We start from the raw sequence: 54,357 nt of genomic DNA on the forward strand, positions 1-54,357 counted from the left end.
CGTACGGGAAGATGCTCGCGTTCACGACGACGGGAGAGTATGCGCCCGATATATCCGTATCGTTTGAGGTGGTGCAGACTGAAGATGAACTGCAGCGGTTGCCCCTGCACCAGCGGCCTACCAACCTGACCGCATGGGAGATGAAGAGGGAGCCGCGGCTGCTCGTGCCCGTGCTTGCGACACCCGATAACATGAGCGTCGCTGAGTTTAGCCGGGTTTCGAGCGGGACCTACACCTCGGTTGTATTCCTCGATGGCTTCGTCCCGTCGCCGGAGGATGCAGCGGTGGTCACGTTCAGCCTCGACTACCGGGGAGTGGGGGGCACGAAACGCTTGATGAGAGAGAATACCTGGACGACAATGGTGAATACGGCCGTTGTGAGCACTGAGTCCGGCTTCGTCCCGGTTCCGGCCGATTACCGGGTTATCGCAGGAGGTATCGGGTTCCTATGAGGATCAGGGCTGTACGTCTCTACGGGATTACGGTGACGGCTCTTGCCGCTGTTGGGGGGATTCTTGACGACCTGTTACGGAAACCCGTTGCCGTGATCGTGTGCGGAGGAGAGAAGGCCTATGATACAGGGTAAGCGCGGTCTGCGGAGGATGCTCCGATGAAGAGGAGATCGTTAACATGGCTCTTTTTCTCTCTTTCGGCGGCGCTGCTCGCGGCCCTGCTCCTCCTCCACGCACCGGGCGCGGGCGCTGTGCAGGACCCGGTAGAGGTGTCCGCCCCGGCAAAAGAGCCCGGGAGGGCCGGGAACCTGACCGTCATCCCGGCAACCGGGGATTCGAAACTCCCGCAGGCCGTCCCGATCCCCTCGTCGTGGAGGGATATCGAACCGGAGAGATGCGAACCGACTGAAGAAGATTGGGCTTTCGTCAGAGATGCCGCAACGGATCTATCGGAAGAAGAGAAGACCCGGTTTGTTACGGAGATCAGAAAGATATTCGCCGGGGAATCGGCACTTCCCCGGGAGGAGCAGGATGTTCTGAAGAGGAGACTCGGGTACTACCTGGTTGAGGCAACCGGGGGAGCCGGGACGCCTCCATAGCTGCAGTCGGTGTTCGGGTCGCTCTCGCTCCCGTCCTACAGCATCACCGTCGCGATCAGCGGAATCGTAACGAGCGACCCGATCGTCGAGACGAAGACGATCTGCGACGCGAGCCGGGAGTCGGCGCCGTACTGCTCCGCGAAGATGACGGTGTTTGCGGCGGCGGGCATCGCGGCCATCGTGATCATGATCCCGTTGATGTAGGTGTCGGCAAAGACCGGGGCGAGGAGGTAGCAGTAGGCCGCCGGGACGGCGAGGAGGAGGACGGCGCTCGCGGCCCAGATCCGCCAGTTCCCGACCATCTCCCGGGCCGGGAACGTCGCGAGCATCGCCCCGACGATGATCATGGCGAGCGGCGTCGTCACCCCCCCGAGGAGTTCGATTGAGTCGATGAAGGGGGAGGGGATCTCCACCGAGCCGAGGAAGAGGGCGAGCCCGACGACGGAGGCCGCGATCCCGGGGTTTAAGAGGAGTTTTGGATCGAACCCCTTCCCCCTTCCTTCGGTCAGCATCGCGATCCCGACCGAGAAGACCAGGACGTTGAAGAAGAGGTTGAAGATCGCGACGTAAAAGAGCGACTCCTCTCCAAAAAGCGTCAGGGCGACCGGGAACCCCATGAACCCGACGTTGCCGAAGACGATCGCGAACTGGAGGACGCCTTCCTCCGCGGCCGGGACCCGCATGGCCTTCGAGACCGCCCAGGCGAGGGCGAACGAGAAGACGTAGAGCATCCCGGTCGCGAGGACCAGAGTCTCGGCCCCGGCGAGGCGCTCGGGGGTGAAGGGCACCTGCATCGAGGCGACGATCAGCGCCGGGATGGTGATGTTGATGAGGAGCCCCGAGAGCCCCCGGGTGGCCCGGGGGTCGACGATCTTTGCGGAGACGGCGACATAGCCCGCGGCGATCAGGAGGACCAGGATGAAGATCTGGTCTGCAACTATCAGGAAATCCATGATCGCGCCGTTCATGAGGGCTCCGCTCCGTCCGGTTCATCAAGGTGAGTGCCGGTACCCCTTTACGGTTCTGCTCGGGGGGTATGGGGTGCAGTGAGCGAGCGGGAGCCTGCCCGGGTTTTAGAGCGGGGTTTTTCGGGATCGCGGCGTGTTCCTCGCACAGAGGGCGCCTCGCCCGCGTAGAGGGGAGGGGTGTGGCTGTCCGGGACTGTGGGTGTCGGCGGGTCCTGTCTCCAGGGGCGGGGATTATTGTCCTGCCATAAGAAGGTTTATGATGTGTTCGGTTCCAGCCGAACGATGCCTGCTGATTTTATATGTTTTAATGACCTCAAAATGCGTAAGGTGCCGCATGCGGTACCCGTTTGTGTGCGGGGGTCGCCCATCCCCGGTTGACGCCCCGGATGACGCGCCCCGCAAGCCCGGAGGCAAAGGGAACGTAAGCGTTCTGCGTGCTTAAATATGTGCCTTTTCTGCCTCCGGAAAACTACAGGAGGAAAGTAAATGAACGGAAAAACCGGATTGCAGGCATTTCCCATGCTCCTGGCGCTGCTGCTGGTGAGCGTGGTTATGGTGCCCGCAAGCGCATACTATTATTGTTGTGCAGAATGGGTGAACAACTATCCCCCACCATCCGACTTGGAGCACAATGATGAAAACGCACAGGGGTTTTACTACCAGCTCGGTGGTGACTCATCCTGGTGGGGAGACTTTATCTATGGCGATGGTCAGGCCCTGGAAAGACACTGGAAAGATCCCAGTAAGTCCGGAAACGGTATAGACTATATTTACACAGATGATACACATTTTGCGTTCTTTTCGGGCCATGGTGCCCCAGAAGGATTTGCATTTTCCTCCTCCCAAGACGATACCTTCCTGAGTTACAGTGATGCTCTCTGGGGAAACACGCAGATGGACTGGATTACCATTGATGCCTGCACTGTTCTGCGCGAGAATAGCCATACAAATTGGTACAATGCATTTGGCGGCCTACACTCGATGACCGGGTTCCATACTGAATGTCACGATGTCTCGGACAGAGGCTCTAACTTCGTACACCGGATGGTCGGTACGTGGACCACCCAACCGATCATCACGGCATGGTTCATTGCAGCGAAGGATACAGAGCCTTCGACCACGTATGCGGCAGCCCTTGCCCGAGAAGGCTGCTGGTCCGATTATGTCTACGGGCACGGGAGCCAGGGGACACCCGGAACGTCGTTCCTGTACGGTACGTACCAGTGTTGAGGTGATCACATGAACATGAAACTAATTGGAGTTAGTGCCGGTGTCCTGGCGCTTCTTGGAGTCATCTGCGTTGTCAGCATACCCGTGTTTTTCAGCGACAGTCATACACCTGACTGTGGTCAATCCAACCAGATAGGTGGCGTGAAATCGGCGGGTGCTGCAAACCTCACCTACACCGCCTCTGTTCCGTTCCCGCCGACGCCTGCGGAGGTTATCCTGTATCGGGTGCTGGAGCCGGAGATCACGACGGAACTTGTCTCATCGATGGCGGAGAAGATAGGCCTGAAGGGAACGGTGCGCGAATCGTACGACCAGATGCTGCTCTCCGATGAACCCCACTCGTTGGAGGTTCATATGAAGTCGGGGAGAGTCGCTCTGATTGATATCCCCCGTTGGATGAACCCGAACGACAAAGACCTGCCGGAAAGCCTTCCTTCGGACGATGAGGCGATCCAGATCGCAACACAGTACCTGGAGGAGACCGGGCTGATGCCCCCCGATGCAATCCTGTGTGGCGTTGCCCACCCCCAAATCGTTGAGTATAACGAGGATGGTGAGGTGATCGGTATCGCCTTTGAAGACGTCCAGGTCTCTTACTCCCGCACAATCGACGGTCGGCCGGTTGTGGGTTCGAAATTGACGGCTGAGATCGGCGGCGGCGGGGATATCCTGAATGTTTACAAACTCTGGAGAGACTATGCCCCGGAGAAGGAGATAGCAGTCATAACGCCACAGGAAGCTTTTGAAGAATTGAAGGCGACTGGGCTGGCGGTCGACGGAAAAGGCCCGACCGCGGTTATCACCGGGATCGAACTTGGGTATTATGAAGCACCGGCGATGGATGAGCCTACCTACCTCGTCCCGGTCTACATCTTCAGGGGCGAGGTGCGGGATGAGACCGGGGGAACCGCATTCGTCAGATACATCCCCGCGTCCCCCGACCTTGGGGAGGGTATCCCGGCGGTAAAGTGACCGCCCCAGGTTCCTCTTCTTTTTCGGAGCGAAATTCTATGAAGAAGATTCTGTACCTCGTCATCACCTGTGCCGCCGCGGGCATGCTGGTCCTGGTTGGAATACATATACTCCCGAACCCGGATCTGCAAGGGCCGGGTGAGATACCGACGGAGGTTCCGGAGAACCGAACACCCCGCCCGACAGGCGTTCCCCGGGAGAATACATCATTTATCGAGATTCATCATGCAGGAGACCCGGGCGTTATCCTCTATCCAGGAGATCCCGGGTATCCTGCCATCGAAGCAGAGTGCCGCGAGCAGATCCGGAGCACCTGTGGTCAGTATAAGATGGGGTTCTCGCGGGTTGAGCTGGACGCCATGAAACAAAACGACACCTATGTCGCGATGCATCTCCCTGCTCCCACGAGATTCGAGACGGGTTATATCGTCGATGGGTCGCCGAAGGAGATCCTTGCAGACGAAGCGGTCTTCTTTCTGGATTTCGAGGACTGGCCGGAGAACATAATCATCATGCGACTGGGAGATGTTTGCGGGGTCTGGGACGCTTCGCGCGACCGGGAAAAACTTCGGGTTCTGGCTGATCCGTTTTTGGTCGGTCGGGCCGCGTCCTGACAGGCGTAGACGGTCAGTGGTATATATTTGCATTTCGTCTGTTCAAAACAGACCCGTCCAATCGGCAGAATACGATCAACGCCTCCGCGCCGGCAACCGGGATGTATGAGGGGAATAGTTTTCGGCGGTCTTTGCCGGGAACAACTGCGACGGTGCCCGGTTCCGTGGGGGGAGGTTCGACGAGCGTGGCAGGGCCGTGACCATTATCCCGGCGCCCGACGGCGGGTCCTGTCTCCAGGGGCAGGAATTATTGTCCTGCCATAAGAAGGTTTATGATGTGTTCGGTTCCAGCCGAACGATGACTGCTGATTTTATATGTTCTAACGACCCAGAATCGCATCGAGTGCCGCATGCGGTACCCGCTTGTGTGCGGGGGCACCCATCCCCGGTTGACGCCCCGAATGACACGCCCCGCAAGCCCGGAGGCAATGGAAGTGTATGCACTTCCTGCACTTGAAGGTATGCTCTTCCCGCCTCCGGGGAAAAACCGGAGGAAAAACAGATGAACGGAAAAATTGGACTGCGGGCATTCTCCACACTCCTGGCGATAATGCTGGTGAGTGTGGTGATGGTGCCGGCGATGGCAATGGATGCCGGGGCACTCGATATTGAGAAGCTGGACATCGTGGATCCTGCAACACTTCAGGAACGATCTCCCTCGTTCATCAGCGAACTCCGAAGCAAAGGATGTTCCGAAGAAGAGATTGCCGAGGCAATCCGTAGCCTGCCGCGAGTTTCATACCTTGACGGATGGACAGAGGCTGATGACGAACGGGTATCGCCCCTTTTGCAACAGGCAAGGGATGAGGTGAACTATTCGATGTACGGCGAGATAGATCCTCTGACAGAGGATGGCGTTTCGGCAGTAAAGATGTGTTCTTCAGGCATCTGGCTGTTTGACACAGTTTTTCAGGGTGTTAATGGATGGGTACATCCCGGACTGATGGAATGCTCCTCGGATGGCACCAGACGCCAGTTTCTTACGACCCATCTTGGAAAAAAGATCGGTACGACCGCTAACTGGATCGAGATAGGTATAGAGTCAGTCTGCGATGATCCGAATCCGGCTCGCTACCATGTTTTCACCTATGATAACAACAACATATCACGACCGATGGTTGTGCATAGTAACCTTACCAACGGCGACAGGGATTACAATTTCGAGATCTACGTAAGTGACGTGCAGTACCCGGAGGGCTATCCCTATATGATCTTATGGGAAGGACAGGTCGTCCGGGTCGGTCACGTTCCGTTTGCGGAAGGCGATCTGAACGAGGTACACGAATACGTCAGAAACGATCCCGGATCATTCTCCGATGTATCAACCTCCTATGTGTGTGATTCCTACGTCTATTACGACGGATATGGTGTATGGTGGAACGAGCAGCTGGATGCACAGTTAGCACACCCGACACAGCTCCATGCAGATACGCAGGAAGGTGTTTATGGCGATTTCTACAGACCATGGTGGTCGAATGCATACAGAATCGACACGTGGATCGCGTGAACAAAGAAGAATAGGGTTGATGGTAATCATCTCAGTCCTCCTTTTTTGTTGTACGGGTTGCGTTGAAGAGCAACCGGTGAATCAATCGAAATATATCAATATTTCACTTACAGAACCCATCTCTCAAGCAGATGCGGTCATCGTTGCCCTTTCCTATCCGGGAGTTGCTAAAACAATTGAGAATGATTCGTTCCGGATCACCGTCGGAAAGCTCACCGTCTCTGACGTACGTGAGGGAAGGCTTAAAGAACACCATATGGTCTACATCGATCGCTTCAATAGCACTACGCACGAACCGCTCGAAGGTTTACAGGTTATTGTGACCTACGACGGGGACGTTTACAAAATCTGGCGGTCGTTCCCTCCAGTTAATTCTTCAATTGCTGCAGAGTGAACAGCCTCTGCAGGACCTGGTATAGATGCCAGCCCCGGAGCCCACCCCGGCAAAAGAGCCCGGGCGGGCCGGGAACCTGACTGTCATCCGGGCAACCGGGGATTCGAAACCCCCGCAGGCCGTCCCGATCCTCTCGTCGTGGAGGGATATCGGACCGGAGATATGTGAGCCGACCGAAGAAGATTGGGCTTTTGTCAAAGATGCCGCAACGGATCTGTCGGAAGAAGAGAAGACCCGGTTTGTTACAGAGGTCAGAAAGATACCTGCGGGGAATCGACACTGCCCCCGGAGGAGCAGGTCGATCTGGAGAGGGGACTTGGGTACTACCTGATTAAGGCAACCGAGGGAGTAGAGACAGCCCTTTAACTGCTGAACGATCCAGCCGTATCTGTAGTATTACTATGCCGGCGATCAGGTCCTGGCGTACCGATCGGCAGATCCCCCTTCCTGTGTGTTCCCGGGGTTATCGAGTTCTTCGTAGTTAAACCAGGGATGGTCGGTGATCGGGTTGCGTCCCCTCCTGCCCTACAGTAGCACCGTCGTCATCAGCGGAACCGTAACAGACGACCCGTTCGTCGAGACAAAGACGATCTGAGAGGTATGCCGGGCGTCGGCAAAGACCCGGGTGAGGAGGGGGGCGACACTTGCCGCGCAGATCCGCCAGTTGTCGACCATCTCCCACGCCAGGAATGTTACGTGCATCGTCCCGACGATGATCATCGCAAATGGTGTGGTTACCCGGCTGAGGGGGTCGACCGCATCGATGGATGGGGCTCGTGCTCTCCACCGAGCCGACGGAGGCGCGATCCCGATCGAAAAACGGGGAGGTTGAAGGTGGCGACGTAGAAGGGGAAGTCGTCGCCGAAGAGCGGCTGTGCGGACAGGAAAGAAACTACGCCGGTATAGGGGCGGTTCTCCGCCGGCACCGCAACGCGATGTACCAGAGCACAAATGTCACGCCGAGGAGCGCCTCGCCCGCGTAGAGGAGGAGGGGTTCCCTGACGACGCTCCCCCCCTGGACGACAAAACCGCGGAGATACGAGGTCACGCAGAGCACCCCGGCAGTCATGGCAACCAGGGATGTGCCGAGGAGGAAGATGATCCGGTGGTCTCTCCCGGGATGAAGGATCCGCCGCCCCTTCTCCGTCAGGGTGTAGTCCCGCCATTTCCGGGCGTTCTCGTGGGCCACGAGATCCGCATCGGCCAGAACGGCAAGGTGTTCGTGGACAGTCGACTTTGCAAGACCGAGCCCGTCGGCGAGCTCGCTCATCGCCATGGGCCGGATATCGAGCGCTTTGAGGATAGCGACCCGGACGTCGGAGGATAGTGCAGCGATATCGCCCCGGTCGAGCGTGACTTCTTCCATGATTTGAAATCTCTCCGATATGGGTCTGGTCCGAAACAATCAGGTACTCCCCTGCCGGGAGAGAAAAGCGTTCCGGAACTGTCCCGGTACTGCCGAAAAAGAGGATGCGCCGATCTCCGTCATTCCGCCCGGAGGGTCGGGGGTGGGACCGGTTCCGGTGCACCTATCCCTACTACGACGAACGTTGCCGATCCCCCCGGGAGGCGGTCCCTGTTGAGGTTGGGGTCCGGGGTAGAGCCGGGGTCGATCTCTTCTTTCCAGGAGGTGTTGGAACCCGGTATGGTGACGGTCGCCCGCCGGAAGTCGAAGTCGATCGGTGTGCCGTTCGGGGTCGTGAGGGTGTACGGGGCGGCAAGACCGATCGTCAGGGAGAGGACCTCCTCCGGGCCGGGCTGCGGGAGGTCCGCCATCACCCGCACCTCGCGCCACTCCCCGGCGGCGAGGTCGTCGACGGGCAGCGAGGTCGAGGCGCCGGGGAGGACATCCCCCTCCGGCGACCCGGTGGTGGTGTTCAGGCTCGCGGTTTCCGTCGTCACGGCAAGATCGGCCCGGGCGCAGTCTTCGCCCGCGAGGTTCCGGATGAAGAAGTCGAGGCTGATCCTGTCGCTCTCGATTGCGATATCGGGAGTGTACCGGATATCCTCCGGGCGGGCCGGGTCGAGGCTGTAGCGATCCCCGAGGGAGATTGTCCGGTTCCAGGCGGTGGCGTTCTCGAGATGCCAGGTCTCGTTATCGGCGTCGTAGGTGATGATCGGGCTCTCACAGGGATCGGGATACTCGAACCCCGGCCCGAACGGCAGTATCCAGTTCACCCGCTTGAGCGGTTCCTGCACATGCTGCTGTCCCGGGGGAAAGGCGGTGAGTATGGCGAGGTTTACCGCAGCAAGGATGAGAACGGCGCCGATACCGAGCCATATCCATGTCTTTGAGTGCATTGTATCACATTAGGAAAAGAGGTGATTTAGAGGTATGGACTCACCATCAGCACTTCTCCGGTCTGTGCGTCGATAACGACAAGCCCTCCCTGGAGAACGTGGTCCTCCGGCTCGCCACTCATCGTGATCACCCATGTCAGCGTCTGTACGTCCGGTCGGGTGTACTCGACGGAGAGGTCGGCCGTTGCACCGGTCACCCGGATTCCCGGGAACTGCCCGGCTACGATCTTCAGCGCCTCGTCCCGGGAAAGTTTTGGCTCAAGCGAACATTTGATCTCCCGCTGGATCCCGATGTACGAGACGATCTCGCCGGTGCTCGGGTTAAGGTTCACGACGACCGTGTTCGGCGTGAGGACACCGCTGATCTCTTCTCGCCAGATGTACGAGTACTCGCTGCCCGCATCACCGTGAGAAACCAGGTCCGATCTGGTAAGCTGCATACTCTTCTTCGCAAAGCCGCTGTACTTCTCTTCGGCGTAGGCCCTTGCCGTTACTTCGGCTGCGGCCCGATCCAGCCGGACATCGCGGCAATCCTTCCGTGCGGAGTCGAACGTGGCACGTTCGATCACCCCGGTCCGGGCGTTGGCGTAAACCTGTCCGTCTCCGGTACCAAAGACATAGTACTCTCCCAGATTCAGGCGTTCAGTCTTCTGGTACTGGACGGTTGCGTCGGGTGCGTTAAGAAAGTCCTGTGCTTTTTCTTTTGCGGTATCCACCCCGATCGGGGCGTTGGCATCAGTTGCCGACACGATCGAGACCGCGACGACGAGGCATAGCATTGCAACAATGTATATCCGTTTCATGATTGAATCACCTCATTAATAGACTCCGTAGCGAGCGGGAGTGAGATAACTGTTGTAACTGCCGGAGATCTCGTAGGTGTCCACTCCATGGTAACCGAACGGCCAGTGCAAGTAGCAGTCGTCCTTTGCATTGCTTGCGGCGCTTGCAACGGTCTCCCCGTTTCGCAACCGGTCCCAGAAGCTCCCGGACCAGCACTTTCCGTTTTCGACCTCGACCTCGCCGTCGAACCCCAGGCAGATGTCTGCGCCTTTGTTCATGGTCTGCTGGAGAAGATCTCCGTTGTAAGGGTTGTAGTGGGACGTATGGCAGGCGAGGTAGACCGCGAGCAGGACATCCCTGATGTCGGTCCCGTAGTCAGTTATGTAGTACCGGTCGTTTCCCGGGTAGTGGCCGTCGGTGTCGGCAAGTATCCAGGATTTCGAGGAGAACTTTATCCCACCGCCTTTATGCGAGTCGTCGTAGTAGAGGCCGTGGCCGTTGAAGAAGAACACCGCATCCGACCTGAACTGACCGTAAGCCGTCGATGCGTGTGCATTCGTGGACGACGAGCTGGAGTAGTACATCGCTGCCTGATCCACCCGTGCGTCGTAGGCCGTCGGCGTCGTATCCGAACAGTCATAGTTGTGCGCGGGTGGTGCGGCGCTGGCGACAGCAGGCAGAGCCGCGAGCAGGAAGAGTGCTGCCAGCATGTAGATCCATGGTTTCATAAGTATCCCTCAAGGAGCGCCCGGGCATTCCTGCACCCGGAACTAAACCCGAATTCGAGGGGGAATCTTATAAAGCCCGCTGTCGTCGTTCGGTTCTGGCCGAATAAACCTTAAACTTTGCGATCCGGTCCCGGATGGTGAGGGCGATCCGATCCCGTGGCGGTGGTGCTGCCGTCGACGTGCAGCACGGCTCACGGAAAGCCTGGTTTTGCACGTATAGTCCCTTACGAAGCGGACTCGTCCGGAATACACCCGCTGGGTAGGTAGCCAATCTGTGGATGGTCATCCTATAGAAACATTTTTGTATTGTTCGGAAAAATCCGACGGATTGCTGCGGGTTTTATATGTTCTAATGACCTAAAAGCGTACCGGGTGCCGCGTGCGGTGCCCGAGTGTGCGCGGGGGTCCCTCCATCCACGGTTGACGCCCAGATGATAGAGCCCCGCATGCCCGGAGGCAAAGGGAATGTACGCATTCCGTGTACTTAAAATGTGTGCCTCTTCTGCCTCCTGGAAGGAATCGAGGAGAACAATCATGAATGAACTACGCAGGATTGGAAGAATATCCATCCTCTTGGGAGTGCTGCTTTGTGTAGCACTTATATCGACAGCGAGCGCAGGGGAGGTTACTCTTGAGCGTTCATTTCTGCAAGATGAGGCGGCGCTTGATCATTACGCGCACCTATCCCCCGATGAGCAAACGATAGTGCTCAAAGCGTTAGAGGAGACATACTCAGAGAGCAAATTTGAGGAGACCACCGCAGAACTGAAGAAGATCTGGGATGGAACGTCAGCGCTGGAAGAGACAGAAAAGCGGGAACTACTGGCATCGGTAATCGCCAGTGTGTTTACCTACTATTGTCCGGACACTTCTCGTCAGATAAGCCCCATGTGGGGTGGTGCAATTGGTGAGAATCCTGACGGGGTTCACAATGCCCTTGCTGGGATTGCCGGGCAAAAGAGGGGCTGGGGATATTCACAGACAAAAATATTGGATGCAAACTCGAGAGACCCAGATACCTGGGGTCTTGAGCAGATGGTCGAGCACTATCTGGACGGTGCCCCATTCTTCAGCAACGCCCCGGATAAATGCAGTTATTACGCAAATGAAGCGAGGACCCAGATGAGGTCGAACCCCTATAGTGAGTCTGCCTGGCGGTGCCTATCCTGGTCGATGCATTATATGAGCGATCTGTCCATGCCGTGGCATACTCAGGGTGTAGCCGATCCGGCACAGCTGGCGACGCATACCCTTTATGAGGGATACGTGCAGGAAAAGTTCACCGATCCTGAGTATGGGTTTAAAGCGGCTCTTGTGTCGGCCCCTAATACCTGGGTCGTAATATCTGACCCCGCTTCGAGTGCGCGATCTCTAGCATCCTACTCTTCAGCAAGGTATTCTGGACTTCAATTGAAGATTGTGACTATTCCTTTTGGGTGGGGAGAAGATGACTGGGTCAAGTCGACAACCAAAGATCTCTTGAAAGAGGGTCTCAAGTATAACATGGGTCTCGTCGAGTACGCGACACACTAACCAAAACCTTTTTTGGTGAAATGATGAACGAGCAACGTAAGAAAATCCGGAAAGCTATACTGATCGGGCTCGCCGCGGTCTGCATCCTCGCCCTGATGATCTTCCTCATCTTCCTTGCTGTTGGGTTCGTCGAGATCATCTCACCGAATAACTCCTACGCGATCGAGATCACCGGCCTATCCAGTCTTGCCGTGAACGGCACCGCCACGGTCATGGTCCCGATCCCGGCGAATGTGGATGGTGTTCCGGCGATGTCGGAGGAGGTGCTTACTAGTCGTTATCAGGCCTTCGGATGGCGGACGGCGATCCGGGAGACGCCGTATGGGAAGATGCTTGCGTTCACGACCACGGACGGCTACGGGCCCGGTATCTCCGTATCGTCTGGTGAGTTCGAGAAGAAAGAAGAACCCCGGCTGCTCGTGCCCGTGCTTGCGACCCCTGAAAATGTGAGCGTCGAAGAATTCAGCCGGTCATCGGGCGGGACCTACACCACGGTCGTCTTCCTCGACGGCTTCATCCCGCCGCCGGAGAACGCCACCCCGATCACGTTCAACCTCAGGTACCAGGGAGGCGGAGGCATGAAACACCTGATAAAGGAGAACGTCTGGACGACGACGGTGAATGCGACCGTGCCAGGCACAGCATCCGGGTTCATCCCGATCCCGGCCGAATATCATGTCACTCCCGGGGGGCTTTATCTTTGACGGGCGAACCCATGCGAAAGAACTCCCGGCGGGCCGTGAGGGTCGCTCTCGCCGGACTGCTCGTATTCGTCGTCTGCCTGGGAGTTCTCGTTTTCACGCACTCTGCAGGGGCCCGGGACGATACTCGATTGCCGCCGGACGGAAACCCATCGTTGCTGGCGAATGATAATCAATCCCCGCTATCCGGGCGGTCATGGCATCTTACCTCCTATTGGACGGAGGAAGGAGAGGTCCCCGTCATCGAGAAAACGGACCCAATCATCGCGTTCACCGACGCCGGGCGGGTCAGCGGCACCTCCGGGTGCAACATCTTCTTCGGCGGCCATGACCTCTCCGGCAGCACGCTCAGGATCCACGACATAGAATCGACAAAGATGACCTCGACCCCTGAGGTGCTCGACCAAGAGAAAGTGTTCTTCACACTGCTCCAGAAAACGAGAGCCTACACAATAGACGGAGACTGCCTCCGGTTGTTCGATGCATCCGGAAGGGAGATCCTCTCCTTCACCAGTCAGACACAACCGCTCCAAGGAAAAGCGTGGTATCTTTGGTCCCCGCGGAACGATACGGGAGGGGCCGTTCAGGACCCCGGTACCGACCAGATTTCATTGCAGTTTCTGGGTGAAAGCCAGTTCCGGGGGACCGCCGCGGGCACCGATTACTGCGGGACATATGAAGCGTCCGGGGATACCATTCGGTTCGGGCCGGCGGAGGGATGGGTCGAACTGCCCGAATGGTACTCCTCGCTCCTGAAACAGGCGCACGGTTACCGGATAATCGGGGCTCAACTCGACATCATGAACGAGAACGGTCACTCCATCATGTCGTTTACCCGGATGCCCCCTTCACTGGTCTCGGTCGATTGGTATCTGCAACAGCACCGGGCGGCGGATGGACCCGGCCTCCTGACACCGGAGGGGACGTACGACCTGATACTGTTTATGCCGGACGGTATGATCACCGGAATCATCCACGGAATTCAGTTATTTGCGCAGTACGATGCAGACGACTCATCGATATCATTCGGCCCCGTCGCCATGCTTATTGCGGAAGATGATGATCCCGGAAAGGCGAGCGAATCACGGGAGATGATCGAGTCGATGTTCGGAGAAGCGAGAACGTATTGGGTCTGGAACGGCACGCTGGAACTCTCTTCCGGTGACGGGAAACCCCTGGTGACGATGGCGAACACGCCTGCGCTATAAGCGGGATGCCGCCCCGGGACCCCGGCGACCCTATGATTTTGGGCGGTACAGGAATCGGGAGCAGAATACATCAACAAAGGTGAATGGAAATAGGACGATCCTATTTCAGCGAGATTGGGTGAAAAGCATAGAGGAGATCATGAAGTCGAAAGTCAACAGACGTTTGGTTATCGAGGGGGTTCTGGCGTTCATCGGCGTCATCCTCCTCGTTGCGATGGTTGTGCTCATGTGCACCGCCCTCTTCAACTGGCTCGAAGCAAGCGGTGGATCCCCGAGATTGGACGTCTGGGAGATCAGGGGCGAACTGCCGCCGGAAAATGCATCGATCATCCACCTGACCGAGAAAGACTTCGAGCAGCACCCGGCGCTCGACTCCGCAATCCGGGGCGACAACCGGGGTCCCGGACCCTGGTATTCGGGAGACACACCGTACGGTGTCCTCGACGAGCGAACGATTGGGAGCGCTCCGGTGACATACCTAGAACGGGAAGTACTTATCGAGTCGTTTGGTCCCGATGTCGAGGCGAGAAACCAGCCGTACATCGAATACGAGGGTGCGTATTACTACTTTCTCATCCTGATCCCCTAAAATCGGGTCAAAACAGGTGCTATTGGAATGGAAGAAGATAAAAATCCGAAATCAAGAAACCGGCTCAAAACGGCGGCCCTCGTCGTCGCCTGTGGTCTTGCCGGCGTCATCGCCATCGCGCTCGGCCTCATGCTCGCCGACGCCCTCATCATTTACGCTCACGAGAGTTCTGGGGAACAGCCGATGTTCTACGTTATGGAGAGAGCGGAGCCGGGGGGGAGCGTGATCGTTCCCCTGACTGAGCAGGACTTCGAACAGCACCCCGAACTCGCCGCAGTCATCCGGGGTGAGGAGCGGAACCCCTCGGCGTGGGAGTGGGGCTACCGGGATCAACGTGTCATCGGGGGAACTAAGGTCTCGTACACGGAGAGCAAGGCGCTCCATGATGCCTACGGTCCCCGAGAGGGGAGGGGGCTGTACCCGCTCATGGAGTACGAGGGTGCGTATTACGTGGTCCTGACGACATGGCCCTGAAGGGGAGTCCCCGTCGCCCGTGCTCGATATGCATCGCCTCTTTCCACGGGGGAGGCAAGTCGGAGGAAGTGAACTGAACCACAACATCAGTCTGGGCGTCACCGCCTGGCCTCGGGCCACCCTATCCCGCTATTATCCGGCCTTAGAGGCCGACTGGGGGAAAATCTCGGGAGGTACCATTCTCCCCCCTCAGCGAAGAAAAGGTTTGGGTTTTTCTGTTCCGAACCGGTTCTCCAGAGATCGGGTGAGTGCATCCTTTCGGGCACACCCCCTGGCGGGGACGGGGGCACACTGCCGTGCGATCGCCCCACAATGAGAGGGTTTAAGATGAATTCGGAAAAAAACGGACGATGGCTGCCGGTTTTATATGGTCTCATGACACAGAATCGGATTGGGTGCCGCGTGCGGTACCCATTTGTGTGCGGGGGTCGCCCATCCCCGGTTGACGCCCCGGATGACGCGCCCCGCAAGCCCGGAGGCAAAGGGAACGTAAGCGTTCTGCGTACTTAAACATGTGCCTCTCCTGCCTCTGGGCTAGAATGTTATGGAGGTAGGTTACATGAAAGGAAAAACTGGACTGCGGGCATTCTCCATGCTCCTGGCGGTAATGCTGGTGAGCGTGGTTTTGGTGCCGGTAGTGAGTGCTTCAGCCTCCAATAGTGGAGGTGAACAGATGTCTAACAGATCCGTTAGCGAGAAGGCTCTTGTCCACTTTGGGGATCTGACAGAGATGAGAATTGTTGATGAAAGAGCGGTCAACGTGAAAATTCCCTTTTCGATAAAGAACTACGATTTAGTAGTCTTTGACCTGCCAAAAATCCGGGAATATCTGCTTCATGGTGATCAACTAACAGTGTACCTAGAAGGGCAGCCTTACACGATGGATCTACAGGAGACGACGATTGATACAGAAGCTATTGCTAAAGGGATCCATTCCTTCACCGGCAGTCTCGCTGGTGTTGAAGATAGCCAAGTGCTTCTTACGGTTGGTAACAAAGTTCTGCTGGGCAGAATTGTTATTGATTACACCGAATATTTCATCGAAAGCACCTCGATGCAAGATTCGAAATCGTCAAGTGCGTTCTTACAATATGTGTACTCATCAAAGGATATTGTTCCCGAAGGCGACACGATCCCCATCGACTCCCATCTTCTTTCAACTCATGCAATCGACGAAAAAGCATATGCGCTGAAGAAAATGCTTGAAGAACAGGCTGATCCGCGTGCAACTGTCACTGTGAGAGTTCTTGTTGCTACCGATAGCAAATGGATGACAGACGAGCCTGATTGGCAGGATACAGCGGCAGCCATCATCCAGTATTGCAATTATGACTTTAACACCCTCGGAGTGAACATCGTGCCCATATATGATACTTCGAAGGCACAGCAGCTCTCCAGCGATCCGCAGATTATCAACTCTTCACTCTCAACATTCAAAAAATATTTCCCCGAATCATACCTAAATTCGAAATCCGCGGATCTCGGCTTGTATTTGGGCGGTTATGACTCCATCGAATTTGAAGGAGTTGGATCCTCAGGGGGCTACGACTTCCCCAGCCTTTGCAGATATGCATGGGCGCAGATGGCAGACGATCCCTCTACCTATGACGCTGTGCTCAAAGACAGAGCGGTTGTAACCATGCATGAATTGGGACATGCTTTTGATGCGGCCCATGAATATGCACCCAACCAAACAGAGACCTATAACAGAGCTTACCAATTTTACGAACATAACAGGTACTATCAGACCGTTATGTGGGGGTGTTTCATGAAAACGGCCTGGCTGCAATTTTCGGCAACCGATGGCTTTTATGGCGATGCCAACCATGATAACTCGCGGAGAATTACTGAAACGAAGGGTGTTGTCGCATCCTATTGTTAAGGTCGGGGATCAACTTCCCCTGCTGGTGGTGAGTACAGGTGCCGGCAATAGTTCCCGGAAGGGGTGGAGCGGGCTTGCCCCTCACCCCTCAGAACAGATCGCATGTGGTGTGCTGAAATGATCCAGAAAAATCCCCTGCTCCCGGCTCTGCTTCTGGTTGCCGTGGCTACGGTGCTGGCGGCAGGTTTTGCGGTTTTCGGACCCGGCACGGAGGTCGCCGATACCACAACCCCGCAGGAGCGGGTCCTGGTCCATATCGACTCTTTCACGGAGAAAAGAGACGCCTCGACCCGGGATCCCGGCGATCTCGGGATCCCGTCGTCAGTCCGGCGCTACGACCTTGTGGTCTACGATACGCAGGCAATCCGGGACCGCCTACTCAGCGGCGAACCGCTGATCGTGTACATCGCCGGGCTGCCCTACACGGCGGACCTGCAGGAGTCGTTGCACGACCCCGAATCCCGCAGTGCGGGGAGGCACTCCTTCTCCGGCACGCTTGACAGGGGGGGCGCGGCGCTTCTGACCGTCAGCGACAGCGTTTTTCTCGCCCTGTTCAGGATCGGTGGTGTCGAATATTACGTGGAGAGCACGAAACAGCACGACACCGTATCTCCAGAGAGAGTTCTCCACTACGTCTACTCTTCCGCCGACGTCGTCCCGGAAGGGCCGCCCGCAATGCTGAGTGGCTACTACCTCATATTGCACAATATCAGCAACGGGAGGGCGGAATATTACGGGTTCGATCTTCCTGCAAACTGGACCGAGGCCGACTTCCGGAGCGCCGGGTACGATATCGCCCGGCTCACTGATGCCGATTTCGCCGAACTCCCCACAGTGAACGAGACCCTCCATAGCGGCGGCCTGGAGGTGCCGCTATCCGAAGACGAGGCGGGACGTATCGCAAAGAGTTACCGGGGGAAGATCGTGGAGTATTGTGGGAGTTACTATCTGATCGACTTCATCGAAAGTTAGGCGGCACCGGGGTGAGGCAGGGGATTCCGGTCCCACGCCCCAGGAGCAGGCGTTTATGCGACTGAGAGAGAAACTACGCCGGTATAGGGGTGGTTCTCCGCCGGCACCGCATCGCAAGGTACCAGAGCACGACCGTCACGCCGAGGAGCGCCTCACCCGCGTAGAGGAGGAGGGGTTCCCGGACGACGCTTCCTCCCTGGACGGCGAAACCGCGGAGAAATGATGTCACGCAGAGCGCTCCGGCCGTCACGGCAACCAGGGACGTGCCGAGGATGATGGTGATCCGGTGATCCCTCCCGGGATGAAGGATCCGCCGCCCCTTCTCCGTCAGGGTGTAGTCCCGCCATTTCCGGGCGCTCGCGTGGGCCACGAGATCCGCGCTGGCGAGAACGGCAAGGTGCTGGTGGACGGTCGACTTTGCAAGACCGAGTCGATCGGCGAGCTCGCTGACCGTCATCGGCCGGGAATCGAGCGCTTTGAGGATCATGACCCGGACGTCGGAGGAGAGAGCGGTGATGTCGTCCCGATCGAGCGCAATTTCTTCCATACCTTGAAATCTCTCCGTCAGCGGGCCTGGCCCGAAACGATCAGGTATTCTTCCGCCAGGAGAGAGAAGCATTCCGGAACCCGGAGGGTTCCGGTAAGGCCGAAAAAGAGGGTATTCGGCGAATCCCGTCACACTGCCCGGAGGGTCGGCGGCAGAACAGGTTCAGGTGCATCTTTCCCCGCTACGACGAACGTCGCCGACGCCCGGGGAAGGCGGGCCCTGTTGTAATCGGGATCGATCGCGTCCCCGCCGGTGAGGGTGGGGCCCGAGGCGACGCTGCTCATCTCCCGGAGATCGAAGATGATCGGCGTGCCGTTCGGGGTCGTGAGGGTATACGGGGCGGCAAGACCGATCGTCAGGTAGAGGAGTTCCTCCGGGCCGGGCCGCGGGAGGTCCGCCGTCACCCGCACTTCGCGCCACTCCCCGGCGGCGAGGTCGTCGACGGGCAGCGCAGTCGCGGCGCCGGGGAGGACATCCCCCTCCGGCGACCCCGTGGTGGCGTTCAGGCTCGCGGTCCCCGTCGTCACGGTAAGGTCGGCATGGGCGCAGTTTTCGCCCGCGAGGTTCCGGATGAAGAAGTCGAGGCTGATCCTGTCGCCCTCGACTAGGATATCGGGAGTGTACCGGATATCCTCCGGATGTGCCGGATCGAGGCTGTAGCGGTCATCGAGGGAGATGGTCCGGTTCCAGGCGGCGGCGTTTTGCAGGCGCCAGGTCTCGTTTACTCCGTCGTAGACGATCACCGGGCTCTCGCAGGGGCCGCGGTACTCGAACCCCGGCCCGAACGGCAGTATCCAGTTCACCCGCTTGAGCGGTTCCTGCGCGTGCTGCTGTCCCGGGGGAAAGGCGGTGAGTATGGCGAGGTTTGCCGCAGCAAGGATGAGAACGGCGCTGATACCGAGCCATATCCATGTCTTCGAGTGCATTTGATCACGTCAGAGGGTTCGGAGCATCCGGAACCATATCTGGATCCGGGGTGAAATCGTATAAAACCCACTGTGGTCGTTCGGTTCCAGCCGAATGAACCTTTAACATTGCGATTTACTTATGGCGGCAGGAAGATGGCAGTTTCCGGGACTGCCGACCTAATCCAGAGGTTTATGATGCGTTCGGCTCCAGCCGAACGATGGGTATCGATTTTATATGTTCTAACGGCCTAAAAACGTGTTAGGTATCGCGTGCGGCGCCCACTTGTGTTTGAAATCCCCTATCCACAGTCGACGCCCGGATGAAGAACCCTGCATGCCCGGAGGCAAAGGGAACGTAAGCGTTCTGCGCTCTCAAACATGCACCTCTCCTATCTCAAACGAACGAAAACGGAGTTCGAATAGATGAAACCAAAAACCGGAATACAGGCATTCTCTCTGCTCCTGGCACCGCTGCCGGTGAGTGTAGATTTTGTGCCGGTAAGATCGTAGATAGCGATCCTGGATGAGGTGAAGAAATGGAGAAAAAACGGCAACTCCTGCCGGTAATCGTTGTACTTCTGCTGACGGCATCGGTCTGTCCAGGACCCGCTTCTGCGAATCCGGTTGCCGATGGATATAACATAACTGTTGAACGTGCAGAACTTACGGATGACGAATATACCGCGGCCGTTGAATTCCTCAGGTCAAGCGAACATGTCGTTGATACGCGAGGCTATCTACCAGAGTTCAAAGACGCTCAACACCGTCGTTCATGGTATAACTTCCTGGAGAATCTCACAAGCGACACGTTCGACTCAGTAAAACCCTATCTTTACCCGGATGGCCCTGTTATCGGTTTTGGCTACGATATTGAAGGGTATGTTGGAATCGGTATTGTGGAGGAATATCCTCGGGATAAAGCCAGCGTTGCGGTGGACGAGATATACACAATGCTGAACGGAGAGGCAGAAAAACTGGGAGTTGAAGATATCCCCGTCAAGGTCAGAACTGTCGACCCTGACAGTCTCGAACTTGATGTGCTGATCGATCCGACGGACGGCGAGACACCGCCGGCCGTGCTTGCGGAACCCGCAGATATGACGACGTACCGGGGATCCGGGGGTGCGTACAGCATCTTCTACAACCCCGTGCTCCTCGGGTGTGCTCTCGGGGCCGTGATCGTGCTCGCGGTGGGCTACTACCTCATCCGGAGGTCCCGCGGGAAGGACGCGCCGTGAGTCTGCTCATCTTTCCGGCCGTCGCCTTCGTCCTCGCGTGGCCGTTCGCTCTCATAACCCTGGTCGGGAAGCTGGGACAGGAAAAGCGGCGCCCGGCGGTTTCGCTCGGGATAGGGATCGTGGCGGTGGCGTCCGGCACGATCGCCACGGTTTACGCGGGCGCTCCCGCCACTCCGCTGGTATCCGGGATAATCCTGCTCTCGATGGTTACGGTCTCGGCATCCGCCGTGGCGACGGCGTGTTTCCTGTTCGGGAACGTTGCTCCGAACGGCAGAAGACTATGTGCTGCAGCCGGGTCGCTGCTTCAGCTGCCGTTCCTGGTTGCCCAGTTCGTGGGTCCCGATAGATTACCCGGCGCCGCCCCGCCGGTCTTCGCGGAAAAACTGCCCCTCCTGGGCATACTCTTCGATGCCCTTGCAGCAGCGATCGGAACCGCCGGGGAGATCGGGTACCGGGGTTTCTTCTCGCTCGGTCTGCTGGCCGGGCTGTACCTGGAGGTATTCCTCGGTGCAGCGGCTGTCTGCCTGGTTGCGGGCATCGTGATGGGCAGCCCGGGTGAAGGTGCAACTGGAGGATGAAGCGATGACACCGACCAAAAGAAACCTCCGGATCTTTGCGGCGGTTGCCGCGTTCATCCTGCTGACCGTCGTTGCCGGATGCCTCGACCGGCCGCTGACCCCGGGCCATCGCACGCTGGAAGGGGACGTCTGGGTGCTGAAACTGGGCGATGCCGGGGACCGGGAGTGGTTCACCGTCATCGACAGCGGGAGGTTCGACGAAGCATTCTCCATCGTCGAGGTTCCCGGCGGCTACGCGATTGCCGGTTCGGTCTCGGATGCAGGCGAGTTTCATCCGACGCCGCGGGTTATCCTCCTCGATCGAGAAGGGGCGGTGACGTGGAATACGACCTACCCGACACCGGACGACCGCCGCGGGACGGGGATCGCACCTGCCGGTGCTGGAGGGTTCGCCGTCGCGGCCTCCCGGGGCCTCCTCATCCTGACGGACGCAGATGGGAGCGAGCGGCACCGCACGGACCTTGCCGCGGAGGGGGATTACTGGGCGATCGCACCCTCGGGTGCCGGAGGCTGGATCGCGGCTGGTGACGACCAGGTTGCGAGGATCGACGCTAACGGCAGCGTCGCCTGGCAGGAGCCGGCCGGAGGCGTGAGTCCGGTTTCACTCCCGATCATCGTCCCGGATCCGGCGGGAGGATGCCTCGTCGCCGGGGAAGCAGCAGGGGCGCCCGGAACCGTCATAGCGGCGAAGTTCGACGACCGGGGTGCACCGGTCTGGAACACGACGGTCCAGGGCAGCCCCGGAGAACAGTACCTCATCTCGGCAGTGCGGCAGGACGTGACCGGCGGCTACAGCCTGCTTGCCGGGTTCACGGGTGCGGAACCGGCGGGAGTTCTGGAGGTCTCGCTCGGCGAGGACGGGAGCATCCTCCGGCAGAACGCGATAAACGCCTCGGCTCCCGTAACCTGGACCCCTGACGGCGGGTACCTCTCGGCGGCCCTCGCCGAGAACGACTACGGCGGTGCTCAACTCCGGGTGGAGAGGTTCGATGAGGACGGAGCCGCGTCATGGACGTCGACGCAGCGGCTGGACGAGTACAGCAGGCTCGTGGCCCTCATCCCGACGGCCGATGGCGGATCGGCGGTGCTTGGGATGTACATGAAGTACTGATGCGGGTGAGGGTACCGATTTCTGACGTGGAACCAATCCGGCAGGTCCGACGTGTAGACGCGCGCCACAGAAATCGTTTATAGAAGAATGCCGAGATCCCTCTCAATCAATGAGGTGACCGGGTATGCAGGGAATCAAAATACTCCTGATATTGGCGCTCCTCCTCCCGGCGGGTTCCGCCGCCGCTCCGGCGCCCTCCACCGGGGGAACCACGAACTGGCTCGATACCTTCGACGAGTGGGTCGGGCCCCGGGATATGTCGATGTACAATCCGGCCATTGAAACCCCGCAGAGGGTTCCGATCACTGAGGAGATCGCGCGGCAGCACCCCGGCATGATCCTGCTCGATGAGAACGTGACGTTCCCCGACGCCGGATACGTGGTGGCGCCGGGGCTGCCGTCCGGCCCTACGGTTGACGTGGTCGTGACCGATCCCGTGTACTTCAGCCCGGTTCCGCCGGCCGGCGGGGCGAACCTCACAAGCCTTCCGCCCCTCCGGAAGTACGACCTCGTGACCGCCGACCCGGCGGCGTTCGTCACCGACGCGGGTTCGGGGGGTCCGGTGACGCTCCGCCTCCCCGGCGGGGAGTTCGTGCTCGACCTCGAACCGGTGCCGGGCCCCGTTGCGGAAGGCGCCCGGGCCTTCGTCAGGAACGAGTCGGGCACGTTTGAAGTCGCCCTTCCTTCTACATGGCGTTTTGAGGGAACCGTCGCCGGCGAGCCCGGGAGTTCCGCCGCGTTCACCGTCGGCAGCGACGTGATCCTCGGGACGGTCCGGTGCGGCTCGACGTCGCTCGTCATCGGCCAGGCAGGGACGGTCGAGGTCGGCGGGGAGCAGAAGATCGTGCACGTCATCTACGACGAACGGGACGTCATCCCGAAATTCTGGCCCCTGGCTACCGACGTCTGCGTGACGCCGTCCGGGACCGGGGGTTCTCCGGAAGTTACCGGGGCCCGGGTTGCAACCCTCGTAAAGAGCCTGATGGATGCCGTGGCGTTCGGGTCGTGCCGGGGCGGGAAACCGGACGAGTTGGATCCCGCATTCGGCCGAACCGGAGAAAGTGACCCCGATCCGGGGCGGATCTCGTTAGAGCGAGCAAAGCAGATTGCTTCCGATTACATCGAAGAACGGGATAACGGTCAGGATCTGGCACTGGTAACGGCCCGGTACGTAGTTCCTCATGCGGAGGGGCTCCCCGGAGAGTACCTCATACGCTACTCCCGGATTATCGGCGGGGTGCGCTGTCTCTCGGACGGCATAACCGTCACCGTTCATCCCGCAACCGGATGTGTCATGAGTTACTACAAGTCATGGACGATGCCGGAAGGTCAGGTACCGACCGATGCAGGGGCGAAGATATCGGAATCCGAAGCAGGCGCAATTGTAGCGGACGTTATGACTGAAAACGGTGCCGGAGGGGTCCAGATACTCTCTTCGGAGAAGCAGTGGGTGGACCTGAACTACCCTGCGGGTCTCCAGGAGCCTCACGACATTCGTCTGGCATGGCACGTCCGGTTTACCGACGATTACTATCGGTCGCGAGGGGTGACGTTCCCTGCTGCGGTGTGGGTGGATGCTGAGACGGGGGAGGTTTTCAGGTGTCTTTACAGTCTGGATTAACCTTGCCGTCCTGGTTGCCGGGGCTGGACAAGTAGCTTCCCGGCACAGAAAAGGTATAAGGGCCGGGGAGAAAGTCTCCCGGTGTGGATGCCGGAGCCGGCCCCCCGCAGGGGAGTGCGGCTCTCTTCCGCACCGGATATCCCGAGGAACCATCATGAAGAATATTCTCCCTGCCCTTCTCCTGCTCTGCTGCCTCCTTGCCGCTGCCGGCTGCACCGGCACCGAGGAGACCGTACCGGAACACGCGGGCACGCTTGCCGAGGCCCGCGAGGTCTTCGGCCCCGATATCCCCGAACCGTCCTACCTGCCCGAAGGCTACGCCTTCGAGAGCGCCGTCCGCTCCCCCGACGGCAGTGTCACGCTTACCTACACCGGCACCGCCGGCGACCTCCGGGTAACGAGGCTTTCGGCCGCGGACGCGCCGTGCCCCGGCCCGACGGTCGCCGGGAATGAGGAGCGGATCGTCCAGGGTAACGGCATCCAGGGCCATCTGGTCTACGAGAACGACGACCGTTCGGAGGGCTCTCTCTGGCTGTTCCGGTGGGAGTGGAACGATGCCGCTTTCTGCATGACAGGAAAACTCCCCGTGGACGAGATAACGAAGGTCGCCTCATCGATCGTCGAGTGATGGCCGGAACGGCTATGAGCCGGCTGCTCTCTCACCCCCCTCTTCCCGCAGCGCCTCCGTCAGGCGTTCCCTCAGGATCTCAATGGTCTTCTCGAACGTCCGGTTTTTCGGACATATGTCCGGAATGCTGGACGGTCGCCCGGCATTCGGGCACCTCCCCATCCTGCGCAACACCGGTTCCCGGTGCGTTAAGGCCGTTTTTGAGTGGAGTGTCGATCCGAATGACCCGACGTGTAGACGTGCGGCACAGAAAAGATATGTAGAGGAACGTTGACGTCTCCATCGTGAATACCGGGATCGGTATCCCGGGACACACCGGCAGGTGAAGATCGATGAAAGATAGACAATTCATAAACGGTACCGGCCGGGGAGGGCTGATCTGCATCGCCCTGCTGCTCTTCATCCTGGCCGGCAGCGGTATAGCGTGCGCATCTCCGGGTGGAGAACCTCCGGCCGATGCGGGGGAGGGCCGGGAGGCCGTGCTGGCGGAGCCCGGAGATACGACGACGTATCACGGTTCCGAAAGTGCGTACAGCATCTTCTACAACCCCGTGCTTCTCGCGTGCGGCCTGGGAGCCGTGCTCGTGCTCGCGGTGGGGTACGTCCTCATCCGGAGGTCCCGCGGGAAGGACGCACCGTGAGCGTGGCTCGGAGGTACGCTCCCCTGCCTCCAGGCACCTGAACGACTTTGGGAGCTGACTATGGATAAGGGAGGGGCCATTTCCAGGGTACCCGAAAGAACCGGGTATTCCGGGAATGGGATGTTTGATCCCGCCAATCCTCCGGCAGCAACCATGGAGGGCCGATGGACTCAAAGAAGATAATGGGAGTATTGTTGGGGCTTGCCGCCGTGCTCTCTGCAATCCTCTTCGCTTTCCCCCCGGTGAGTACGGATTGTGCCGGTGATGACGAAGCCGCACACGGCGGGATCGACCGGGTCTCCGGGTATGACCGGATGACCCGGATACTGCGAAACGACAGCGAGGTCCGGGATCTGGTCGAGGGAGGCTACATCTTCAAGGCCGGTGTATTCAACGAGACGGGAGAATCGGTGGCATTCATCAGTCTTCCCCCTCTCCGGCAGGCGGCGTCGGACTCCGGCCCTGCGGCACGGGAGAGTATCGAGTCCTATAGAGTGGTCACCGCTGTTACTGATGCCGGCGGCGAGACTGTCGGCCGGGAGAGCACCGTCAATACCACCGGCTGGGAGAACTACAAAATTATCCTCGACATACCCAACGGGACGGTATCATCCGTTGATCGGGTAGGACAACTACCCGAATGGATGAAACAGATCGATGTCACCGCTGTGCCGCGACGTTGACCGGAGCCCATGCGGGAGCGGGTAGGGTACCCCAACCGCACCAGGTCAGCCCGAATGGTTGTAATCCGGATGCCCCGGCCTTGCGGTTGCCGAAAAAAAGCGTCCGAGAAGAGATGCCCGGCGGGAGCGATTCTCTCTCGTCCCCCGCGCGCCGAACAACAACCCTTAAGAGCAACCCTACGAGAGTTACTATTCGAATGCTCGATCAGTTCAAGGGCTGCCTCCTCGGGGCCGCCATCGGGGATGCGCTCGGCATGGCGCGGGAGAGCACGCCGCCCGACTTCCAGCGCCTCCACGAAGGATACCGCCGTGCCTGGCGGGGGCACCCGAACACCGGGCTGAAACCCGGGCAGTTCACCGACGATACTCAGATGATGCTCCTTGTGGCGGAGATGCTCGCCGACGACACCTACTCGGAGAGTGCCTACGCTGCCGCCCTTGCCCGGATGTACATGAACGAGGAACTCCGGTTCCCCGACGGTGCCGTGGACGCCGCGTGCCGCCACCTCCTTCTTTCCAGCGGCAAACCGGGCGGCGTCTCCTCCGACACCGCCGGCTGCACCGGGATCGCCGTCCCGTTCGGCCTCCTCTACGGCGACCCCATCGACGTCACCGAACGGGTGGTCCAGGCCTGCAGCGTCACCCACACCCATCCGGGGGCGCATGCGGGAGCGGTCACCGTCGCGATGCTCGTCCACCACGCCGTCCGCGGCCGCTCCGACGCCCTCGAGCTCGCCGAAAAGCATGCCGGCCTCGAAGACGTCGCCCTCGGCAACAAGATCCGCGACGCCGTGCGCCTGGCAAACGAAGGGATCAGCCTCGAGAGCGCGCTCTCGGTGATAGGAAACGACGTCACCGTCTACCAGACCGTTCCGCTCGCATTCTTCCTGATCAACAGGATCAAAGACGTCACGGCCCTCCTCACCACCGCGGCGCACGTCGGCGGGAACACCGACACCATTGCGCTCATCTGCGGGGCATACGCGGGCGCCGTCTACGGGAGATCCGCTCTCCCGCCGGATCTCCTCGAAGGACTCGAGGGAAGAGACGAGATCGAGTCCGTGGCCGCCCGGCTCTACGAACGCTACACCGCAAAGCCTTAAGATTCTATAAAAGACACCCTCTTCTTATGGAAATTGCGATTATCGGTGCATCCGGATACACCGGGGGCGAGTTGATGCGGCTCCTGCTGCACCATCCGTCCGCGGACGTCGTCGCCGCGACATCCCGGAAGCTGGACGGCACCCCCGTCGCCTCGGTGCACCCCCATCTCCGGGGTCTGACCGATCTCGTCTTCCGGAACGCCGGAGCCGGCGATATCGACGCCGACTTCGCCTTCCTCGCCGTCCCGCACACCGCGGCGATGAAGGTTGCCGGGACGCTTGCAGAGCGGGGGATCAGGACCGTCGACCTCTCGGCCGACTACCGCCTCCCGAAAGACGTCTACGAAAAGATCTACGGCGTGACCCACGAAGCCTACTTCGAGGCCCCCTACGGCCTGCCGGAACTCCACCGCGACGAGATCAGGGGCGCTTCCTTCGTCGCGAACCCGGGCTGCTTCCCGACGGGGGCGACGCTTGCGGCGGCGCCGCTCGCAAAATTCGCCCACACCATCATCTACGACTCAAAGACCGGGGTTTCGGGCGCGGGAACCTCCCCCTCCGCGACCACCCACTACCCGAACGTCGGCGACAACTTCAGCGCCTACAAGTGGACGAGCCACCGCCACCTCGCCGAGATGAAGCAGGAGGCCGCCCGGCTCGGTTCAACCGCCCGGTGCTACTTCACGCCCCACCTCCTCCCGGTGAACCGGGGCATCCTGACGACGGCCCATATCCTCCTCCGCGAGCCGATGGGGCAGGACGAGGTCGAGGCGCTCTATAAGAAGTTCTACGCCGACGAGTTCTTCGTCCGCTACCAGAAACCGACCCTCGCGGCCGTCCGCGGGACGAACTTCTGCGACGTCGCCGTCGAGAGCGAGGGCGACCGGGTCGTCGCGGTCTCGGCGATCGACAACCTGGTCAAGGGCGCGAGCGGCCAGGCGATCCAGAACATGAACCTGATGTGCGGGTTTGCGGAAGACACCGGTCTGCGCACCGCCGGGATGTTCCCCTGAGGTGATGAAGATGAAGGTAAGAGACGTTATGACCCCGGACCCCGTGACCGTCCGGGTCGCTTCAACGGTGAGCGAGGCGGCGGGACTGCTCCGGAAGTACCACATCGGCGGGCTTCCCGTGATGGACGGCGACCGGGTGGCGGGAATCGTCACCGAGACGGATATCCTCTCGCTCCTCGATACCGGGGACATCTCCGACGACCTCTGGCTCCCCTCGCCGCTCGAGGTGATCGAGGTCCCGGTCAGGGAGTTCATCAACTGGGAGCGGACGAAGCGTGCGCTCACCGATATCGGCAACATGGAGGTGCGGCGGGTGATGAGCAGCCCGGTCATCGCCATCGGCGAGGATTCGGATATTGCCGATGCGGCTTCCCTGATGCTCCGCGAGGGGATTGCACGCCTCCCGGTGCTCCGCGACGACAACCTGGTCGGGATCGTCACCCGGGCGGATATCGTCCACGGCCTCGGGGCGTCTTCGGGGGAGAAATCGTGAAGAGCATCTGTGCGGTCGAAGGCGTCACCGCCGCGGGGATCAGGGAAGGAAAGTACGGGCTCGCCCTGATCCGGGCGAGCGGGACCGCGGCCGGGGTCTTTACGTCGAATAAGATGCGGGCGGCCCCGGTCGAGGTGATGATGGAGCGGATAGAGAGGGGTGCCCTTGACGCCGTCGTCGTCAACAGCGGGTGCGCGAACGCCTACACCGGCGAGCGGGGCTACCGCGACGCGGTGGAGATGTGCGGTATCGCGGCCGGACCCCTGGGTCTCGACCCCGGGTCGGTCGGCGTCGCGAGCACCGGGGTGATCGGGCGCTACCTCGATCTTCCCCTCATCCGCGACCAGTGCGGGCGTGCGGCCCCGCTCCTCGCCCGGAGTGCCGACGCCGAGGATGCGGCGGCACGGGCGATCATGACCACCGACACCTTCCCCAAACACGCCCTCGTCCAAACGGAGTCGTTTGCCGTCGGCGGGATCACCAAGGGAAGCGGTATGATCGCCCCGAACATGGGGACGATGCTCGCGTTCATCTACACCGATGCCGAGGTCGAGGCCCCGGTTCTGCAGGACATCCTCCGGCAGGCGACCCGGCGGTCGTTCAACCGGGTCGTCGTCGACGGGGACACGAGCACGAACGACGTTGCCTTCTGCACCGCGACCGGCGCCGCGGGCCGGGTTGACCGGGCCGAGCTCGCGAAGGCCGTCGAGGCCGTCTGCCGCGACCTTGCCGTCCAGATCGCCCGCGACGGCGAAGGAGCGACGAAACTCCTCGAGGTGACCGTCCGCGGCGCCCCCGACGAGGACGCCGCCGCCGCCGTGGCGCGGACGGTCGTCGCCTCCCCGCTCGTCAAGACCGCCGTCTACGGCGAGGACCCCAACTGGGGCCGGGTTGTCGCGGCGGCTGGGAGAGCTGGCGTGGAGTTCGATCCCTACGCCGTCTCGCTCCGGGTCGGGGAGATACCGCTCGTCCGCCGCGGCGAGATCGTCGCCGATCTCGGAGCGGCGAAGGCCGCGATGCGCGGTGCGACCGTCACGTTCGACCTCGACCTTGCGGCAGGCGAGGGGAAGGCGACCGCGTGGGGGTGCGACCTCACCGAGAAGTACGTAGAGATCAACGGGAAGTACACGACATGAAACGAGAAGACGTGCTGATGGAGGCACTCCCCTACATCCAGAAGTTTTACGGCAAGACGATCGTGATCAAACTCGGCGGCCACGCGATGGTCGACCAGAGCATCCTCGAGACGGTGATCCGGGACGCCGTCCTTCTCCGCTACGTCGGGATGAAGGTCGTCCTGGTCCACGGCGGGGGGCCGGAGATCACCGCGAAAATGCAGGCGATGGGGAAAGAGCCCAAATTCGTCGGGGGGCTGCGGATCACCGATCCCGAGACGCTCGAGATCGCCCAGATGGTTCTCGTCGGCAAGATCAACGACGGCATAGTCTCCCTCATCGCGAATTGCGGCACCCGTGCGGTCGGGATCTCCGGCAACGACGGCAACCTCCTCATCGCCCGGAAGATGGATCCCCAGCGGGTGCAGGTCGGCGAGGTCATGCAGGAGGTGGATCTCGGCCAGGTTGGGGAGATCGAGGAGGTCGATCCCGAGGTGCTCCACTGCCTCCTCGCCCAGAACTACATCCCGGTGGTGGCCCCGATCGCCATCGACCGGCAGGGGATGAGCCTGAACATCAACGCCGACACGGCGGCCGCCGAGATCGCGATCGCTTTAAGCGCGTTCAAGCTGGTCAACCTCACCGACGTCGACGGAGTGATGGACGCCGACCGGACGATGGTCTACCACCGCCTTGCGCTCACCGAAGCGGAGGCGATGATCGGTGCGGGGGTCATCGCCGGCGGGATGATCCCGAAACTCGAAGGATGCATGAAAGCGGTCAGGAACGGTGTCGCGAGCGCCCACGTCGTGAACGGCAACCGGGAGCACAACCTGCTCCTCGAGCTCTTCACCGACCAGGGCGTCGGGACGATGCTCACCCTGTAACTCTTTTTTCCTCTCACGGCAGGTTGCCGTCCCCGCTGCACTCCCGCTGTCGCTCCTCGTTCATATCGACCAGGATCTCAAAGACTCTCCGGACGGCGACCGGGTCGATCCGGCTCTCGACGGCGTAGGTGAAGACCCGGTCGAGGACGATCTTTCGCTGCGCCGGATCATGGATGGAGAGACCCTCCTCCTGCTTGATCCTCGCGACCTGCGTCGCAAGCCTCTGCCGTTCCGCAACCAGATCGATGATTTTCTCGTCGATCTCGCGGATCTCGTTCCTGACGGCATCTAGGGACATACTACATGATTGACCGCGGCCGGTGAATAAACCTGACGGGTCGTGCCCGGCGAGGCGAAGGATATTATCGTGCCGGGACAAACCTGGTACCGAATATGCTCGAACGAATACCGCCACGCGAACGCCGGGATCTCCTGATCGCGTGGCTTGCCATCTCGATCGCCTTCACCCTGATCTTCGTCAGGGGCATGGTCTCCCTTGACATTCTCGTCTTCTACTTCGCGATGTCGCTCGTCACGGTGGGCGTCGCCTTCGTCCTGCACGAGCTGGCGCACAAGTTCGCCGCGATGCGCTACGGTTACTGGGCGGAGTTCCAGAAGGATAACCAGATGCTCCTCGTCGCCGTGGTGATGGCGGCGCTCGTCGGGGTCGTCTTTGCGGCGCCGGGAGCGACCTACGTCTACGGGAACGCGACACGAACGGAGAACGGACGGATATCGGCGGCGGGCCCGATCACGAACCTCCTCCTCTGCATACCGTTTGCGGCGCTGATGCTCTTCGGTGGCGGCGGGCTCCTCGCACTCGTGGGTCTCGTCGGGCTCCGGATCAACGCGATGATCGCCACCTTCAACATGCTCCCGATCAGCGTGCTCGACGGGCGCAAGGTCCTCGCCTGGAACCCGGTCATCTTTGCCGTGCTCATCGTCGCCTCCGCCGGGCTCCTCTTCTGGTCACTTACACTGCCTCTCGTCTGGCCAAGCTCACTCTCTCTCTTCTGAGGGACCTGCCCCTTTTTTCAGGCCCGTTTCAGCGAGAACCGGAACGCCGCGCCGCACTCCGGACGGCCCGGCACCCGGTCGTCGACCCGGATACGGCCGCCGTAGCGCGATACAAGCATCCGGGTGATGTAGAGCCCGAGGCCCTGGCCGCTTTTGCGCTGTCTGCTCTGCCCGAACCGCATGAATATGGCATCTTTCATCGCATCAGGTATCCCCGGCCCGGTATCCTCGACAGAGACCACGACCTCGTCGTCGTTCTCCTCCACCCGGACGGTGATCTCGACCTCCGCCCCCCCGAACTTGATGCTGTTGCCGATGAGGTTCGTGAAGACTTCGGGAAGGAGCGCGTCGGCCATGACCGCAAGATTCGTGGCGCCGTAACGGATCCGGCTCCCGGAGAAGATCGCGATCTCGTCCCGGATCACCCGATCAAGGTCTACCGGAACGAGCACGGTCGATTCCTTGTGGATCCGGCGGATGGTCGAGACGTTCCGCAGGATCTCGATGCTTTTGCGGATACTGCTCTGGAGTTTCTGTGCGTAGCCTCTTCCCTCCCCCTCGAGCATATCGACGAGGAGATCGGTGTAGAGGCCCGAGACGTTCTCGGCGTTCCTGATGTCGTGGCTGAGGATGTCCAGGTAGAGGTTCGCCTCCCGTTCGGCCATCTCCAGCTGCCGGATCAGTATGGTGCGCTCGACGGAATTACCGATCTCCCTCCCGATGGCTGTAAGAAGAGATCGGTCGGCGTCGCTGAACCGCCTGTCATCCCGGGAGGCCACATTCAGGGCCCCGATTATCCTGCCGTGCGCTATAATCGGGATGCTGGCGTAGGTGTGCGGCGTCTCGCCGCTTTCCTCGGTGCACTCGTCGGGAAAGAGGGTCTCTCCTGCAACCAGCACCGTTGCGTAGGGCGCGAGGGTGATATCCGGGATGCATGGGTGCGCAGGAAAGCCCTCCGGGAGGCGCTGCGTGCAGACGAGCCGCGCACTCTGCCTCCCCGGCTCGATCAGGTAGATGCCTCCGCCTGAAAGATTGAGAAGGTCGAGGGTTGCCCCGAGCACCCTCTCCAGCGCCTCCTCGATGTCCGTTGCGGACGCCGATACGCCGATGATCCGGTTTAAGACCGAGAGCTCGCGATTATGGGCCTGGATCTCGGCTTCGGCCTCTTTCTGGCTGGTGATATCGGTGAACGAAGCCGTGATACAGAGGGGAACCCCATCGCTGTCCCTGACCAGAGTCCCGGAGAACATGACATAAAACACCGTGCCGTCCTGCCTTCTGCCGATCCGCTCGCCGGTATACCCGCCGGTGCGGGCAACTTTCACAAACGTGTTCCGGGCCTCCTCCTCGTTCTGCCAGAGTTCCGTGACCGGCTTCCCGATCGCCTCGGCGGGGGAGCCGTAGCCCCACATGGTGAGAAACGCCTGGTTGACATAGGTCAGGCGGCCGTCGAGGCCGGCGACGGTGAACGCGCTCGGCGACGACGCTATCGCCATATCCCGGATCCGGAGTTCCTGCTCGGCCCGCTTGCGTTCGGTGATGTCGATCCCCGAACCCATCGTGCAGATCCGCCTGCCCGCTTCATCGGTGACGACGGTGAGGGAGAGCTGCATGGGGAAGGCCGTTCCGTCTTTTCGTCGTGATTTCACCTCGCCCGACCAGGCGCCGTTCCGGACGAGTTCCTCTCTGATCCGGCTCATCTCCCCCGGATCTCCCCAGAGCACCGAGACGTGCTGCCCGACGATCTCCTCCTCCTCCCACCCGTGTATGGCGAGAGAGGCGCGGTTGGCGTAGATGATCTTACCGTCGTGGTCGGAGAGAGAGATGCCTTCGAGCGCCGACGCTATCGCCATATCCTTGATCCGCAGCTCGAGTTCGGCCTGCCGCTGCCTGGTCACATCGCGGAGGGAATAGAGCGTCCCGGTAACCCGCCCGAAATCGTCGTGTAAGGTGCTGAGCGTCTCGTCGACGAATATGATTTCGCCGCCCCTCTTGTAGTGGCTGACGACGCCGCGCCAGGTTCCTGACGATCTGAGAGCGTTTTTCGCCGCCTCTTCGTCGTCCGGGCGGACCCACTCGGTGGTGAAGAGTTCCGAGGCGTGCCGACCGAGAGCCTCACCGGAAGGAACGTCGTAGAGCCTTTCTGCTGCCCGGTTCATGTAGGTGATCCGTCCCTCTGCGTCGGCCGCGACCACGGCGTCCTCCACCTGCGAGAGCACCTGGGACTGGAACCTGAGTTGCCCTTCCGTCCGTTTCCGTTCGGTGACATCGCGGCTGATCCCGAGCAGGTTTCGGACGGTGCCGTCGCTTCCCGGCATCGGGGTGAGGCGCGTCTCAAGCCACACCTCCCCGCCATCACCCGGGATCTGCCCCTCTGCGGTGAAGATCTTCCCTGGAGACTCCGCTACAGCCCGGAGCACCGGAAGCCACCCTTCAACGAGATCGGGCGGAAACAGTTCCCTGATGTTCTTTCCCTGCAGGCTCTCCGGGTCTGCGCCGACCAGGCGGCCGCCGGCACCGTTTACGAATAGGATATCCCCGTCCATGCCTACGAGGAAGATGACGTCCGGTGCAAACTCCGTAAGCATCCGGTAACGCTCCTTGTTCTCCCGGAGCGCCTCTGCCATGCGTGTCTCCTCGCTGATATCGACGGCGGTGGCCATGATGCAGATCGGGGTTCCGGAATCGTCCTTGAGGATGGTTGCGGTAACGTGAGCGGTAAATTCCGTCCCGTCGGCCTTTCTGCCGACCAGTTTCCCGGTACATTTGCCCTGCTCCGTAAACGTCGCAAGCGCCCTCTCGACCTTGGCCGGCTCTACCCAGAACTCCGTGAGGTGCCGGCCGATAACCTCCCCCGGGTCGGTCAGCCCCCCCATCTCCAGCAGCGCCCGGTTGACGTGCGTGATATAGCCGTCGAGGTCCGCGATGGCGATCGCGGCAAACGACGACTCAAGCGACACCCTCCTGATCAGGAGTTCTCGCTCCGTGCGTTTCCGTTCCGTGATGTCGGCATGTGTCCCCGCGATCCGGATCGGCGTCCCGCGGGCATCGCGCTCGACCACCCGGAGCCGGTCGAGCACGTAGACCCATTCTCCCGATGCGGACTTCATCCGGAACTCCATCTCGCAGCGGTCGCGAACTCCTGCGGCCATCCCGGCGAGGGCCGCCCCAACGCGATCGCGGTCCTCCGGGTGGACGAGTGCGAGGATCGCGGGGAGCGTGGGCACGAACGCCCCGGGTTCGTAGCCGAGCATCGTGAAGGTCCGCGGGCTGTAGTAGATCGTGCCGGTGCCGACGTCCCAGTCGACCAGTCCGTCCCCTGCCGCCGGGAGTGCCAGGTTCAGCCGTTCTTCGCTCTCCCGGAGCGCCTGCTCCGCGCGATTCCGCTCGGTCACGTCGAGGAGCGACATCACCGAGCGGGCCGTCCCCGGGATCAGGCCGATGGTGGCCTCGACGGCGTGAAGGGTGCCGGCGCGGTCGATGAACGTGAAGGAGTAGTTCTTCGGCGCGGCTGCGGGATCCTTCCGGCGGAGGTTGTGGTACTCCATGATCTGCCGGCATTCTTCCCCCGGGGCGATGAAATCGGCCAAACGCTTTACTCCGGTGACATCCTGCCGCGGATACCCGGAGAGCCGCTCGAACTCGGTGTTCGCCACTGAGATAGTGCCGTCGCCTTCGATGAGGATCGTCGCCGTCCCGGTGTACTCGACGATCGCCTCGTAATCCCCGGTCTCAGGGGCTTCCCGGAGCCGGAGCACCCAGTTCTTCCCGGACGGCGTTCTCCACCCCGAGCAGTGGTACCCCCGTTCTCCACCGCCCGGATTCCTGAGCCGGCACTCGAACTCCAGAGTCCCGTTTCCGGGTGTCGCAAGAATTTTGTCGGCAAGATCGCTCACCGACCCCGCCTGCCCGGGTTCGCTCTCATGCACACCGAGCATCCGGCGGGAGGCCGTATTCGCCCAGATTATGCGGGCGTCCTCATCGAGCACCAGGACCGCGTCTTCCATACTCTCCAGTACCCGGTAATCCGGCTGCGCGCCGTGCAGACGCTCCGGAGGGTCGACGGGGGCCACGCTCGGTTTCTCCTGCTGCCCCAAGATGCATCTTGCGGGCTGGTATTGAATATGAAGATTGTCAAAACGTATTAATCTGTTCCGGTTGCTGGATAGGGGGAAAAAATATTAATCCGTGCGGCCGTGGCGGAGCGGGGTATCGTGCCCGGGGCTGGTGCCGGGGAAACATTCTTTGCCCGGCCGCCGCACGGGGAAAACAGGAGTCAGGGTTTCGCATCCTCCGGTTCTTGCTGGCCGGCAAGAAGGTTGACCACGTCACGCCCTTTCTCCCGTGCCTCCGTGAGCGCTGTAGGGTGCCTCGTGATCCCGCCGTAGCGGTCGAGATCGTTTGCGATGACGTTGTCCCAGTACTCGAACCCGGTGGTGTTGAAGAAGGCGGTGATTGCCGGGAACGCCGCATCGAAGACGTTCTCCCACCCGAGCCCCGCGGTCGAGACGAATATCCCCTTGTGGCGGCGGGTGTGGTCGGGAGCGTAGTAGAGATTCTTCAGGATGAACTTGCGCGCCCAGAGGTACTGGGCGCGGTCGATCAGTCCCTTCGCCTCCGCCGTGATCCCCATCGAATAGATGGGGGAAGCAAGGACAATGACATCGGCATTCTCAATCTTCTCAAAGACCTCCGTGAGATCGTCTTTGAGGACGCAGACCCCGGTACGGTGACAGACGTTGCACCCCTGGCACGAGGCGTACTCGAGCGGCCGCAGAACGATCTTCTCGACCTCTGCCCCCGCCTCGCGGGCACCCTCGAGCACGGCGTCGAGCAGCGTCTCGGTGTTCCCGTGCCGCCGTGGGCTGCCGGAGATGCCGAGGACGTTTACGGTCATGCCGCCCCGACCTCCCGCAGGTGCGCAACAACCTCCCGTGCCAGGCTCTCCGCGTCGGCCTTCGCGGTCGGATGGCGCTCAATCGCGCCCTTCTCGTCGACCCCGTTCACCATCAGGTACCGGAGATCTTTGTTTTTGATATCGACGACGTGAAAGAAGCACTTCACCGACGGAATTGCCGCATCGAAGACGTAATCCCAGTTCTGCCCGGCGGTCGAGAGGAAGATGCCCATCCGTTTTCCTTTCCGCTCCGGCGGGACGACCGGGAGGTGGAGGACGTACTTCCGGGAGCGGAAGACCTGCGCCCGGTCGACCAGCGCCTTCGCCTGCGCGGCAAGCCCCATGCAGTAGATGGGCGAGGCGAGGATGATGCAGTCGGCCGCGACGATCCGGTCGTGGACGTAGTCCATGTAGTCGTGCTGGACGCACCGGTTGAGCGTCTCGCAGATGTTGCACCCGCGGCAGGGCCGGATGTCGGCCTCGGCGACGACGATCTTCTCGACCGCGGCCCCTTCGGCCTCCATCGCCGCGAGCACCCAGTCGAGGAGGGTCTCGGAGTTGCCGTGACGGCGGGGCGAGGCCGCAAACGCGAGGACGTCTATGGTCATATATGATGTGTTGTCCCGGCGGAGGCAAAAAACGTGCCGGGATTTGTTTCACTGCACCTTCTCCTGCGACAGCCCGATCGCGAGCGTGTAGCAGAGGCCGATCATCACGAGCATGAACGGGAACGCCGCGGTGATCGCCATCACCTGGAGAGCGTCAAGCCCCCCGGTGAGGAGGAGGACGATCGCGACGGCGGAGAGGGAGAGTCCCCAGACGACCTTCTTGTAGTTCGGGACGACCAGGCCCCCGCCCGATGTGAGCGAGCCGAGGACGACCGTCGCGGAGTCCGCCGAGGTGATGAAGAAGACGATCAGGAGAAGTATCGCGGCGAGCGAGAGGATTCCTGCGAACGGGTAGTGCTCGAGGAACGCGAAGAGGGCGAGCGAGACGTCCTCTCCCGCGACGGCGGCGATGCCCGCTCCCTCTTCGAGTTCGAGGTGCAGCGCCGATCCCCCGAAGATCGTGAACCAGACGAAGGTGAAGAGGGTAGGAACCGTGAGGACGGTCAGGACGAACTCCCGGATCGTCCGGCCCCGTGATATCCGGGCGATGAAGAGCCCCACGAACGGCGACCACGAGATCCACCATGCCCAGTAAAAGACCGTCCAGTCCCTGCTCCACTCGAACCCCGCGAACGGGTAGGACTGGAGGCTCAGGTCGATGATGTTGTTGATGTAGCCGCCGAGGGTGGAGGCGAAGACGTTGAGGACGTAAGGCGGCGATCCGAGGGCGAGGACGAGGAAGAGAAGCACCGTCGCCAGGACGATGTTGAATTTCGAGAGGACCTGGACGCCTTTCTCCACCCCGATGATCGCGGACGCCATGAAGAGCGCCGTCGCGATGAGGATGATCCCGATGGTGACGGAGATCGCGGACGAGAGCCCGTAGAGATGGGTGAGCCCGCTGTGGATCTGGAGGGCGCCGAACCCGAGCGACGTCGCGGTCCCGAAGACCGTCGCAAAGACCGCGAGCACGTCCACCGTCTTCCCGGCGGCGCCGTAGATCCGCTCGCCGAGAACCGGGTAGAAGCAGGAGCTGATCAGGGCGGGCATCCCGCGCCGGAACGAGAAATACGCAATAGAAAGGCTGACGATGGTGTAGATCGCCCACGGGTGAATCCCCCAGTGGAAGAACGCGTAGCGCATGGCGAACGAGGCGGCGTCGGGGGATGCGGCGTCGATGAAGGGGGGCGGCTGGAGGAAGTGGACGAGCGGTTCGGAGACTCCCCAGAAGAGGAGCCCGATCCCCATCCCGGCGGCAAAGAGCATCGCGATCCAGCCGAAGAATCCGTATTGCGGCCGTTCTGCGTCATAGCCGAGTTTGATCGTCCCGTAGCGCGAGAGCGCGAGTGCGAGCGCGAAGACGAGGAAGAAGAAGACCGAGATGAGGTAGAGCCAGCTGAAGTTGTCGAGGATTGCGGCGTGGACCGCGGACGAGGCCGAATCAAGGAGGTCGGGCCTCGCGACCCCGAACCCGATGAAGAAGAGGATGATCCCGGCGGAGAAGAGGAAGACCGCCTCCCTCCTGAGATACTCACGAAGCATTGCGGCTCCCCGGTTGCGGCACGAGGAATATCGAAGCCCTCGACCCGGTCACGATCCGCTCCGCCGTGTACCCCATCGGGGCGGAGAGAAACGCCGCGCTCTTCCTCCCGACGACGACGACGTCGGCCTCGATCTGATCGGAGACATACAGTACCTGCGCGGCGGGGTCTCCGATCCGCTGCTCGACGGTGACGCGCCCGAAGTACGGGCGGAGTTCTTCCGCCACCGTGCCGAGTTCTCTGTCGACGGCCTCCCGCCGAACCCGCTCCGCCAGCGGATCGGCCATCCTCCCCCTGACATGGAGGACGTGGCACCAGGCTCCCGCGAACTCCATCACGTAGGGGAGCGGGCGGGCGGACGTCTCGTCGAGGTCGGTCGCGTAGAGGACGTTGAGGTCACTCTGGGCGGGGTCCGCCCCGTCGTCGGGCAGGCGGGGCCGGACTTTGTGGACGAATACGGGAACGTCGGCAAGCCGGAGGAGATCCCGCGAGACGCTCCCGAGAAGCATCGTCTCGATGTGCCACCGCCGCTTCGCCTTCATGTAGATGCCGTCGACACCCTCGAGGAGGGCCGTCTCCGCGATTGCCGAGGCGATGTGGCCTTCCCCGGTCTTTACCTCCACGACGAGCCCCGTCTCTTCGAGCGCCTCCGCGAGAAGCGTGAGCCACGAGAGGTCGGCTCCCCGGAAGAACGAACCGGGTTCGTTCACGTGGTAGAGGCAGACCGAGCTCGCCCCGAGGCTCTTGAGGATCGTTCCGGCCTTCCTCACCTCTTCGGGCCTCTCTCCGTAGGCAACCGGAATCAGCGTCTTCTCAAACATCCCCTGGACACCTCAAGAACGCCGGGTGCCGCCCGGCAAATCCTGAATACTCGTAACTTCGGGGTTTCGGCACCATTAATGCACCGAAGTCGATCCCGGGTCTGTCCGGAGGCGGCGGCTCCCGGAATTCTTGTGTCTCGCCGCACCGGAGGAGTGAGAGTGATTGTTTGACTTTCGCAAAAAAAAGAGGGTTTTCAGAGTTCCTTGAAGCAGAGGTACCAGTCTTTGCACTCGTAGCCTTCCTGCATCCGCTTCTCGATCTCTTCGGGGGTCTTTGGCGCCGGGACGATCACCTTCGCGCCGGGCTCCCAGTTCGCCGGCGTCGCGACGCCGTGCTCGTCTGAGGTCTGGAGGGCTTTCGTGAGCCGGAGAATCTCGGGCATCGATCGGCCGTTGAACATCGGGTAGTAGAGCATGGCCCGCATGACACCCTTGTCGTCGATGAAGAAGACCGTCCTGATCGTGGAGGTGGTGCTCTGGCCGGGGTGGAGCATCCCGTAGCGTTTGGCGACCTTCATATCGAGGTCGGCGATGATGGGGAACGGGATCTCGACGCCCATCTTCTCCTTGATGTTCCTGACCCACGCAAGGTGCGAGTGGACGCTGTCGATCGAGAGGCCGACGAGCTGGACGTCCAGTTCCTTGAGTTCGTCGGCGATCGCGGCGAAGGCCATGAACTCCGTGGTGCAGACCGGCGTGAAGTCGGCCGGGTGGGAGAAGAGGATGACCCACTTCCCCTTGAGATCCGAGAGTTTCAGGCGTCCGTGGGTTGTCAGCACGTCGAATTCCGGCGCTTTCTCGCCGATAACCGGCATCTGAAGCAGTTCTTCGGGTTCCATGATTCACTTCCTCGGGCGGTTGCCCAGGTACTCCTCGAGGGCGGTCTTGCCGTGGACGTAGGCCGGCATCCCCGCGAGCAGGAACGCGACCCGGAGCCCTTCCTCGATCTCCTCCTTCGATACGCCGATGCTCCCGGCACCGGCCATCTGCGCCCGGACGGCGTGCCCGTCCCGGAGCGCGGCCGCAATCGCGATCGCGATGACCTTCTTCGTCTGCTTCGAGAGAGCGCCGTCGGCCCAGATCATCTGGTCGAGCCCCATGACGCTCGCGTAGAGGTCGGGGTCGGTCTCTTTGAGTTCCTTGAAGATTACGGGAATTTTGCCGATCTTCTCTTCGAGTCTCTTCTCTTCCATACCGATCACTCCTCGAGCACCATCGCCTCGCCGCAGCAGACCAGTTCGCCGCCGCCGGCTTCCAGCACCTGGACAACGTTTCCGCAGATCTCGCAGTGGTAGACCTGCCCTTTTGCCGATACGTTCACCATTCTTCTCACCTCAACGGTTCTCCGGTTTCTTTCTCTCGGGCGGATTCAGGACGTCTTCGGGCGACTTGATGTCCGGCCTGATGTGCGTCATCGGGAGGCAGTTGTACATCTCGCAGGCGCAGGTCGGGCATTTGACGAGATCCTCGTCGCTGCTGTCGATCCGGACCTCCCGCCCGCAGTCGATGCAGATGAACCGGCCCGGGCCCGGCTTCTCACCGGCTTTTGCTGTCTTGTTGGTCTCTGGTTCGGCCATAGATTGTCACCAGAGCGGTAATTACCTCACAAGATATTTAGCCGTTCCCCTCCGGGCATACCCGTATCCTATTAATAGGGTCGTGCGCAACCCTGCACCATGCCAAAGAAGGTTGTCGCGCTGCTCGGAAGCCCCGTTCTCGACGGGAACACCGCCCGTCTCCTCGACGAGGCTATCAGGGGTGCAGAGGAGGCCGGGTGCGAGGTCGAGAAGGTCGAGGTCGCGCACATGGACGTTCTGCCCTGCATGGAGTTGTTCCAGTGCATGGGAAGCGAAACCTGCCTGATCCAGGACGGGATGGAAGAGTACTACAGGAAGTTCCGGGAGATGGACGGCCTGATCATCGCCACCCCGGTGATGACGATGGGCATCCCCGGCAGGCTCAAGTCGTTCATTGACCGGTTCCAGGTCTTTTACATGGCAAAATACCACCGGGGGCAGTCGTTTATCTCTCCGGAACGGCGGAAAACGAGGAAGATGCTCTTCATCTCGATCGCGGGAATGAATATCCCGAACGTCTTTCTCGGCGTGAAGATGACCGCCCGGGCGTTCGGCGAGATCATCGACTGCCCCTACTGGGACGAGGTGCTCCGAAACGACATGGACACGATCCGGGACATCCGGACGCGGCCGGAGGTGATGGAGGCGGCTTACAAGAAGGGCTACGACCTCGGGCGGCTTCTAGGCTGAGTCGTCGGGCTCGATGTGGACGACGACCTCGGCGAGCCCCGGCACTGCTTCTTTGAGCCGGCGTTCCACCTCGTCGGAGATCTCGTGCGCCCGGGAGACCGGGAGTGCCGGATCGACGGTGATGTGGATGTCGGCAAGGATTTCGTCCGGTTTCCCCCGGCACCGGAAGTCATGATACCCGGTCACCCCCGGGGTATCCATCACCACCGCTTCGATGAGCGCCGGGTCGCAGGGGAGTTTCATCGTGTCGGTGAGAACCCGGGCGGCGTCGTAGAGGACCCTGACCCCCATCCTCGCGATGAGGAGACCGATGGCGAACGCGATGACCGGATCGGCCTGCGGGAACCCGAGCCCGACGGCGAGAAACCCCCCGAGGACGGCCAGGGAGACGAAGACGTCACTCTTCGTGTGTTGTGAGTCGGCGACCAGGATCTGGCTCCGGTACTCCTCGCCTTTCCGTCGTTCGTAGGTGGAGACGGCGAGGTTGACGACGAGCGTCCCGACCATGACCGCGACGGTGACCGCGGTGATCTCGGGGGCGACGGCTTCGACAAGCCGGTGGTACCCCTCATAGAGGATCCCGCCGGCGGTCAGGAGGAGCATCGCCCCGATGACCAGAGTGCCGAGCGTCTCGATCTTGCCGTGGCCGTAGGGGTGTTCGGGGTCGGGGGGTTTCCCGGCGAAGTAAAGGGCGACTATGCCGATGACGTTCGAGAGGGAGTCGAACCCCGAGTGGAACGCGTCCGCGACCATGCTCACCGACCCGGCAAGGAGGCCAAAGACCACTTTGGCGAGTGCGACGGCGAGGTTCAGGGCGAGGACGATGATAAAGATCCGCCGCACCTTTCGGCCGGTTACGCCTGGGGACCGTTGGTCTTCTCGAGTTCCGTTCGCACCTCTGGCACTCATGCTTCACCTCCTTCGCCCGTCGCACTCGAAACCCTTCGGGTTTCTCAAGCTCCCGTCCGAAACCCGTTGGGTTTCTCAAGCTCCGGAATCGAAGCCTGACGGCTTCTCATGTTCCGTTCCTCGAAGACCTTCGGTCTTCTCGAACTCCCGTCCTACGGACAGTCGTTCGTTGGAACGTCGCACCCTGCGGGCCATCGCATTCGAAGACCTTCGGTCTTCTCGAGCTCCGGCTCTACGAGCCGTCGCATCCTACGGACCGTCGTTCGTTGGAACGTCGCATTCGAAGACCTTCGGTCTTCTCGAACTCCTGGCGTTCCGGCAGTCGCAACCCGCACCTCCGGTGCTCCTGCTCCGTTCCTCGAAGACCTTCGGTCTTCTCGAACTCCTGGCGTTCCGGCAGTCGCAACCCGCACCTCCGGTGCTCCTGCTCCGTTCCTCGAAGACCTTCGGTCTTCTCGAACTCCTGTCCTACGGACAGTCGTTCGTTGGAACATCGCAACCATCATCCACCGGGGGTAGGTTCTCTGGCGGCATAGGGTTTCCGAAGATAAAGGTGAAAGATTTTATAAGAGCGTCCTGCAATGATCCATCCATGCCGACAGATGAGAACGCTCAGAATGCGTACGCCGGGGAGTCCCAGGCGAACAGAAAGTACTCGGTCTTTGCAGAGAAGGCAGCCGCCGAGGGGTATCCCGCGGTGGCAAAACTCTTCCGTGCGGCAAGCGAAGCGGAAGCCGTCCACGCGAAACGCCTCCTCTTCATCCTGAACGCCGTCGGAAGCACCGAGGAGAACCTGAAGGACGCGATGGAGGGCGAGAACTACGAGTTCATGGAGATGTACCCCGCCTTCGTCGCCGAAGCGAAAGAGGAGCGCAAGAACGAGGCCTCGATCGTCTTCACCCATGCGATGAAGGCGGAAGAGGTGCACGCGAATCTCTACCTCCAGGCGCTCGAGGCCGTCCGGGAAGGAAAGGACCTCGACGCGGAGAAGGTCTTCCTCTGTCCGGTCTGCGGGAACGTCGAGATCGGCGAGGCGCCGGACAAGTGCCCGATATGCGGTGTTCCGGCACGGATGTTCCGCGAGATTCAGTAACATCCTTTTTTCCGGCCGGTGCCGCCGCACCCCCCCTATGTTAAATACTGTCCCCGAGATATTCCCCTTCATGGCAGGCGTTAAGGTCTACACGACGGAGAACTGCCCCTACTGCCGGATGGTCAAGGCGTTCCTCCGGAAGCACGATATCGAACACGAGATCGTCGACGTCGGGAAAGACCGCGAGGCGGCCCGGGAGATGATCGAGATCTCGGGGCAACGGGGTGTGCCGGTCACGGTATCCGGCGACGAGGTGGTCGTCGGGTTCGATGCAAAGAGGCTCCGGGAGCTCTTCGGGACGGCGCTGGAGGAGACCGTCTACGACGCGGTCATCGTGGGCGCTGGTCCGGCAGGGCTGACGGCGGCGGTCTACTGCGCCCGGAAACTCATGAAGACCGTCGTCATAGCGGAGAACATCGGTGGGCAGGCGGCCTGGAGCTGGGCTATCGAGAACTACATGGGGTTCTCGACGATATCGGGCGAGGAACTGGTCCGGAAGTTCGAGGAGCAGGTCCGGGGGTTCGACGTCCGTCTCGAGCTCGAGAGCGTCGGGGACGTTCGCAAAGAGGACGATACGATCCTCGTCCGGACGGCCTCGGGGACCGTCTACCGTTCCCGGACGCTCATCCTCGCTCCCGGGAAGGAGCCCCGGCGGCTGGGGCTTCCCGGTGAGGACCGGCTGATGGGAAAGGGTATCTCGGTCTGCGCTATCTGCGACGCCCCGCTCTACCGCGATAAACCGGTTGCCGTCGTCGGCGGCGGAAACGCCGCCCTCCAGACCGCGATCGAGATGACGAAGTTCGCGAGTTCGGTGACCCTGATCGCCCGGAGGGATCTCCGGTGCGACGAGGTCTACGTCGACCGGGCAAAGAAGGCGGGGGTGCGGACTTTCTCCCACCACGAGGTGACGGCGCTCCACGGGGACGCGGGCCTGACCGGGGTCACGGTCCGCGACCGCGAGACCGGGGAGGAGACGGGTCTCGATGTGGAGGGGCTCTTCCTCGCGATCGGGCTTGCGCCGAATACGGGCTTCCTCAAGGATCTCGTGGTGCTGAACGAGCAGGGCGAGATCGATATCGACGAAAATGGCCATACGAGCGTTCCCGGGGTCTTCGCGGCCGGGGACGCGACCTGCGTCAAGGCCAAGCAGATCATCGTCGCCGCCGGCGACGGGGCGAAGGCGGCGCTCGAGGCGCACGAGTATTTCGAAGGCGAGCCGGAAGAAGAGCAGATCGTCTGCACGTGAAGGGCTACACCCGGGTGCCTTCGGCCAGTGCCTGGAGGACGAACGGGTTCTCCTCCCGGATCAGGTCGGCGAACTCCTCGTCGGTGTAGCAGAGCGGTTCGACCGGGAGGTCGGTGAGGCCGATGATGAAGGCCGCACGTTTGTGGGGACGCTCGGGGAAGTCACCGACGACGATCAGGTCGACGTCGCTCTCCTCGTGGAAGTCCCCGCGTGAGAACGACCCGTAGAGGATGATGGCGCTGACACGCCGGCGCGCCCGGATCTCGCGGGCGAGAACCCGGACCTGCTCCATCACCCGGCGAGCGCTTCTCTCGCGGCACTGCAGATCGAATCCGCATGCTCGATGCATTCTTCGGCATCCTCCTGGTCGTAGTACTCCGATGGTGTCAGGTTCCCCACGATGCTGTCCGGATATCGGGTCGTTATATAAGCGGCGTCAAGTGCCTTGGCCTCACTCTTCAGCGCCAGGAACGAGGGCTCGTACTCGCCGATCTCCCTGATCAGTTCGTAGACAGAATGCGTCAGGATCCTCCGGTATCCCCGGGCATAGAGCAGGGCCTTCAGGGTTTTCTCTGCACTCTGCTGTGCCTGGAAGCATGCCCATTCAAAATCGCCGGACCGGCAGCTGTTCCTCGCGCTGACGAGATCCCTCTCCCCCTGGCGCAGCCACCGCCCTGCTTCACGCATGTTTGCATCCATGGTCTCGGCCTGATGATCATCAAACTCTTGTCGCTCCCGGGATATAAGTGCGCCGCGGTGTTCCCCCGGCGGCACAAGGTCTTTATCCGCCGGCGCCGATCTCTCTCCGACGAGACCCCGGAACCTCTCCCCGGAAGAGAAACAGGGCCTCTGTGCCCTCCTCGCCGCTCGACTGGGGGAGAGGAAGGAGATCCTCTTCGCGTACGTGTACGGCTCCTTTGTGCAGGGTCCCTTCCGCGACATCGATATCGCTGTTTTCCTCGCGGACGACAGCACCGGATCATCCGATCCGCTCCGGTACGAACTGGCGCTTGAACAGGAACTGGAGGAGGTTACCGGGGTGCCTATCGATGTACGGGTGCTCACCGCGGCGCCGCTTTCGTTCGCGTTCACGGTCCTCCGTACCGGGGAGATCCTGGTGTCCCGCGATGAGGAGGCGCGCTGCGAGTTTGTCTGCAGGATTCTCGTCGAGTATCATGATTTCTCCTATCACCGGGAGCGCTACAGGAGGGAAGCCCTTGGTCTCCTACGATGAGGAGAAGGTTACTGCGCTGTCATCGGGGCTGATGCAGGCCTGTGAGAGGCTCCGGGAACTGGGTCGACTCCCGAGGGAGGCGTTTGCGGGGGACCCTCACCTTGTTGCAAGCGCGAAGTATCACCTCATCGTCGGCATCGAGGCGGCTATTGATCTCGCCAACCATGCGATCACGAAGAATCGATGGGAAATACCTGAAAATTATGCCGATACATTTCGTATTATGCAGGAGCACGGGTTCTTCGACGAGGACCTTTGAGAACGTCTGCAGATGATGGCCTGGTTCAGGAATCGGTTGATCCACATCTATTGGGATATCGACAACGGCAGGATTTACGACCTGCTCCGGGAGGATGTCGGCGACATTGAGCAGTTCCTCGCCGAGTATATCCGTGCCCTGCAGAGGGAGTAAAGGCGCCGGCACTCCGTGTCAGCAATTCGACACTGTATAATGGCAATTCCTTCGAAAATCTGCGTGAGAATGCTCTACATCAGGTGGATCTTCGATCGCTGGACACTTTCGGGACGACTTCAATGATTATTCCCACAATAATTATAGATATAATCATTATGGTGCCGCCGGGAGAGACACCCTTATCTCCCGGGAGCGACGATCCCCTGCCATGGTAGGGCCGACGGTGGTCACGGGTCATCACTCCGGGGTGACGGGCCGGTGATCGAGGAGCACCTCCGGGCGGGGACGAGCGGGGTGCTCACGCGAATCACAGCCCTCATCGCCCGCACGGGGGCGACCCCGAACACCCTCACCCTGCTCGGGTTCCTCGGGATGGCGGCTGCGGGGATCCTCTGCGCTTCAGGATCGTTCTTCTTCGCCGGGCTCGTGGTCGCCGCATCCTGCGTCTTCGACGCCCTCGACGGGGCACTCGCCCGGGTGACCGGCGCTGCTTCTCCTTTTGGCGCGTTCTTCGACTCGTTCCTGGATCGCTACGCCGAGGCTGCGGTCTACGGGGGGCTGGTCATCTACTACGCGGGGGCGGGGACGCCCTGGGGCGTCGAGGCCGCTTTTTTCGCCGCTATCGGGTCGCTGATGGTCAGTTACGCCCGGGCCCGGGCCGAGGGGCTCGGGGTCGAGTGCCGGGCCGGCCTCTTCGCCCGGCCGGAGCGGATCGCGGTCATCATCGCCGGGCTGGTGACGGGCTTCGTCCTCCCGGCGCTCGTCATCCTCGCGGTCGCGACGAACGTAACCGCACTCCGCCGGCTCCTCTGTGTCCGGGGGGCTACGCTACTCCCGTCACGGCCTCCTCGGTCACCGTGATCTCCTTGTTCCCGATCCGGTAGCCTCCGACCGTCTTCACGTCGTAGGGGTTGCCGGTCGTTGAGTAGGGGACGACGAACGTCCCGTCCTCGCTTGCCTGCCGGTAGACGAACTCCCGGCCGGTGTTGGTGACGACCGTGGCCTCGATGACGCCCTCGCCCGGGATCGCGGCGCCCTCGACGCGCTCGAAGATCTTGACGCTCGTCGCGGGGTCCGGCGAGGACTCGTAGACGAGCCGGTAGTGCCTGAGCGCCGGGACGGTCCCGGCCGGGCTCGCGGAATCGCTCCCGAAGACCGCGGCCTTACCCGGTCCCGTGTAGGCGTCGGCCGCCGCCTGCGCCTCTGCCGGGCTCATTTCTTTGCTCCCGGTGAGGAGCGGATACCCGGTCTCCGGGACCGACCTGGTGTCGTACTCGACGTAGAGCGCGTTCTCGGGCTCTACGAGCGTGCCGTCGAAGGCCTGCAGCCGGACCGTCATCGTCTCGTAGTAGGCCTCCCGGTAGAACGACTCGATGCTGTAGGTATCCTCTCTTCCCGGCACCGCCACGAGGAGGGGCATTGCGTAGGGCGTGGTTCCCGTCGTCGCGTCGTGCCAGTAGGCGATGGCCGGGAACCCCTCGGCGGCCATCCTGCCGTCGGTGACGATGTAGCGGGAGCCGGCCGCGTCGGCCTTCTCTTCACTCGTCGCGAGGAAGAACCCAGTGGCGCTGCGGACGTTGTCCTGGAAGGGATTGGTGACCGGGATCCGCTGGGCGATGAAGGTGATCCAGTGGCCGTAGTCCCACCAGGACATGACGCTGTAGGAGTTCTCGGGATAGGCGAAGCCATCCTTCTCGTAGATGGCGTAGTAATCGACCCCGGGGTCGGGGGTGTTTACGTTCATCCACTCGAGGGCGTCGCGCCAGTCGTCGGCGAGCATGGTGCGGGGAACGCCGTTCTGCGCGTAGCCGATGTTTTCCGAGGCCGATGCGCCGACGAGGATCACGGCGAGGAGGACGGCGATCCCGACGGCGGCGATCTCGGCGGTGGGAAGCGCTTTCTTCTTCTTTTTGCTCTCGGGCTCACGGAGGTAATCGGCCGTCTTCTCGAATCCGTAGTCGAGCGCCCACGCGACGACGACCGCGGCGAGGAGCGCGAGGTTCACGGCGAGGTAGTACTCGAACCGCAGGTGCTGGATGGTCGCGATCAGGATGACGACCGACCAGACGATCGTAAAGAGGACCTCCGGCCGGTTCTCGCGCCGGGCCCGGAGGGCGAGCACGGCAAGTCCGGCGGGGATGAGGAGGAGGCCGACGTTGAAGCTCTGCCACGCGAGGGAGAGATCCCAGGCCCCCATCTCCCGGATGGCGGTGGCCGTCATGTCGCGGCCGAAGAACGCCGCAAGGCCGTTTGCCATCGTCTTCCCGATATCGGAGAGCGTGAGGAAGGCAACGCCGGCAACTCCGAGCGCGGCAAGGGCGGCGAGGTACTCGCGCCGCTTTCCTTTGAGCGCCAGCGAGATGCCGGCGAGGAGGGCGGTCACGGCGATCAGGAGGAGGTAGGCGTAGACGTGGGCGACGGAGTAGAGCGAGAGCGACATCGAGTCGACCATGAACCCGGATATGGGCAGGAAGATTGCGGGAAGAGCGAACGTGACGGCGTTGACGACTAAAAGCCCCTCCGGCCCGGTGCCGTCGAGGTGGTTCCGCACGGCCTGGATGACCGTGAAGATCCCGGCGATGAGCGCGAAGAGGATGATCGTCGGCATGACGAGGAGGCCGAGGACGTAGGCGGCCCCGGCGGCGAGGGCGAGGAGCGCGACGGGGAGGATGGTCTTTGTGTCCGCAAGCGTTACCGGGTGCCGGGCGGCGTACGCGAGCGCGGCGATGTAGGCGAGGCAGAAGAGGGTGGAGAAGAGCGTCTCCGCAACGTGGTGATCGACGAACCCGAAGATCGACCGCGCGAAGAACGAGGCCGAGACGACCGCGATGAGCCCGGCGGCGACGAGCCCGGTCGTCCTGTCGGCGAGGGTCTTTCCGGTGAGGTAGACGACCGGGACGACGGCGGCCGCGAGGAGCGGGGGGACCCACGCGGCGACGTACACGATCTCGGGCCGGGCGGCCGCCCCGGCGACGAGGCAGAGGGTGGCGGTGATGAGCGGGAAGAGCGGCCCCCAGGCGATCTCTTTACCCCCCGGGTAGGCGGTCATGGGATCGAACCAGGCGTAGCCGGGGTAGTTTGCCGCGATCACCTCGACCTGGCGGAGGTTGTACCAGGCGTCGGTGCCGATGAGGGTGGTGAACGAGCCGTCGACGAGCGCGGCGTGGGGGATTGCGCGGAGGAGAACCGCCACGAGCATGAAGACGAGCAGGGCGGCGGCGGTGAGGGCCGTTTTATGATCTTTCAGTGCAGCGGGAGCCATAGGTCGTAGGTTGATCTTGGGGGCGGCCGGTAATTAATGGGTACGACTGGAGGCGGGATTCGTGCTCCGTGCTCCCACATGATCCCCCTGCAGTGTGGGTGGGGATGCGGCCAGCACCCCGCCTCTCCCCCGGCCGGGACCTCACCGGCGTGAATACTCCTTGTGTGCCCTCTCGTTCGTCACGATCTTCTCGATCTTGACGATGCTCTCCTGGTGCTCGATGATATAAAAAACAGTGAAGGATCTGCTGATATGGAGGCGGTAGACTGCAGGGGGATGAGGATACTCAAGTTTCTCCTTGTTCCCTCCCGGAAACGGGTCATCCGCGAGTTCCTGGATCTTTTCGACGACAATGCGCCGGGTTTTTGGGGGGAGACGCTTTAAGAGCTCCCGTGCCTTCCTCTCGATCAGAACGGTGAACACGCTCTCCTGCTCCCGGGTGCCTCAGTCGTCCTGCAGGAGGTCGTCCGGGTCGAAGGCTACGAACTCGCCGGTCTCCTCGATCTCGACGATCATCTTCCAGTCGCGATAGTCTCGCTCGCGCCGGATCATCCGGCCAAGCAGCTCGTCATAGCTCTCTCCGGCCTCCTTGAGGTCGTGCAAGTCCCTCCAGGTGGGTTCTTTCACGGGAATGCGCTTGATCTGATTTCCGGCATCGCTTGTGGCGGAAGACATGCATCTCCGTGGATCGTTATGATACTTATTGGTGTGCACATTTGCCACAGTGAATAAATGTGCCATAATGGCCCCCCGACAGGACCGGTGCCCGCTCCGTTCCTGTCGGAACGTTGTATTTCGAAACCCTTTGGGTTTCTCAAACTCCGTTCTGTCGAAACGTCGTATTTCGAAACCCTTTGGGTTTCTCAAACTCCGTTCTGTCGAAACGTCGTATTTCGAAACCCTTTGGGTTTCTCAAACTCCGTTCTGTCGGAACGTCGTATTTCGAAACCCTTTGGGTTTCTCAAACTCCGTTCTGTCGGAACGTCGTATTTCGAAACCCTTTGGGTTTCTCAAACTCCGTTCTGTCGGAACGTCGTATTTCGAAACCCTTTGGGTTTCTCATGCTCGCTACACCCGCACTTCGTACCTGACGGTGCTCAAGCTCCGTTTCACCGCCAGAGCAGTAATCATTATAGCCGCATATTCACAACTATCCGGGCCCGTACTCTGCTATCAATTCTTTCGACAGTGTCGAAAGAATTCTCTTACCGTATGGCGCTCGTTCTTCTTTGAGAATATCCCTGCCGATTCGATCGCCGATATGCCAGTACAGCAGGACCAGTTCGACGTTCACCGCAGTCGCAGCGCGGCCTTTTGCCATTCGGATCAGGTCACGAAGATCTGAAAGGCGATATCCTGTTCCAGAGGGCGGGTATCGCTGATCGGTTGCAACGCTGTATCATCGGCAGGTGTATCATGCTGTCCGGCCTTCCGTGTCATCTGCGACCGACCTCCCGGATATTCTCCCTGCTGATGTGTATGTTTGGGCAGAGGGGGTATTCTGGTCGTGTTCCGGGCCGCAGGTGGATCCGATCCGTGGCGGAGCCATCACGGATGGGCATTCCATCGACAATCTTTTCTGTCTGTGGCATCTATACCATAGATGCCATGAATGCCACAAAGCGCATTATTGTCAGGGAAGAGGTCTGGGCTGCCCTCTCCAGTATGCGGGAGCCGGGGATGACCTTCTCGGAACTGATAGAGGATATGATCGAGCACGAAAAGAAGCGGCGGCTCGTTGAAGATATCAAGCGGATCCAGGAGACGGAAGAGCTCGTGGAGATCCCGTTGTGACGTTCGCCGTTCTGTTCCGGCAATCGGCGGCGGACTTCCTGCACAGCCTGCCGGAGAAGTCGCAGCGCATCATCACGGCAAAACTTGCTATTCTGCGGATCGATCCTTATCCCGGTAGCGGGGGAGACAAAGAGCGCCTGAATACGGATGATACGGAGGTATTCCGCCTCCATATAGGACGGACATTTACCGCGATCTATCTCATCCATACCGACAGGAACCGGGTCGAGATCACTCACCTGATGACCATTGAGCAGGCGCATAAACGCTACGGCAGGCTTTAGTAATAGTGCTCGTTGCCGTTCGGGGAAGTCGTTCCCTCGAAGACCTCCGGTCTTCCCGAACTCCTGACTCAAAACCCTTCAGGTTTCTCAAACTCCGGCCCGGCGGGCCATCGCACCCTTCGGCCAGTCGTTCCCAGAACGAATACCCTTATCCACCTCCCCCCACAACCTATTCCTCAGGAGGCTACCCGCCTGAAGATCGCCTACGTCTACGACGCCGTCTACCCCTGGGTGAAGGGCGGGGTCGAGAAGCGCATCCGCGAGGTCTCGGTCCGGCTACTGTAGCCGAATAAACAGGAGGCGCGGGACAGCTTCCGGCAATCCTTTGTGATGCTTGATCCGTCTCTTCAGGATGGGCAGGGGAACGTATCTGACGGTCGCGATCTGTTCACGCTATACTGTAAGGTGCTTGGGGTGGATCAGTAAGGTGCTTGGGGTGGATCAGTAAGGTGCTTGGGGTGGATCAGTAAGGTGCTTGGGGTGGATCAGTAAGGTGCTTGGGGTGGATCAGTAAGGTGCTTGGGGTGGATCAGTAAGGTGCTTGGGGTGGATCAGTAAGGTGCCCGGGGTGGATCAGTAAGGTGCCCGGGGTGGATCAGTAAGCGGTGTTCAGATCCCTTGCATCCCTGTGGAAAGAGCACTATTGCCCACATCCCACGTCGGCAGTCCTCCGGTGTCCGGAGTGCGAGAAGAACCTGCAGAGTTTGCATTCAGATCTCCTGTTCACTTCTTCCCACTTTGTATTTCTGCTCCGGATGGTTTGGCTCTCCGGGGATCACGTATTCCAATTGCCCGTCATGTATCATCGGTTTTAAGTAACTGGCTGATACCCATTTTTTGCTTCTCCCAACCAATTGGGCAATCTCCCCGGCAGAGGAGGGGCGCACGCTGCAAATCTGAACGATAACTCGCATGACTTCCTGTGGCGAACTCCTTTTACCCAGCATTCTTATTGATTCGGCAATATCCGGTAGGATTGCTTCAGAATCCACACTCAGAGTCTCCTCCTCGTCCAGCGAAACCTCCACCCGCTGGTGAGTCGTGCACACAGGGGCAACCCCGAGCTGCCCGGTTGGAGTATAGAAGGTCATCGCGCCATGAGGATGCTGGATAAGAAAACCCAGATCCCGGAGTTTCCCGAGCAATTTGCTTGCACCGACCACATCGAGTTCGATCAGATCGCGACACTGCTCATTCGAGATAGACCCGTTCCGCCTGACAAAGACGAGAGCCATCGCCTCTTCATCGGATAAGTCAGCAGCGCTGAAGCCACGGAGCCATTCGAGTTCTTCCTCAGAGAAGAAATGGTGAAGGGAAAATGCGGCGCGGAAATAATCGGCCTGATGATTCGATTCAAAGACCGGCGGGGACAGGCGGGCTTCCCGGGTTAACTGTACCATCATCCGGATTCCACTACCTTTGTTCTCAGCCAGGTTTGTATCGTGCAGAACCGCTGCAATGGCCGGATTTCTGGTAACAGAGGTAATACTTCCCTCATCGCCGATCTCAACAAGTGAGTGTCCAGGATTCGTTATCTCCAGCCTTCCCGGATAACGGATAATCCGTATCGTCCCGCAAGATCGATAGTTTCGGTGCATCAGCGCGTTCACAACCGCTTCGCGGACGACTCGCTCAGGGATAAGGGGTCTTTCGTGCCGCTGGATGGACCCCTCATGGAACGCCACGCACCTTGGAATATCGTCCATAACACCTGCGATGACCCGTGGAATCATACGTAACAGCGGTTCGCGGAACTCAAGCGCGTACGAGATCTCTCCATCCCATTTGTGGCCTGGAACGCGGATGTAATCAACACGCATCAGCGGGAGATACTTCCGGATTGCCATATCCCTTCCAAAGAGGAGAACCCCGGCCAACGTGGGGATTAGCTCATCGCCTTGCTTATCCGCACACTTCAGGGCAAGGAGAAGGTCTCCATCATTCCAGTTCAACTCCGGTGCATGCGGGTTGGCTGCGCGTCGTGCTCGCCGGTATTCATCGATTGCATGCGGATCGATATCATCCAATGACGCACCGGGAATAACCGACTCGTCATACGTCCTCCGTTCTGCACTCGTATGGAACATCCGGATATCCTCGTCAGTACAATGCTGAGCCGTCGAGCCGATGCGGCGGTAGGCGCCTCGCGGCAGACCTTGCGCTTTTATGTAAATGGGCTTATTATGGGGCACTTCTTCGGGGATGTACACCACGATCACCGGTTTTTCATCAACCATGCAGACCTGCACATTCGGCCTCAGGGGCCGGTTGAACGCGGAGGCACAGAGTGAAGCAACTTCTCTCTGTAATTTATCGGGTTCGTGGACGCCGGTAACTCTATAGTTCCCGGAAGCCGGGTCGCGGGAAACACCGAGCAGGAGATACCCCCCCTCGATACCGGGCTCGTTAGAGAACGCCGATATCGTCTGAGAGGCGGTTTTCCCCAGAGTTCTGGATGTTTCTTTCGCTTCGATGCGCCAATGTTCGTCACATGTA

General features: G+C 60.8%; 61 protein-coding genes and 1 pseudogene (2 of these 62 running past the window's edge). 36 read left to right on the forward strand and 26 right to left on the reverse strand.

Going from position 1 to position 54,357, the window contains the following annotated elements:
- Both MEMAR_RS00580 and MEMAR_RS00585 read left to right on the forward strand, forming a co-directional pair.
- Positions 1 to 452, forward strand: the 3' portion of a protein-coding gene (locus MEMAR_RS00580; protein ID WP_011842975.1) for a hypothetical protein. 265 nt of this gene lie to the left of the window's left edge; only the last 452 of its 717 coding nucleotides appear in the window; its start codon lies beyond the left edge, outside the window; it ends in the stop codon at positions 450 to 452.
- Between the two features lie 158 nt (positions 453 to 610).
- On the forward strand, positions 611 to 1,051 hold the full coding sequence (locus tag MEMAR_RS00585) for a hypothetical protein (RefSeq protein WP_011842976.1): 441 nt from the start codon (positions 611 to 613) through the stop codon (positions 1,049 to 1,051).
- Positions 1,052 to 1,086: 35 nt separating this feature from the next.
- Here the strand turns inward: MEMAR_RS00585 and MEMAR_RS00590 are convergent, their stop codons facing one another.
- Positions 1,087 to 2,019, reverse strand: a complete 933-nt coding sequence (locus tag MEMAR_RS00590) for an AEC family transporter (protein WP_143706279.1) — start codon at positions 2,017 to 2,019, stop codon at positions 1,087 to 1,089.
- A 486-nt stretch (positions 2,020 to 2,505) separates the two neighbouring features.
- Between MEMAR_RS00590 and MEMAR_RS00595 the strand changes: the two genes are divergently transcribed.
- The 5 genes from MEMAR_RS00595 (at position 2,506) to MEMAR_RS12575 (ending at position 6,736) form a co-directional block, all read left to right on the forward strand.
- Positions 2,506 to 3,249, forward strand: a complete 744-nt coding sequence (locus MEMAR_RS00595) for a DUF6345 domain-containing protein (RefSeq protein ID WP_011842978.1) — start codon at positions 2,506 to 2,508, stop codon at positions 3,247 to 3,249.
- A gap of 15 nt (positions 3,250 to 3,264) precedes the next feature.
- Positions 3,265 to 4,221 carry a hypothetical protein gene (locus tag MEMAR_RS00600; RefSeq protein WP_245526620.1) on the forward strand — a complete coding sequence of 319 codons (957 nt, stop codon included), beginning with the start codon at positions 3,265 to 3,267 and terminating at the stop codon, positions 4,219 to 4,221.
- 38 nt (positions 4,222 to 4,259) lie between these two features.
- A complete protein-coding gene (locus MEMAR_RS00605) occupies positions 4,260 to 4,835 on the forward strand; it encodes a hypothetical protein (RefSeq protein ID WP_011842980.1) in 576 nt (191 codons plus the stop codon).
- A gap of 502 nt (positions 4,836 to 5,337) precedes the next feature.
- Positions 5,338 to 6,342 (forward strand): hypothetical protein, encoded by a 1,005-nt coding sequence (locus MEMAR_RS00610; RefSeq protein WP_011842981.1) that lies wholly within the window; start codon positions 5,338 to 5,340, stop codon positions 6,340 to 6,342.
- 19 nt (positions 6,343 to 6,361) lie between these two features.
- Entirely contained in the window at positions 6,362 to 6,736 is a 375-nt protein-coding gene (locus MEMAR_RS12575; protein ID WP_011842982.1) for a hypothetical protein, read from the forward strand.
- 525 nt (positions 6,737 to 7,261) lie between these two features.
- On the opposite strand, the gene MEMAR_RS00615 is transcribed toward MEMAR_RS12575, so the two are convergent.
- From MEMAR_RS00615 to MEMAR_RS00635, 5 genes are all read right to left on the reverse strand, one after another.
- On the reverse strand, positions 7,262 to 7,456 hold the full coding sequence (locus MEMAR_RS00615) for a hypothetical protein (RefSeq protein WP_011842984.1): 195 nt from the start codon (positions 7,454 to 7,456) through the stop codon (positions 7,262 to 7,264).
- A gap of 172 nt (positions 7,457 to 7,628) precedes the next feature.
- Positions 7,629 to 8,102 carry a winged helix-turn-helix domain-containing protein gene (locus MEMAR_RS00620; protein WP_011842985.1) on the reverse strand — a complete coding sequence of 158 codons (474 nt, stop codon included), beginning with the start codon at positions 8,100 to 8,102 and terminating at the stop codon, positions 7,629 to 7,631.
- A 119-nt stretch (positions 8,103 to 8,221) separates the two neighbouring features.
- On the reverse strand, positions 8,222 to 9,037 hold the full coding sequence (locus tag MEMAR_RS00625; RefSeq protein ID WP_011842986.1) for a hypothetical protein: 816 nt from the start codon (positions 9,035 to 9,037) through the stop codon (positions 8,222 to 8,224).
- A gap of 26 nt (positions 9,038 to 9,063) precedes the next feature.
- Positions 9,064 to 9,840, reverse strand: a complete 777-nt coding sequence (locus tag MEMAR_RS00630) for a PepSY domain-containing protein (protein WP_011842987.1) — start codon at positions 9,838 to 9,840, stop codon at positions 9,064 to 9,066.
- Between the two features lie 15 nt (positions 9,841 to 9,855).
- Positions 9,856 to 10,548 carry a hypothetical protein gene (locus tag MEMAR_RS00635; RefSeq protein WP_011842988.1) on the reverse strand — a complete coding sequence of 231 codons (693 nt, stop codon included), beginning with the start codon at positions 10,546 to 10,548 and terminating at the stop codon, positions 9,856 to 9,858.
- A 534-nt stretch (positions 10,549 to 11,082) separates the two neighbouring features.
- Between MEMAR_RS00635 and MEMAR_RS00640 the strand changes: the two genes are divergently transcribed.
- From MEMAR_RS00640 to MEMAR_RS00670, 7 genes are all read left to right on the forward strand, one after another.
- Positions 11,083 to 12,081 (forward strand): phospholipase C/P1 nuclease family protein, encoded by a 999-nt coding sequence (locus tag MEMAR_RS00640; RefSeq protein WP_143706281.1) that lies wholly within the window; start codon positions 11,083 to 11,085, stop codon positions 12,079 to 12,081.
- A gap of 20 nt (positions 12,082 to 12,101) precedes the next feature.
- Positions 12,102 to 12,785: a hypothetical protein gene (locus MEMAR_RS00645; RefSeq protein ID WP_245526621.1), complete on the forward strand. Its 684-nt coding sequence runs from the start codon at positions 12,102 to 12,104 to the stop codon at positions 12,783 to 12,785.
- Positions 12,786 to 12,796: 11 nt separating this feature from the next.
- Positions 12,797 to 13,990 (forward strand): META domain-containing protein, encoded by a 1,194-nt coding sequence (locus tag MEMAR_RS12380; protein ID WP_011842991.1) that lies wholly within the window; start codon positions 12,797 to 12,799, stop codon positions 13,988 to 13,990.
- Between the two features lie 139 nt (positions 13,991 to 14,129).
- Complete coding sequence (locus MEMAR_RS00655) at positions 14,130 to 14,579, forward strand: hypothetical protein (protein WP_011842992.1); 450 nt, start codon at positions 14,130 to 14,132, stop codon at positions 14,577 to 14,579.
- Positions 14,580 to 14,606: 27 nt separating this feature from the next.
- Positions 14,607 to 15,053: a hypothetical protein gene (locus tag MEMAR_RS00660; RefSeq protein WP_011842993.1), complete on the forward strand. Its 447-nt coding sequence runs from the start codon at positions 14,607 to 14,609 to the stop codon at positions 15,051 to 15,053.
- Between the two features lie 559 nt (positions 15,054 to 15,612).
- Positions 15,613 to 16,935, forward strand: a complete 1,323-nt coding sequence (locus tag MEMAR_RS00665) for a zinc metalloprotease (protein WP_187147928.1) — start codon at positions 15,613 to 15,615, stop codon at positions 16,933 to 16,935.
- A gap of 117 nt (positions 16,936 to 17,052) precedes the next feature.
- Positions 17,053 to 17,907 carry a hypothetical protein gene (locus tag MEMAR_RS00670; protein ID WP_011842995.1) on the forward strand — a complete coding sequence of 285 codons (855 nt, stop codon included), beginning with the start codon at positions 17,053 to 17,055 and terminating at the stop codon, positions 17,905 to 17,907.
- Between the two features lie 73 nt (positions 17,908 to 17,980).
- Here the strand turns inward: MEMAR_RS00670 and MEMAR_RS12385 are convergent, their stop codons facing one another.
- Positions 17,981 to 18,454: a winged helix-turn-helix domain-containing protein gene (locus tag MEMAR_RS12385; RefSeq protein ID WP_052291837.1), complete on the reverse strand. Its 474-nt coding sequence runs from the start codon at positions 18,452 to 18,454 to the stop codon at positions 17,981 to 17,983.
- 128 nt (positions 18,455 to 18,582) lie between these two features.
- The gene (locus MEMAR_RS00680; RefSeq protein ID WP_011842997.1) at positions 18,583 to 19,380 is read right to left on the reverse strand and encodes a hypothetical protein; all 798 of its coding nucleotides are present in this window, start codon (positions 19,378 to 19,380) and stop codon (positions 18,583 to 18,585) included.
- A gap of 518 nt (positions 19,381 to 19,898) precedes the next feature.
- Here MEMAR_RS00680 and MEMAR_RS12850 point away from each other — a divergent pair.
- From MEMAR_RS12850 to argB, 12 genes are all read left to right on the forward strand, one after another.
- On the forward strand, positions 19,899 to 20,600 hold the full coding sequence (locus tag MEMAR_RS12850; RefSeq protein WP_011842998.1) for a hypothetical protein: 702 nt from the start codon (positions 19,899 to 19,901) through the stop codon (positions 20,598 to 20,600).
- Positions 20,597 to 21,178, forward strand: coding sequence for a hypothetical protein (locus tag MEMAR_RS00690; RefSeq protein ID WP_011842999.1), 582 nt, complete (start codon positions 20,597 to 20,599; stop codon positions 21,176 to 21,178). The genes MEMAR_RS12850 and MEMAR_RS00690 overlap by 4 nt, the downstream gene beginning before the upstream one ends.
- Before the next feature lie 4 nt (positions 21,179 to 21,182).
- Complete coding sequence (locus MEMAR_RS00695; RefSeq protein WP_011843000.1) at positions 21,183 to 22,289, forward strand: hypothetical protein; 1,107 nt, start codon at positions 21,183 to 21,185, stop codon at positions 22,287 to 22,289.
- A 124-nt stretch (positions 22,290 to 22,413) separates the two neighbouring features.
- A complete protein-coding gene (locus tag MEMAR_RS00700; RefSeq protein WP_011843001.1) occupies positions 22,414 to 23,910 on the forward strand; it encodes a peptidase M12 in 1,497 nt (498 codons plus the stop codon).
- A 154-nt stretch (positions 23,911 to 24,064) separates the two neighbouring features.
- Entirely contained in the window at positions 24,065 to 24,538 is a 474-nt protein-coding gene (locus MEMAR_RS00705; RefSeq protein WP_011843002.1) for a DUF4367 domain-containing protein, read from the forward strand.
- A gap of 332 nt (positions 24,539 to 24,870) precedes the next feature.
- The gene (locus MEMAR_RS00710; RefSeq protein ID WP_011843004.1) at positions 24,871 to 25,179 is read left to right on the forward strand and encodes a hypothetical protein; all 309 of its coding nucleotides are present in this window, start codon (positions 24,871 to 24,873) and stop codon (positions 25,177 to 25,179) included.
- 164 nt (positions 25,180 to 25,343) lie between these two features.
- Positions 25,344 to 25,862 carry a hypothetical protein gene (locus tag MEMAR_RS00715; RefSeq protein WP_011843005.1) on the forward strand — a complete coding sequence of 173 codons (519 nt, stop codon included), beginning with the start codon at positions 25,344 to 25,346 and terminating at the stop codon, positions 25,860 to 25,862.
- A 197-nt stretch (positions 25,863 to 26,059) separates the two neighbouring features.
- Positions 26,060 to 26,965 carry an ADP-ribosylglycohydrolase family protein gene (locus MEMAR_RS00720; protein WP_011843006.1) on the forward strand — a complete coding sequence of 302 codons (906 nt, stop codon included), beginning with the start codon at positions 26,060 to 26,062 and terminating at the stop codon, positions 26,963 to 26,965.
- 26 nt (positions 26,966 to 26,991) lie between these two features.
- Positions 26,992 to 27,978, forward strand: a complete 987-nt coding sequence (gene argC, locus MEMAR_RS00725) for an N-acetyl-gamma-glutamyl-phosphate reductase (RefSeq protein ID WP_011843007.1) — start codon at positions 26,992 to 26,994, stop codon at positions 27,976 to 27,978.
- Positions 27,979 to 27,988: 10 nt separating this feature from the next.
- Positions 27,989 to 28,471 (forward strand): CBS domain-containing protein, encoded by a 483-nt coding sequence (locus MEMAR_RS00730; RefSeq protein WP_011843008.1) that lies wholly within the window; start codon positions 27,989 to 27,991, stop codon positions 28,469 to 28,471.
- Positions 28,468 to 29,607, forward strand: coding sequence for a bifunctional glutamate N-acetyltransferase/amino-acid acetyltransferase ArgJ (gene argJ, locus MEMAR_RS00735; RefSeq protein ID WP_011843009.1), 1,140 nt, complete (start codon positions 28,468 to 28,470; stop codon positions 29,605 to 29,607). Before MEMAR_RS00730 ends, argJ begins: the two co-directional genes overlap by 4 nt.
- Positions 29,604 to 30,473, forward strand: coding sequence for an acetylglutamate kinase (gene argB / locus MEMAR_RS00740; RefSeq protein ID WP_011843010.1), 870 nt, complete (start codon positions 29,604 to 29,606; stop codon positions 30,471 to 30,473). The genes argJ and argB overlap by 4 nt, the downstream gene beginning before the upstream one ends.
- A 13-nt stretch (positions 30,474 to 30,486) precedes the next feature.
- Here the strand turns inward: argB and MEMAR_RS00745 are convergent, their stop codons facing one another.
- Complete coding sequence (locus MEMAR_RS00745; protein WP_011843011.1) at positions 30,487 to 30,771, reverse strand: chorismate mutase; 285 nt, start codon at positions 30,769 to 30,771, stop codon at positions 30,487 to 30,489.
- 95 nt (positions 30,772 to 30,866) lie between these two features.
- Between MEMAR_RS00745 and MEMAR_RS00750 the strand changes: the two genes are divergently transcribed.
- Positions 30,867 to 31,490 (forward strand): site-2 protease family protein, encoded by a 624-nt coding sequence (locus tag MEMAR_RS00750; protein WP_011843012.1) that lies wholly within the window; start codon positions 30,867 to 30,869, stop codon positions 31,488 to 31,490.
- 17 nt (positions 31,491 to 31,507) lie between these two features.
- On the opposite strand, the gene MEMAR_RS00755 is transcribed toward MEMAR_RS00750, so the two are convergent.
- From MEMAR_RS00755 to MEMAR_RS00795, 9 genes are all read right to left on the reverse strand, one after another.
- Complete coding sequence (locus MEMAR_RS00755) at positions 31,508 to 35,563, reverse strand: sensor histidine kinase (RefSeq protein WP_048063893.1); 4,056 nt, start codon at positions 35,561 to 35,563, stop codon at positions 31,508 to 31,510.
- Between the two features lie 203 nt (positions 35,564 to 35,766).
- Positions 35,767 to 36,387 (reverse strand): flavodoxin family protein, encoded by a 621-nt coding sequence (locus MEMAR_RS00760; RefSeq protein ID WP_011843014.1) that lies wholly within the window; start codon positions 36,385 to 36,387, stop codon positions 35,767 to 35,769.
- Positions 36,384 to 36,995, reverse strand: coding sequence for a flavodoxin family protein (locus MEMAR_RS00765; protein ID WP_011843015.1), 612 nt, complete (start codon positions 36,993 to 36,995; stop codon positions 36,384 to 36,386). The genes MEMAR_RS00760 and MEMAR_RS00765 overlap by 4 nt, the downstream gene beginning before the upstream one ends.
- A 48-nt stretch (positions 36,996 to 37,043) precedes the next feature.
- Positions 37,044 to 38,537, reverse strand: a complete 1,494-nt coding sequence (locus tag MEMAR_RS00770) for a BCCT family transporter (protein ID WP_011843016.1) — start codon at positions 38,535 to 38,537, stop codon at positions 37,044 to 37,046.
- The gene (locus MEMAR_RS00775; RefSeq protein WP_011843017.1) at positions 38,527 to 39,357 is read right to left on the reverse strand and encodes a universal stress protein; all 831 of its coding nucleotides are present in this window, start codon (positions 39,355 to 39,357) and stop codon (positions 38,527 to 38,529) included. The genes MEMAR_RS00770 and MEMAR_RS00775 overlap by 11 nt, the downstream gene beginning before the upstream one ends.
- Before the next feature lie 194 nt (positions 39,358 to 39,551).
- Positions 39,552 to 40,196 (reverse strand): peroxiredoxin, encoded by a 645-nt coding sequence (locus tag MEMAR_RS00780; protein WP_011843018.1) that lies wholly within the window; start codon positions 40,194 to 40,196, stop codon positions 39,552 to 39,554.
- 3 nt (positions 40,197 to 40,199) lie between these two features.
- Entirely contained in the window at positions 40,200 to 40,550 is a 351-nt protein-coding gene (locus MEMAR_RS00785) for a carboxymuconolactone decarboxylase family protein (protein ID WP_011843019.1), read from the reverse strand.
- Between the two features lie 5 nt (positions 40,551 to 40,555).
- The gene (locus tag MEMAR_RS00790; RefSeq protein ID WP_011843020.1) at positions 40,556 to 40,681 is read right to left on the reverse strand and encodes a desulfoferrodoxin FeS4 iron-binding domain-containing protein; all 126 of its coding nucleotides are present in this window, start codon (positions 40,679 to 40,681) and stop codon (positions 40,556 to 40,558) included.
- Positions 40,682 to 40,691: 10 nt separating this feature from the next.
- Positions 40,692 to 40,934, reverse strand: coding sequence for a zinc ribbon-containing protein (locus MEMAR_RS00795; protein WP_011843021.1), 243 nt, complete (start codon positions 40,932 to 40,934; stop codon positions 40,692 to 40,694).
- A 99-nt stretch (positions 40,935 to 41,033) separates the two neighbouring features.
- On the opposite strand from MEMAR_RS00795, the gene MEMAR_RS00800 reads away from it, so the two are divergent.
- Positions 41,034 to 41,624 carry a flavodoxin family protein gene (locus tag MEMAR_RS00800; protein WP_011843022.1) on the forward strand — a complete coding sequence of 197 codons (591 nt, stop codon included), beginning with the start codon at positions 41,034 to 41,036 and terminating at the stop codon, positions 41,622 to 41,624.
- Here MEMAR_RS00800 and MEMAR_RS00805 read toward each other — a convergent pair.
- Positions 41,616 to 42,467: a cation diffusion facilitator family transporter gene (locus MEMAR_RS00805; RefSeq protein WP_245526622.1), complete on the reverse strand. Its 852-nt coding sequence runs from the start codon at positions 42,465 to 42,467 to the stop codon at positions 41,616 to 41,618. The two genes, MEMAR_RS00800 and MEMAR_RS00805, sit on opposite strands and share 9 nt — an antisense overlap.
- 658 nt (positions 42,468 to 43,125) lie before the next feature.
- Here MEMAR_RS00805 and MEMAR_RS00810 point away from each other — a divergent pair.
- Both MEMAR_RS00810 and MEMAR_RS00815 read left to right on the forward strand, forming a co-directional pair.
- Positions 43,126 to 43,626 carry a rubrerythrin family protein gene (locus MEMAR_RS00810; RefSeq protein ID WP_011843024.1) on the forward strand — a complete coding sequence of 167 codons (501 nt, stop codon included), beginning with the start codon at positions 43,126 to 43,128 and terminating at the stop codon, positions 43,624 to 43,626.
- Positions 43,627 to 43,696: 70 nt separating this feature from the next.
- Entirely contained in the window at positions 43,697 to 44,872 is a 1,176-nt protein-coding gene (locus tag MEMAR_RS00815) for an FAD-dependent oxidoreductase (RefSeq protein ID WP_048063894.1), read from the forward strand.
- 4 nt (positions 44,873 to 44,876) lie between these two features.
- On the opposite strand, the gene MEMAR_RS00820 is transcribed toward MEMAR_RS00815, so the two are convergent.
- Together MEMAR_RS00820 and MEMAR_RS00825 are read right to left on the reverse strand one after the other, a co-directional pair.
- The gene (locus MEMAR_RS00820) at positions 44,877 to 45,164 is read right to left on the reverse strand and encodes a nucleotidyltransferase domain-containing protein (RefSeq protein ID WP_011843026.1); all 288 of its coding nucleotides are present in this window, start codon (positions 45,162 to 45,164) and stop codon (positions 44,877 to 44,879) included.
- Positions 45,164 to 45,571 carry a HEPN domain-containing protein gene (locus MEMAR_RS00825; RefSeq protein WP_011843027.1) on the reverse strand — a complete coding sequence of 136 codons (408 nt, stop codon included), beginning with the start codon at positions 45,569 to 45,571 and terminating at the stop codon, positions 45,164 to 45,166. The genes MEMAR_RS00820 and MEMAR_RS00825 overlap by 1 nt, the downstream gene beginning before the upstream one ends.
- A gap of 172 nt (positions 45,572 to 45,743) precedes the next feature.
- On the opposite strand from MEMAR_RS00825, the gene mntA reads away from it, so the two are divergent.
- The 3 genes and pseudogenes from mntA to MEMAR_RS00840 all read left to right on the forward strand — a co-directional run bounded on the left by mntA (position 45,744) and on the right by MEMAR_RS00840 (position 47,382).
- Positions 45,744 to 46,106 carry a type VII toxin-antitoxin system MntA family adenylyltransferase antitoxin gene (gene mntA, locus MEMAR_RS12855; protein WP_048063706.1) on the forward strand — a complete coding sequence of 121 codons (363 nt, stop codon included), beginning with the start codon at positions 45,744 to 45,746 and terminating at the stop codon, positions 46,104 to 46,106.
- Between the two features lie 31 nt (positions 46,107 to 46,137).
- Positions 46,138 to 46,518, forward strand: a pseudogene (hepT, locus tag MEMAR_RS13270) (type VII toxin-antitoxin system HepT family RNase toxin).
- Between the two features lie 261 nt (positions 46,519 to 46,779).
- Positions 46,780 to 47,382, forward strand: coding sequence for a CDP-alcohol phosphatidyltransferase family protein (locus MEMAR_RS00840; RefSeq protein ID WP_011843029.1), 603 nt, complete (start codon positions 46,780 to 46,782; stop codon positions 47,380 to 47,382).
- Here MEMAR_RS00840 and MEMAR_RS00845 read toward each other — a convergent pair.
- The 4 genes from MEMAR_RS00845 to MEMAR_RS12580 form a co-directional block, all read right to left on the reverse strand.
- A complete protein-coding gene (locus MEMAR_RS00845) occupies positions 47,345 to 49,783 on the reverse strand; it encodes an oligosaccharyl transferase, archaeosortase A system-associated (protein ID WP_011843030.1) in 2,439 nt (812 codons plus the stop codon). The genes MEMAR_RS00840 and MEMAR_RS00845 overlap by 38 nt on opposite strands.
- A 141-nt stretch (positions 49,784 to 49,924) precedes the next feature.
- A complete protein-coding gene (locus MEMAR_RS00850; protein ID WP_011843031.1) occupies positions 49,925 to 50,206 on the reverse strand; it encodes a type II toxin-antitoxin system RelE family toxin in 282 nt (93 codons plus the stop codon).
- A gap of 21 nt (positions 50,207 to 50,227) precedes the next feature.
- Complete coding sequence (locus tag MEMAR_RS00855) at positions 50,228 to 50,458, reverse strand: hypothetical protein (protein ID WP_011843032.1); 231 nt, start codon at positions 50,456 to 50,458, stop codon at positions 50,228 to 50,230.
- A gap of 475 nt (positions 50,459 to 50,933) precedes the next feature.
- The gene (locus MEMAR_RS12580; RefSeq protein WP_319638635.1) at positions 50,934 to 51,113 is read right to left on the reverse strand and encodes a DUF1016 N-terminal domain-containing protein; all 180 of its coding nucleotides are present in this window, start codon (positions 51,111 to 51,113) and stop codon (positions 50,934 to 50,936) included.
- A 278-nt stretch (positions 51,114 to 51,391) separates the two neighbouring features.
- Here MEMAR_RS12580 and MEMAR_RS00860 point away from each other — a divergent pair, with 278 nt between their 5' ends.
- The 3 genes from MEMAR_RS00860 to MEMAR_RS12585 are packed head-to-tail and all read left to right on the forward strand — an operon-like array spanning position 51,392 to position 52,146.
- Positions 51,392 to 51,577 carry an antitoxin VapB family protein gene (locus tag MEMAR_RS00860; RefSeq protein ID WP_011843034.1) on the forward strand — a complete coding sequence of 62 codons (186 nt, stop codon included), beginning with the start codon at positions 51,392 to 51,394 and terminating at the stop codon, positions 51,575 to 51,577.
- A complete protein-coding gene (locus MEMAR_RS00865) occupies positions 51,574 to 51,861 on the forward strand; it encodes a hypothetical protein (RefSeq protein ID WP_011843035.1) in 288 nt (95 codons plus the stop codon). The genes MEMAR_RS00860 and MEMAR_RS00865 overlap by 4 nt, the downstream gene beginning before the upstream one ends.
- Positions 51,862 to 51,873: 12 nt before the next feature.
- Positions 51,874 to 52,146: a hypothetical protein gene (locus MEMAR_RS12585; protein WP_011843036.1), complete on the forward strand. Its 273-nt coding sequence runs from the start codon at positions 51,874 to 51,876 to the stop codon at positions 52,144 to 52,146.
- A 425-nt stretch (positions 52,147 to 52,571) separates the two neighbouring features.
- Here MEMAR_RS12585 and MEMAR_RS00870 read toward each other — a convergent pair whose 3' ends face one another.
- Positions 52,572 to 54,357, reverse strand: partial view of an ATP-binding protein gene (locus MEMAR_RS00870; RefSeq protein ID WP_011843037.1) — the 3' portion only. It continues 35 nt past the right edge of the window; only the last 1,786 of its 1,821 coding nucleotides appear in the window; its start codon lies off the right edge, out of view — the gene reads right to left on this strand; the stop codon is at positions 52,572 to 52,574.

The organism is Methanoculleus marisnigri JR1, from assembly GCF_000015825.1.
GTDB classification, from domain to species: domain Archaea; phylum Halobacteriota; class Methanomicrobia; order Methanomicrobiales; family Methanoculleaceae; genus Methanoculleus; species Methanoculleus marisnigri.

What these genes read in the sequence shown, in the direction of transcription:
- argC (WP_011843007.1), top strand. Translation starts at nt 26,992, where the DNA reads ATGGAAATTGCGATTATCGGTGCATCCGGATACACCGGGGGCGAGTTG.
- MEMAR_RS00680 (WP_011842997.1), bottom strand. Translation starts at nt 19,380, where the DNA reads ATGCACTCGAAGACATGGATATGGCTCGGTATCAGCGCCGTTCTCATC.
- MEMAR_RS00625 (WP_011842986.1), bottom strand. Translation starts at nt 9,037, where the DNA reads ATGCACTCAAAGACATGGATATGGCTCGGTATCGGCGCCGTTCTCATC.
- MEMAR_RS00765 (WP_011843015.1), bottom strand. Translation starts at nt 36,995, where the DNA reads ATGACCATAGACGTCCTCGCGTTTGCGGCCTCGCCCCGCCGTCACGGC.
- MEMAR_RS12850 (WP_011842998.1), top strand. Translation starts at nt 19,899, where the DNA reads ATGGAGAAAAAACGGCAACTCCTGCCGGTAATCGTTGTACTTCTGCTG.
- MEMAR_RS00780 (WP_011843018.1), bottom strand. Translation starts at nt 40,196, where the DNA reads ATGGAACCCGAAGAACTGCTTCAGATGCCGGTTATCGGCGAGAAAGCG.
- MEMAR_RS00825 (WP_011843027.1), bottom strand. Translation starts at nt 45,571, where the DNA reads ATGGATGCAAACATGCGTGAAGCAGGGCGGTGGCTGCGCCAGGGGGAG.
- MEMAR_RS00670 (WP_011842995.1), top strand. Translation starts at nt 17,053, where the DNA reads ATGATCCAGAAAAATCCCCTGCTCCCGGCTCTGCTTCTGGTTGCCGTG.
- MEMAR_RS00845 (WP_011843030.1), bottom strand. Translation starts at nt 49,783, where the DNA reads ATGGCTCCCGCTGCACTGAAAGATCATAAAACGGCCCTCACCGCCGCC.
- MEMAR_RS00660 (WP_011842993.1), top strand. Translation starts at nt 14,607, where the DNA reads ATGGAAGAAGATAAAAATCCGAAATCAAGAAACCGGCTCAAAACGGCG.
- MEMAR_RS00815 (WP_048063894.1), top strand. Translation starts at nt 43,697, where the DNA reads ATGGCAGGCGTTAAGGTCTACACGACGGAGAACTGCCCCTACTGCCGG.
- MEMAR_RS00775 (WP_011843017.1), bottom strand. Translation starts at nt 39,357, where the DNA reads ATGTTTGAGAAGACGCTGATTCCGGTTGCCTACGGAGAGAGGCCCGAA.
- MEMAR_RS00730 (WP_011843008.1), top strand. Translation starts at nt 27,989, where the DNA reads ATGAAGGTAAGAGACGTTATGACCCCGGACCCCGTGACCGTCCGGGTC.
- MEMAR_RS00715 (WP_011843005.1), top strand. Translation starts at nt 25,344, where the DNA reads ATGGACTCAAAGAAGATAATGGGAGTATTGTTGGGGCTTGCCGCCGTG.
- MEMAR_RS00620 (WP_011842985.1), bottom strand. Translation starts at nt 8,102, where the DNA reads ATGGAAGAAGTCACGCTCGACCGGGGCGATATCGCTGCACTATCCTCC.
- MEMAR_RS12380 (WP_011842991.1), top strand. Translation starts at nt 12,797, where the DNA reads ATGCGAAAGAACTCCCGGCGGGCCGTGAGGGTCGCTCTCGCCGGACTG.
- MEMAR_RS00720 (WP_011843006.1), top strand. Translation starts at nt 26,060, where the DNA reads ATGCTCGATCAGTTCAAGGGCTGCCTCCTCGGGGCCGCCATCGGGGAT.
- MEMAR_RS00635 (WP_011842988.1), bottom strand. Translation starts at nt 10,548, where the DNA reads ATGAAACCATGGATCTACATGCTGGCAGCACTCTTCCTGCTCGCGGCT.
- MEMAR_RS00695 (WP_011843000.1), top strand. Translation starts at nt 21,183, where the DNA reads ATGACACCGACCAAAAGAAACCTCCGGATCTTTGCGGCGGTTGCCGCG.
- MEMAR_RS00595 (WP_011842978.1), top strand. Translation starts at nt 2,506, where the DNA reads ATGAACGGAAAAACCGGATTGCAGGCATTTCCCATGCTCCTGGCGCTG.
- MEMAR_RS00615 (WP_011842984.1), bottom strand. Translation starts at nt 7,456, where the DNA reads ATGATCATCGTCGGGACGATGCACGTAACATTCCTGGCGTGGGAGATG.
- MEMAR_RS00605 (WP_011842980.1), top strand. Translation starts at nt 4,260, where the DNA reads ATGAAGAAGATTCTGTACCTCGTCATCACCTGTGCCGCCGCGGGCATG.
- MEMAR_RS00790 (WP_011843020.1), bottom strand. Translation starts at nt 40,681, where the DNA reads ATGGTGAACGTATCGGCAAAAGGGCAGGTCTACCACTGCGAGATCTGC.
- MEMAR_RS00610 (WP_011842981.1), top strand. Translation starts at nt 5,338, where the DNA reads ATGAACGGAAAAATTGGACTGCGGGCATTCTCCACACTCCTGGCGATA.
- MEMAR_RS00590 (WP_143706279.1), bottom strand. Translation starts at nt 2,019, where the DNA reads ATGAACGGCGCGATCATGGATTTCCTGATAGTTGCAGACCAGATCTTC.
- MEMAR_RS00585 (WP_011842976.1), top strand. Translation starts at nt 611, where the DNA reads ATGAAGAGGAGATCGTTAACATGGCTCTTTTTCTCTCTTTCGGCGGCG.
- MEMAR_RS00665 (WP_187147928.1), top strand. Translation starts at nt 15,613, where the DNA reads ATGAAAGGAAAAACTGGACTGCGGGCATTCTCCATGCTCCTGGCGGTA.
- MEMAR_RS00820 (WP_011843026.1), bottom strand. Translation starts at nt 45,164, where the DNA reads ATGGAGCAGGTCCGGGTTCTCGCCCGCGAGATCCGGGCGCGCCGGCGT.
- MEMAR_RS12575 (WP_011842982.1), top strand. Translation starts at nt 6,362, where the DNA reads ATGGTAATCATCTCAGTCCTCCTTTTTTGTTGTACGGGTTGCGTTGAA.
- MEMAR_RS00640 (WP_143706281.1), top strand. Translation starts at nt 11,083, where the DNA reads ATGAATGAACTACGCAGGATTGGAAGAATATCCATCCTCTTGGGAGTG.
- MEMAR_RS00630 (WP_011842987.1), bottom strand. Translation starts at nt 9,840, where the DNA reads ATGAAACGGATATACATTGTTGCAATGCTATGCCTCGTCGTCGCGGTC.
- argB (WP_011843010.1), top strand. Translation starts at nt 29,604, where the DNA reads ATGAAACGAGAAGACGTGCTGATGGAGGCACTCCCCTACATCCAGAAG.
- MEMAR_RS00655 (WP_011842992.1), top strand. Translation starts at nt 14,130, where the DNA reads ATGAAGTCGAAAGTCAACAGACGTTTGGTTATCGAGGGGGTTCTGGCG.
- MEMAR_RS00855 (WP_011843032.1), bottom strand. Translation starts at nt 50,458, where the DNA reads ATGTCTTCCGCCACAAGCGATGCCGGAAATCAGATCAAGCGCATTCCC.
- MEMAR_RS00860 (WP_011843034.1), top strand. Translation starts at nt 51,392, where the DNA reads ATGAATGCCACAAAGCGCATTATTGTCAGGGAAGAGGTCTGGGCTGCC.
- MEMAR_RS00785 (WP_011843019.1), bottom strand. Translation starts at nt 40,550, where the DNA reads ATGGAAGAGAAGAGACTCGAAGAGAAGATCGGCAAAATTCCCGTAATC.
- MEMAR_RS00800 (WP_011843022.1), top strand. Translation starts at nt 41,034, where the DNA reads ATGCCAAAGAAGGTTGTCGCGCTGCTCGGAAGCCCCGTTCTCGACGGG.
- MEMAR_RS00745 (WP_011843011.1), bottom strand. Translation starts at nt 30,771, where the DNA reads ATGTCCCTAGATGCCGTCAGGAACGAGATCCGCGAGATCGACGAGAAA.
- MEMAR_RS00770 (WP_011843016.1), bottom strand. Translation starts at nt 38,537, where the DNA reads ATGCTTCGTGAGTATCTCAGGAGGGAGGCGGTCTTCCTCTTCTCCGCC.
- MEMAR_RS00810 (WP_011843024.1), top strand. Translation starts at nt 43,126, where the DNA reads ATGCCGACAGATGAGAACGCTCAGAATGCGTACGCCGGGGAGTCCCAG.
- MEMAR_RS12385 (WP_052291837.1), bottom strand. Translation starts at nt 18,454, where the DNA reads ATGGAAGAAATTGCGCTCGATCGGGACGACATCACCGCTCTCTCCTCC.
- MEMAR_RS00600 (WP_245526620.1), top strand. Translation starts at nt 3,265, where the DNA reads ATGAAACTAATTGGAGTTAGTGCCGGTGTCCTGGCGCTTCTTGGAGTC.
- MEMAR_RS00795 (WP_011843021.1), bottom strand. Translation starts at nt 40,934, where the DNA reads ATGGCCGAACCAGAGACCAACAAGACAGCAAAAGCCGGTGAGAAGCCG.
- MEMAR_RS00700 (WP_011843001.1), top strand. Translation starts at nt 22,414, where the DNA reads ATGCAGGGAATCAAAATACTCCTGATATTGGCGCTCCTCCTCCCGGCG.
- MEMAR_RS00705 (WP_011843002.1), top strand. Translation starts at nt 24,065, where the DNA reads ATGAAGAATATTCTCCCTGCCCTTCTCCTGCTCTGCTGCCTCCTTGCC.
- MEMAR_RS00710 (WP_011843004.1), top strand. Translation starts at nt 24,871, where the DNA reads ATGAAAGATAGACAATTCATAAACGGTACCGGCCGGGGAGGGCTGATC.
- MEMAR_RS00750 (WP_011843012.1), top strand. Translation starts at nt 30,867, where the DNA reads ATGCTCGAACGAATACCGCCACGCGAACGCCGGGATCTCCTGATCGCG.
- MEMAR_RS00645 (WP_245526621.1), top strand. Translation starts at nt 12,102, where the DNA reads ATGATGAACGAGCAACGTAAGAAAATCCGGAAAGCTATACTGATCGGG.
- MEMAR_RS00760 (WP_011843014.1), bottom strand. Translation starts at nt 36,387, where the DNA reads ATGACCGTAAACGTCCTCGGCATCTCCGGCAGCCCACGGCGGCACGGG.